The organism is Paenibacillus nanensis, from assembly GCF_003583765.1.
Taxonomy (GTDB): domain Bacteria; phylum Bacillota; class Bacilli; order Paenibacillales; family Paenibacillaceae; genus Pristimantibacillus; species Pristimantibacillus nanensis.
In genome coordinates this window covers 115,343-173,013 of record NZ_QXQA01000010.1, presented here as the reverse complement: position 1 = coordinate 173,013, position 57,671 = coordinate 115,343, and the positions used below count along the sequence as shown (strand labels likewise).

The 57,671-nt window shown below is 54.2% G+C and carries 57 protein-coding genes and 1 riboswitch (1 of these 58 cut by a window edge); of the genes, 14 read left to right on the top strand and 43 right to left on the bottom strand.

Annotated features, from left to right (window positions below; all coding sequences use genetic code 11):
• Positions 1-1,189 carry the 5' portion of a M20 family metallo-hydrolase gene (locus D3P08_RS16590; RefSeq protein ID WP_119600819.1) on the bottom strand. It extends 101 nt beyond the left edge of the window, so 1,189 of the gene's 1,290 nt are visible here — the first part of the coding sequence; its start codon is at positions 1,187-1,189; its stop codon lies beyond the left edge, outside the window.
• A 13-nt stretch (positions 1,190-1,202) separates the two neighbouring features.
• A complete protein-coding gene (gene allB / locus D3P08_RS16585; RefSeq protein WP_119600880.1) occupies positions 1,203-2,564 on the bottom strand; it encodes an allantoinase AllB in 1,362 nt (453 codons plus the stop codon).
• A 320-nt stretch (positions 2,565-2,884) separates the two neighbouring features.
• On the opposite strand from allB, the gene D3P08_RS16580 reads away from it, so the two are divergent.
• Positions 2,885-3,127 (top strand): hypothetical protein, encoded by a 243-nt coding sequence (locus D3P08_RS16580; RefSeq protein WP_119600818.1) that lies wholly within the window; start codon positions 2,885-2,887, stop codon positions 3,125-3,127.
• A gap of 420 nt (positions 3,128-3,547) precedes the next feature.
• A complete protein-coding gene (locus D3P08_RS16575; RefSeq protein ID WP_119600817.1) occupies positions 3,548-4,165 on the top strand; it encodes a stalk domain-containing protein in 618 nt (205 codons plus the stop codon).
• A gap of 69 nt (positions 4,166-4,234) precedes the next feature.
• Here the strand turns inward: D3P08_RS16575 and def are convergent, their stop codons facing one another.
• A complete protein-coding gene (gene def / locus D3P08_RS16570; RefSeq protein WP_119600816.1) occupies positions 4,235-4,753 on the bottom strand; it encodes a peptide deformylase in 519 nt (172 codons plus the stop codon).
• Positions 4,754-4,755: 2 nt separating this feature from the next.
• Complete coding sequence (locus tag D3P08_RS16565) at positions 4,756-4,998, bottom strand: helix-turn-helix domain-containing protein (RefSeq protein WP_119600815.1); 243 nt, start codon at positions 4,996-4,998, stop codon at positions 4,756-4,758.
• Between the two features lie 134 nt (positions 4,999-5,132).
• Between D3P08_RS16565 and D3P08_RS16560 the strand changes: the two genes are divergently transcribed.
• Entirely contained in the window at positions 5,133-5,672 is a 540-nt protein-coding gene (locus D3P08_RS16560) for a DUF3231 family protein (protein WP_119600814.1), read from the top strand.
• A 39-nt stretch (positions 5,673-5,711) separates the two neighbouring features.
• Here D3P08_RS16560 and D3P08_RS16555 read toward each other — a convergent pair whose 3' ends face one another.
• The 3 genes from D3P08_RS16555 to D3P08_RS16545 all read right to left on the bottom strand — a co-directional run bounded on the left by D3P08_RS16555 (position 5,712) and on the right by D3P08_RS16545 (position 7,711).
• Positions 5,712-6,107 carry a VOC family protein gene (locus D3P08_RS16555; protein ID WP_119600813.1) on the bottom strand — a complete coding sequence of 132 codons (396 nt, stop codon included), beginning with the start codon at positions 6,105-6,107 and terminating at the stop codon, positions 5,712-5,714.
• 249 nt (positions 6,108-6,356) lie between these two features.
• On the bottom strand, positions 6,357-6,881 hold the full coding sequence (locus tag D3P08_RS16550) for a GNAT family N-acetyltransferase (RefSeq protein ID WP_119600879.1): 525 nt from the start codon (positions 6,879-6,881) through the stop codon (positions 6,357-6,359).
• 83 nt (positions 6,882-6,964) lie between these two features.
• A complete protein-coding gene (locus tag D3P08_RS16545) occupies positions 6,965-7,711 on the bottom strand; it encodes a metallophosphoesterase family protein (protein ID WP_119600812.1) in 747 nt (248 codons plus the stop codon).
• A 114-nt stretch (positions 7,712-7,825) separates the two neighbouring features.
• Here D3P08_RS16545 and D3P08_RS16540 point away from each other — a divergent pair, with 114 nt between their 5' ends.
• The gene (locus tag D3P08_RS16540) at positions 7,826-8,422 is read left to right on the top strand and encodes a TetR/AcrR family transcriptional regulator (protein WP_119600811.1); all 597 of its coding nucleotides are present in this window, start codon (positions 7,826-7,828) and stop codon (positions 8,420-8,422) included.
• Positions 8,419-8,997, top strand: coding sequence for an HXXEE domain-containing protein (locus D3P08_RS16535; protein WP_240647581.1), 579 nt, complete (start codon positions 8,419-8,421; stop codon positions 8,995-8,997). The genes D3P08_RS16540 and D3P08_RS16535 overlap by 4 nt, the downstream gene beginning before the upstream one ends.
• Here the strand turns inward: D3P08_RS16535 and D3P08_RS16530 are convergent.
• Genes D3P08_RS16530 through D3P08_RS16520 form a run of 3 tightly spaced genes read right to left on the bottom strand, consistent with a single transcriptional unit; the run spans position 8,982 to position 10,656 of the window.
• Positions 8,982-9,533, bottom strand: a complete 552-nt coding sequence (locus D3P08_RS16530; protein ID WP_420819040.1) for a chromate efflux transporter ChrA — start codon at positions 9,531-9,533, stop codon at positions 8,982-8,984. The genes D3P08_RS16535 and D3P08_RS16530 overlap by 16 nt on opposite strands.
• Positions 9,520-10,170: a chromate efflux transporter ChrB gene (locus D3P08_RS16525; RefSeq protein ID WP_119600810.1), complete on the bottom strand. Its 651-nt coding sequence runs from the start codon at positions 10,168-10,170 to the stop codon at positions 9,520-9,522. Before D3P08_RS16525 ends, D3P08_RS16530 begins: the two co-directional genes overlap by 14 nt.
• 3 nt (positions 10,171-10,173) lie before the next feature.
• Positions 10,174-10,656, bottom strand: a complete 483-nt coding sequence (locus tag D3P08_RS16520; protein ID WP_119600876.1) for a chromate efflux transcriptional regulator ChrS — start codon at positions 10,654-10,656, stop codon at positions 10,174-10,176.
• A 225-nt stretch (positions 10,657-10,881) separates the two neighbouring features.
• Between D3P08_RS16520 and ggt the strand changes: the two genes are divergently transcribed.
• The 3 genes from ggt to D3P08_RS16500 all read left to right on the top strand — a co-directional run bounded on the left by ggt (position 10,882) and on the right by D3P08_RS16500 (position 15,423).
• Complete coding sequence (gene ggt / locus D3P08_RS16515) at positions 10,882-12,462, top strand: gamma-glutamyltransferase (RefSeq protein WP_119600809.1); 1,581 nt, start codon at positions 10,882-10,884, stop codon at positions 12,460-12,462.
• A 40-nt stretch (positions 12,463-12,502) separates the two neighbouring features.
• Positions 12,503-13,711: an amidase gene (locus D3P08_RS16510; protein ID WP_119600808.1), complete on the top strand. Its 1,209-nt coding sequence runs from the start codon at positions 12,503-12,505 to the stop codon at positions 13,709-13,711.
• A gap of 728 nt (positions 13,712-14,439) precedes the next feature.
• A complete protein-coding gene (locus D3P08_RS16500) occupies positions 14,440-15,423 on the top strand; it encodes a dimethylarginine dimethylaminohydrolase family protein (protein WP_119600806.1) in 984 nt (327 codons plus the stop codon).
• Between the two features lie 167 nt (positions 15,424-15,590).
• Here the strand turns inward: D3P08_RS16500 and D3P08_RS16495 are convergent, their stop codons facing one another.
• The 6 genes from D3P08_RS16495 to D3P08_RS16470 all read right to left on the bottom strand — a co-directional run bounded on the left by D3P08_RS16495 (position 15,591) and on the right by D3P08_RS16470 (position 19,747).
• Positions 15,591-15,992, bottom strand: a complete 402-nt coding sequence (locus D3P08_RS16495; protein WP_119600805.1) for a VOC family protein — start codon at positions 15,990-15,992, stop codon at positions 15,591-15,593.
• 20 nt (positions 15,993-16,012) lie between these two features.
• On the bottom strand, positions 16,013-16,813 hold the full coding sequence (locus D3P08_RS16490; protein ID WP_119600804.1) for an ABC transporter permease subunit: 801 nt from the start codon (positions 16,811-16,813) through the stop codon (positions 16,013-16,015).
• Positions 16,814-16,825: 12 nt separating this feature from the next.
• Entirely contained in the window at positions 16,826-17,623 is a 798-nt protein-coding gene (locus D3P08_RS16485) for an ABC transporter permease (RefSeq protein ID WP_119600803.1), read from the bottom strand.
• Entirely contained in the window at positions 17,620-18,516 is an 897-nt protein-coding gene (locus D3P08_RS16480; protein WP_119600802.1) for an ABC transporter ATP-binding protein, read from the bottom strand. Before D3P08_RS16480 ends, D3P08_RS16485 begins: the two co-directional genes overlap by 4 nt.
• Before the next feature lie 72 nt (positions 18,517-18,588).
• Positions 18,589-19,209, bottom strand: coding sequence for a TetR/AcrR family transcriptional regulator (locus D3P08_RS16475; RefSeq protein ID WP_162848508.1), 621 nt, complete (start codon positions 19,207-19,209; stop codon positions 18,589-18,591).
• 121 nt (positions 19,210-19,330) lie between these two features.
• Positions 19,331-19,747 (bottom strand): Lrp/AsnC family transcriptional regulator, encoded by a 417-nt coding sequence (locus tag D3P08_RS16470; protein ID WP_119600800.1) that lies wholly within the window; start codon positions 19,745-19,747, stop codon positions 19,331-19,333.
• Between the two features lie 121 nt (positions 19,748-19,868).
• Here D3P08_RS16470 and D3P08_RS16465 point away from each other — a divergent pair, with 121 nt between their 5' ends.
• The 3 genes from D3P08_RS16465 to D3P08_RS16455 all read left to right on the top strand — a co-directional run bounded on the left by D3P08_RS16465 (position 19,869) and on the right by D3P08_RS16455 (position 22,002).
• A complete protein-coding gene (locus D3P08_RS16465) occupies positions 19,869-20,624 on the top strand; it encodes an MBL fold metallo-hydrolase (protein WP_119600799.1) in 756 nt (251 codons plus the stop codon).
• On the top strand, positions 20,609-21,535 hold the full coding sequence (locus tag D3P08_RS16460) for a DMT family transporter (RefSeq protein WP_119600798.1): 927 nt from the start codon (positions 20,609-20,611) through the stop codon (positions 21,533-21,535). Before D3P08_RS16465 ends, D3P08_RS16460 begins: the two co-directional genes overlap by 16 nt.
• 62 nt (positions 21,536-21,597) lie before the next feature.
• A complete protein-coding gene (locus tag D3P08_RS16455) occupies positions 21,598-22,002 on the top strand; it encodes a GNAT family N-acetyltransferase (RefSeq protein WP_240647580.1) in 405 nt (134 codons plus the stop codon).
• Positions 22,003-22,094: 92 nt separating this feature from the next.
• On the opposite strand, the gene D3P08_RS16450 is transcribed toward D3P08_RS16455, so the two are convergent.
• Both D3P08_RS16450 and D3P08_RS16445 read right to left on the bottom strand, forming a co-directional pair.
• Positions 22,095-23,444: an ABC transporter permease gene (locus tag D3P08_RS16450; RefSeq protein ID WP_119600797.1), complete on the bottom strand. Its 1,350-nt coding sequence runs from the start codon at positions 23,442-23,444 to the stop codon at positions 22,095-22,097.
• Positions 23,444-24,127 carry an ABC transporter ATP-binding protein gene (locus D3P08_RS16445; protein WP_119600796.1) on the bottom strand — a complete coding sequence of 228 codons (684 nt, stop codon included), beginning with the start codon at positions 24,125-24,127 and terminating at the stop codon, positions 23,444-23,446. The genes D3P08_RS16450 and D3P08_RS16445 overlap by 1 nt, the downstream gene beginning before the upstream one ends.
• A gap of 289 nt (positions 24,128-24,416) precedes the next feature.
• Between D3P08_RS16445 and D3P08_RS16440 the strand changes: the two genes are divergently transcribed.
• The gene (locus D3P08_RS16440) at positions 24,417-24,938 is read left to right on the top strand and encodes a GNAT family N-acetyltransferase (RefSeq protein WP_119600795.1); all 522 of its coding nucleotides are present in this window, start codon (positions 24,417-24,419) and stop codon (positions 24,936-24,938) included.
• Positions 24,939-25,244: 306 nt separating this feature from the next.
• Here D3P08_RS16440 and rlmN read toward each other — a convergent pair whose 3' ends face one another.
• The 4 genes from rlmN to D3P08_RS16415 all read right to left on the bottom strand — a co-directional run bounded on the left by rlmN (position 25,245) and on the right by D3P08_RS16415 (position 28,808).
• On the bottom strand, positions 25,245-26,309 hold the full coding sequence (gene rlmN, locus D3P08_RS16430) for a dual-specificity RNA methyltransferase RlmN (protein WP_119600793.1): 1,065 nt from the start codon (positions 26,307-26,309) through the stop codon (positions 25,245-25,247).
• A 140-nt stretch (positions 26,310-26,449) separates the two neighbouring features.
• On the bottom strand, positions 26,450-27,796 hold the full coding sequence (locus D3P08_RS16425) for an SH3 domain-containing protein (protein ID WP_119600792.1): 1,347 nt from the start codon (positions 27,794-27,796) through the stop codon (positions 26,450-26,452).
• Entirely contained in the window at positions 27,783-28,328 is a 546-nt protein-coding gene (locus tag D3P08_RS16420; protein ID WP_240647579.1) for an RNA polymerase sigma factor, read from the bottom strand. Before D3P08_RS16420 ends, D3P08_RS16425 begins: the two co-directional genes overlap by 14 nt.
• Before the next feature lie 108 nt (positions 28,329-28,436).
• A complete protein-coding gene (locus tag D3P08_RS16415) occupies positions 28,437-28,808 on the bottom strand; it encodes an MmcQ/YjbR family DNA-binding protein (protein WP_119600791.1) in 372 nt (123 codons plus the stop codon).
• 96 nt (positions 28,809-28,904) lie between these two features.
• Between D3P08_RS16415 and D3P08_RS16410 the strand changes: the two genes are divergently transcribed.
• Positions 28,905-29,426 (top strand): tubby C-terminal domain-like protein, encoded by a 522-nt coding sequence (locus tag D3P08_RS16410; RefSeq protein ID WP_119600790.1) that lies wholly within the window; start codon positions 28,905-28,907, stop codon positions 29,424-29,426.
• Positions 29,427-29,478: 52 nt separating this feature from the next.
• Here the strand turns inward: D3P08_RS16410 and D3P08_RS16405 are convergent, their stop codons facing one another.
• From D3P08_RS16405 to D3P08_RS16330, 16 genes are all read right to left on the bottom strand, one after another.
• Positions 29,479-30,945, bottom strand: a complete 1,467-nt coding sequence (locus D3P08_RS16405) for a methyl-accepting chemotaxis protein (protein WP_119600789.1) — start codon at positions 30,943-30,945, stop codon at positions 29,479-29,481.
• 216 nt (positions 30,946-31,161) lie between these two features.
• Positions 31,162-31,905, bottom strand: coding sequence for a Bax inhibitor-1/YccA family protein (locus D3P08_RS16400; RefSeq protein WP_119600788.1), 744 nt, complete (start codon positions 31,903-31,905; stop codon positions 31,162-31,164).
• Between the two features lie 195 nt (positions 31,906-32,100).
• Entirely contained in the window at positions 32,101-33,372 is a 1,272-nt protein-coding gene (locus tag D3P08_RS16395) for a nucleobase:cation symporter-2 family protein (RefSeq protein ID WP_119600787.1), read from the bottom strand.
• A gap of 4 nt (positions 33,373-33,376) precedes the next feature.
• Positions 33,377-33,988, bottom strand: a complete 612-nt coding sequence (locus tag D3P08_RS16390; RefSeq protein WP_119600786.1) for a xanthine phosphoribosyltransferase — start codon at positions 33,986-33,988, stop codon at positions 33,377-33,379.
• Between the two features lie 126 nt (positions 33,989-34,114).
• A riboswitch (purine riboswitch) is annotated at positions 34,115-34,214 on the bottom strand.
• Between the two features lie 139 nt (positions 34,215-34,353).
• Entirely contained in the window at positions 34,354-34,614 is a 261-nt protein-coding gene (locus D3P08_RS16385) for an HPr family phosphocarrier protein (RefSeq protein WP_119600785.1), read from the bottom strand.
• Positions 34,611-36,353 (bottom strand): phosphoenolpyruvate--protein phosphotransferase, encoded by a 1,743-nt coding sequence (ptsP, locus tag D3P08_RS16380; RefSeq protein ID WP_119600784.1) that lies wholly within the window; start codon positions 36,351-36,353, stop codon positions 34,611-34,613. The genes D3P08_RS16385 and ptsP overlap by 4 nt, the downstream gene beginning before the upstream one ends.
• Complete coding sequence (locus tag D3P08_RS16375; protein ID WP_119600783.1) at positions 36,353-37,513, bottom strand: mannitol-1-phosphate 5-dehydrogenase; 1,161 nt, start codon at positions 37,511-37,513, stop codon at positions 36,353-36,355. The genes ptsP and D3P08_RS16375 overlap by 1 nt, the downstream gene beginning before the upstream one ends.
• Positions 37,510-37,944, bottom strand: a complete 435-nt coding sequence (locus D3P08_RS16370) for a PTS mannitol transporter subunit IIA (RefSeq protein WP_119600782.1) — start codon at positions 37,942-37,944, stop codon at positions 37,510-37,512. Before D3P08_RS16370 ends, D3P08_RS16375 begins: the two co-directional genes overlap by 4 nt.
• An 8-nt stretch (positions 37,945-37,952) precedes the next feature.
• Positions 37,953-40,016, bottom strand: coding sequence for a BglG family transcription antiterminator (locus D3P08_RS16365; RefSeq protein ID WP_119600781.1), 2,064 nt, complete (start codon positions 40,014-40,016; stop codon positions 37,953-37,955).
• An 81-nt stretch (positions 40,017-40,097) separates the two neighbouring features.
• Positions 40,098-41,540 (bottom strand): PTS mannitol transporter subunit IIBC, encoded by a 1,443-nt coding sequence (locus D3P08_RS16360; protein ID WP_119600780.1) that lies wholly within the window; start codon positions 41,538-41,540, stop codon positions 40,098-40,100.
• A gap of 948 nt (positions 41,541-42,488) precedes the next feature.
• Positions 42,489-43,349, bottom strand: a complete 861-nt coding sequence (locus D3P08_RS16355; protein WP_240647587.1) for a carbohydrate ABC transporter permease — start codon at positions 43,347-43,349, stop codon at positions 42,489-42,491.
• 52 nt (positions 43,350-43,401) lie between these two features.
• Positions 43,402-44,274 (bottom strand): carbohydrate ABC transporter permease, encoded by an 873-nt coding sequence (locus D3P08_RS16350; protein ID WP_119600778.1) that lies wholly within the window; start codon positions 44,272-44,274, stop codon positions 43,402-43,404.
• A 75-nt stretch (positions 44,275-44,349) separates the two neighbouring features.
• Positions 44,350-45,669: an extracellular solute-binding protein gene (locus D3P08_RS16345; protein WP_119600777.1), complete on the bottom strand. Its 1,320-nt coding sequence runs from the start codon at positions 45,667-45,669 to the stop codon at positions 44,350-44,352.
• Positions 45,670-45,763: 94 nt separating this feature from the next.
• Positions 45,764-47,317, bottom strand: a complete 1,554-nt coding sequence (locus tag D3P08_RS16340) for a response regulator transcription factor (protein ID WP_119600776.1) — start codon at positions 47,315-47,317, stop codon at positions 45,764-45,766.
• Entirely contained in the window at positions 47,314-49,170 is a 1,857-nt protein-coding gene (locus D3P08_RS16335; RefSeq protein WP_119600775.1) for a sensor histidine kinase, read from the bottom strand. The genes D3P08_RS16340 and D3P08_RS16335 overlap by 4 nt, the downstream gene beginning before the upstream one ends.
• Positions 49,171-49,307: 137 nt before the next feature.
• Entirely contained in the window at positions 49,308-50,111 is an 804-nt protein-coding gene (locus D3P08_RS16330) for an HNH endonuclease (protein ID WP_240647578.1), read from the bottom strand.
• 125 nt (positions 50,112-50,236) lie between these two features.
• Between D3P08_RS16330 and D3P08_RS16325 the strand changes: the two genes are divergently transcribed.
• Positions 50,237-51,916: a sensor domain-containing diguanylate cyclase gene (locus tag D3P08_RS16325; protein ID WP_162848507.1), complete on the top strand. Its 1,680-nt coding sequence runs from the start codon at positions 50,237-50,239 to the stop codon at positions 51,914-51,916.
• A gap of 550 nt (positions 51,917-52,466) precedes the next feature.
• Here the strand turns inward: D3P08_RS16325 and D3P08_RS16320 are convergent.
• The 5 genes from D3P08_RS16320 to D3P08_RS16300 all read right to left on the bottom strand — a co-directional run bounded on the left by D3P08_RS16320 (position 52,467) and on the right by D3P08_RS16300 (position 57,598).
• Positions 52,467-53,621: an ABC transporter permease gene (locus D3P08_RS16320; RefSeq protein ID WP_119600772.1), complete on the bottom strand. Its 1,155-nt coding sequence runs from the start codon at positions 53,619-53,621 to the stop codon at positions 52,467-52,469.
• Positions 53,622-54,734 carry an ABC transporter permease gene (locus tag D3P08_RS16315; protein ID WP_119600771.1) on the bottom strand — a complete coding sequence of 371 codons (1,113 nt, stop codon included), beginning with the start codon at positions 54,732-54,734 and terminating at the stop codon, positions 53,622-53,624.
• Between the two features lie 18 nt (positions 54,735-54,752).
• The gene (locus D3P08_RS16310) at positions 54,753-55,700 is read right to left on the bottom strand and encodes an ABC transporter ATP-binding protein (protein ID WP_119600770.1); all 948 of its coding nucleotides are present in this window, start codon (positions 55,698-55,700) and stop codon (positions 54,753-54,755) included.
• A gap of 117 nt (positions 55,701-55,817) precedes the next feature.
• Positions 55,818-56,924: a sensor histidine kinase gene (locus D3P08_RS16305; protein ID WP_119600873.1), complete on the bottom strand. Its 1,107-nt coding sequence runs from the start codon at positions 56,922-56,924 to the stop codon at positions 55,818-55,820.
• Between the two features lie 14 nt (positions 56,925-56,938).
• The gene (locus tag D3P08_RS16300; protein ID WP_276311162.1) at positions 56,939-57,598 is read right to left on the bottom strand and encodes a response regulator transcription factor; all 660 of its coding nucleotides are present in this window, start codon (positions 57,596-57,598) and stop codon (positions 56,939-56,941) included.
• Positions 57,599-57,671 lie beyond the last annotated feature (73 nt).

Genomic DNA, 57,671 nt, shown 5'->3' with positions numbered 1-57,671 from the left:
AATGCGAGACGCCGCCTCGGCTCGGCACAAATAACATAGCGGCCGGACATATTCGGCTGAGCATCTGCGCGTCATGCCCCGCCCCGCTTACCATGCGCCGGAACGGGATTCCCATTTCCCCGCACGCGGCGGCAATGTCGCCCTTTAGCTTCTCGTCCATCAACGCCGGCTCTTCGCGCAGCCATTCCAAGCATACGATTTCAAGCCCCCTGCTCTCCGCCGCTTGTCGGAACGCTTCCGTGAACCAGCTGCAGAACGCCTCCAGCCGTTCCGGCTCCGAATGCCTGACATCCACGGTAAATTCCGCTTTGCCCGGAACAACGTTCGGCACATTCGGCGACACCTGCAGCCGCCCGACAGTCGCGACGAGCGGAGCGCCGAGGCGTATCGCCTCCTCACGCAGCATCGTGATCATGGCTCCCGCCCCTTCAAGCGCATCCCTTCGCATAGGCATCGGCGTCGTCCCCGCATGATTGGCTTTGCCGTTTACCGTCACGTTGAACCGCCGCTGGCCGACGATGGCGTCTACTACCCCAACAGGCAAGCCTTCGTATTCGAGCACCCCGCCTTGCTCGATATGCAGCTCCACGAACGATCCGATATTTTTCCTCGCCGGCTCCCGGTGCCGCCCCAGGCCAAAGCCGCATTCCCGCATCGCTGCTGCGAATGAGACGCCTTCTCCATCCGTTAACCCCTGAATATCCTCGAAGCTCCGTTCACCGGCTATGCTGCCGGACCCCCAATAGGCGATCGGGAACCGGCTGCCCTCCTCTTCGCACAAGGATACCACTTCCAGACTTCGCTTCGGCCGGCCGTACGTTTCCTTCAAATATTCCAAAGCGGCAAGCCCCGCCGCGATCCCATAAGCTCCGTCATACTTGCCGCCGTCCACTACCGTATCGATATGCGATCCTGTTATAACGGAGGGCTGCTGCGAATGCTCGCCTGGCAGTATTCCGAATAAATTGCCTGTATCGTCATATTCGGCGATGAGCCCGATCTCCGTCATTTTTGCCGCTACCGCGCGTTGGGCTTCCAGCCACTCCTTCGTATACAATAACCGCGTCACGCCGGGGCCTCCCCCTGCCGAGCAGACCGATACCGAATCCAAAAGCGCCGTTACGCTAGACTCCAACCGCTTCAGCAGCTCATCCTTTTCTTGCTCCGTCATCGGCGCGTTCCATCCCATTGCCGTCAACTCCTTATACCCTTGCTTCTTGATGCCGCAGCCAAATCCCGTCCATCTCCTCCGTCAACCCGGATTCTCTGCTATATACGACTCTTCCTCTGGAAATGGTCAATTGAACGGAGCAGTGCATCGTTTCTCCGATATAAGGACTATGTTTATGTCTGTGGTAAAGCGCGCTTTGTTCCAGCACGTAAGAGGCATACAAGTCGATTAAGGCGAAGTCCGCATCTGCTCCGATCCGGATTTCGCCTTTCCGGTCCGATAAACCGAACCGTCTCGCAGGCTCGCTGCTTAACATGCGGGTCAAACGCGTAAGCGGAATGCCTCGCTTCACATGCCCTTCGCCGATCATCAGCTCCATGGAGCTCTGCGCTCCCGCAATGCCGCCCCAAGCTTCGAAAAAATTATCCGTCCGCTTTAACTGCTCCGGGCAAGGCGAATGATCGGACGCGATTATATCTACGCCGCCTTCGGCCACCGCGCTCCACAGTTCTTCCTGCTCCTCCCCGCTTCGCAGCGGCGGCGCGCATTTGGCTGCAGCGCCCTTCTCTTCAAGCGACCGGTCCGTCAGCATCAGATAGTGCGGACAGGTCTCTACTGTTACATTCATGCCTCTGCGCTTCGCGGCCTCAATCGCCTTCACCGCCGCCGCGCTGCTGATATGCACGAAATGCAGGACGCAGCCCGTCTGCTCCGCATAAAACAAAGCGCGGTTCACAGCCTCCAGCTCCGCAATGATCGGCCTCGACGCCGCGTAATCGGCTGCCGTCGTCCTCCCCTCCCGCTTCATTCTCTCCGCCAGCTTTGAGACGATCGGCTCGCTCTCCGCGTGGAGCGCCAGCGCCTTCCCGGTGCAGGCGATTAGCCTCATCCCCTCCAGCAGCGTATAATCGTCAACCTCTCGAAACGCGTCCTCTCCGGGTCCTCCCGCAACGGACATAAACGCTTTATAACCGATAACGCCCGCTTCATGCAGCGGCACGATATGCTCCAGCTTCCCCGGCATCAGACCGCCCCACAAGGCGTAATCCACATAAGAGTTCCCTTTGGCCGCGGCGAGCTTCTGACCCATCGCCATCACCGTTACAGTCGGCGGCAGCCCGTTCAACGGCATATCGATATAGGTTGTGACGCCTCCCGCGGCAAGCGCGGCGGAGCCTGTCCGGAAGCCTTCCCAGCCGCCGAGGCCCGGCTCGTTCAAATGCACATGCGCATCGACCATCCCGGCCATCACGGTTAAACCGGCCGCGTCGATCTCCGTCGCTCCCCGTACGCCGGCTAATTTTCCAAGCGCCGCGATTCGTCCGTCTATGACGCCGATATCCATCACCTGCACGAGATCTCTCAGCACGACCGTACCGCCGCGTATGACCATATCGAATCCTTCCTTCGATTTCAAAGCCGCACCGCCTTCCCCGCATTTCGGGAACGTTGCATCCCGTAACGCCCCACATGGTCTGCCTTCATCATAATGGCTCGCAATCTCCGATGTCATTGTACAGGACGGCCAAAAATGCGGGGTCGCTTTGAGCAGGATGTACAAAGGAGGTGCTGGCTGAGCTGTGGGGAGGAATAGCCGAACCAAAGGCGCGGGAGCGTCCTTGTTAACGGTCAGGGCACTTCAGCTTGCGGTATTTTTGTAGTATCATCACTCTGAATAAACACCAAGAAGAAAGGTTAAGGCGGGGGGCTGCTATGGAGTACGTTGATCGATATGTTGTTGAATTGGAAGACGGGTCATTCGCGTTATGGGGACAATTTGAAAAAGGTGGACAGCATAGCATATTGCCGATGAAGGATTTCTACAACGCGTCATTATTTCAAAAAGAACACGCCGAGCTCAAAGTTGCGCAGATTAATAAAGGGAAGTGGCCTTTTTATGGAGAAAGTCCCAAAAAAGCCGTAGGTATTCGTAAAATTGAAATGAAAATAATATAAACCGGCGCATAATGTTTGTCCTCATTTGATCAATTCGTTACCCTATCCGGAAACGTCAGTTCATAAAACAGCGATAGTCTACAACTTTATTTCGTATGATTAGGTCAGCCAGAGATTTCTGGTTGGCCTTATTTCTAGGCGTCATTTGATGGCGGTATGCGGAATAACGTGTAATTGTTGGGATAACCCCGCAGCGAATCCTGTTCGGCATCATTAGAATTAGGTTTAGAGAGTCTAGTTGGCCCGGGAATTAACCTTATGACGCGCCGTCATTCGACACATTCCTTCACGCTTCGACCTTGTCATTAGCCGGCTTGTATTTTTTTCCTGAAAAATTAGGAAGGAGGGCTCTTCATCCTTCTTTTTCATTTATATGAAAATAGTACGTGATATTCCAAAGCATAAATCAGGAGGAAAAAAATGAACAAACGCTGGATCGCAGGTATTCTGATTACCGTGGGGCTGCTCGCTCCTATGACCGTATGGGCTGCAGGGAATGAAATTAAAGCCAAGCTGGCTCCGCATATTACCATGCTCCTAGAGGGCCGTGATATTGGGACGCCTACGGATTTGCCGATTTCCTATAACGGAAAAACTTACGTGCCGCTCAGACTTGTCAGCGAATCGCTCGGGTATGAAGTGGGATGGGACGGAGAAAATTATAGAATCGACATTAAGGTGCCGGAAGAGGATTACCCGCTAATTAAAAACGATGCGGTCGAAATTATAACGACGGAAGCAACGTACGACTTCATTACTTCATTGGATAGCAAGTCCTTTCTTGGAGGCATCAATCTCGACTTCTCTTATACGCTGACTGAGGATGTTGCGCGTCCGCCCGTTATTGTGATGGAAACGCTCAATAACGACCACACGGTGCTCGCCAGCGAGACAAAGCTGCTCAAGACAAAAGCCGGCACCTATACCGACTATATTATCGGCGACAAAAACCGTCTCCCTTACAGCGTCAAAACGGCGAGAGAGGACGTCGTCAAGCTGATGACCGAGGACTATTATTACCGGATTACCATTAAATAAGCGAACGCTGCCTATACATTTACAGCCGCCCCGGCTGCGGGTTCCTGCCGCAGCCGGGCTTTTCCATGCCTATTGTCCCTGCTTGGTCAACCGAATAACGTCCAGCAGGTCTATTTTTTGTTTGGTATCCTCATGAATCAGCCAGTTCTCCCGAACATGATCCACAAATAATACCCCATTTAAATGGTCAATCTCATGCTGTATACAGCGCGCCAAATAACCTTCCCCGTGAACAATGACCGTTTCTCCGTTGCGGCTTAACGTTTTTACCTTAACGGATTGCGCCCTCTTCACATACCCGTAGTAACCCGGAAAAGACAAACAAGCCTCCGCTCCCGTCTGCTCGCCGTGCATCTCCAGAATCTCGGGATTAATGAGTTCGATAAGCCCGTCTCCGCAGTCCATCACGACGACTCTTCTCAGGACTCCGACTTGCGGAGCAGCCAGCCCGGCCCGCCCTTCACTTGCGTATAAAGTGTCGACCATATCATCAAGGAGCTTTATCGTTCGCTCAGTCATTTCTGTGACAGGCTTAGCCCTTTTCCGTAAAATCGGGTCGCCAAAAGGCAAGATTTGCTTCACTGCCATGCTTATGCCCCTTTCTCTTTGCGCGGCGGCGTGTGCACCCATAGGTCATTCGGCGTGCATTCCAAGGCGGTGCAGAGTGCGTCAAGCGTTTCGGCCTTCATCTGCCGGGGCTGATGATTAAGCAAAGCGCTGACGGAGGCCGCCGACAGCGTGTAATTGGCCTTTTCCTTTAACAGACGCGCCAAATCCGCTCCGCTCCATATCCCTCTCTGAGCCATTACGTTCCTTAATATCCATACAAGCATTCGTATCGCCCCTTTAAAGCATTGCCTAATATTTTTAGGCGTTGCCTTAATAATACCATCTTTTTACTAAAAAGGATAGAATGAATACCCAACCTGCGATAATGGAATATTAGGCTTGGAGGTGAAATACTTACATGGCTAATTTACTGGAAGCAATCCAAGAAATTTTCGGCAAGCTGGTCGACCGAGAGCCCGAGCCGCCAATCAATGTTGGGGAAGTCATGGACCTATGGAAATATTTTATATTTATTCAGGAAGCCATTGTACTCGAGCAAGTCTCAAAAAATACAACGCTTGATGAGGAACTGTCAAAGCTGCTGAAGCAGGCTTTGGATATTTGCCATTCCCATTCCGAACGGATTAAAAAGGTGCTGAAGGAACAGGGCATCCCCATCCCCGCTTCCCCCGGAGATAAGCCTGACTTACGAGCGGAATCCATTCCGCTAGGCGTGAGACTGAATGACGCTGAAATAGCCAAAATACTCGCCGCGAAACTATTACAATCTACAAAAGAATGCAGCCGGAGCATGATGGAGGCAATCCGGTTCGACCTAGGATTGATGTGGGCAAATTTCTTTTACGAGCATGCGAAGCTCGGAGCTGTACTAAAAAGCAAAATGAGGAACAGGGGCTGGATCGAGTACCCGCCTGCGTACCAGGGGCCCCAAAATTAGAAAAGGGACCTCCTATTTACATAGGCTGGTCCCCCTTCATCATGACAGCTGCTGCGCAATCTCCCAGACATGTCCGGCCGGATCGGCGAACGCCGCCGTCCGCACGCCCCACGGCCTGTCCATTGGCCCGTTAAGCAGAACAACGCCGCGTCGAACGAGCTCCTTACATACCGCATCCGCATCATCCACCCGAATGGTGAACTGGAATCGGGAGCCGGATTCCCGGGGCGCTACCTGGCCAGGCTGGATCAAACCATGCGCCTCGGAAATCTGCAGAAGATTGATGCTCATATTGCCAAAATCGTATACCGCGGATACCTCGTCCTCATACACGGCAGTAAGGCCAAACACCTCCTGATAAAATACTCTCGTCTCTTTCAGCTCCTCCACAAACAACGTCACTACATCAACATTCATAGATCCCAATGTCCTCATGCGAGCACCTCATTTATTTTTAGATCAATCATTTATCCCTATAATAAACCAATGAACCCCGCCCTATTTCTTTTCGTTTGCGATCCTTGTATGGACCCAGGCTATGCCAACGGCATCATCATCGCTGCCATATTCGTGACAGACCCTATAACGGTAAATCGGGACTCATGCGCTCAAGCTGAGCAGGCATCGCCCCCCCACCTAAATCAAAAGTTCCGGGAAGGCTTGTCCTTCACGGAACTTTCGCATTCATACGCTCAAATAACCCTCAAGCCGCCGCTTTACATCCGGCCACTCTCTATCCAGAATGCTGTAGTAGACCGAATCGCGGATGTAACCGTCCGGTAGGATCATGTGATTCCTCAGCACCCCTTCCTTGCTGGCGCCAAGCCGTTCAATCGCTCTCTGGGATCTCTCATTGCGCAAATCCGTTTTCAGCTGTACCCGAATCGTTCCGAGCGTCTCGAAGCAATGCTTGAGCAATAAATATTTGCATTCCGTATTCACCTTCGTTCTCCATGCCGACGGAGTAAGCCAGGTCGACCCGATTTCCAAGCTCCTGTTCTGCGCCGAAATATCATAAAATCTCGTGCCCCCAATAATTCGGGATGAGGCTTGGTCGATAATAACAAACGGCAGAGCGCCGGGAATTTCTAACGCCTTTTGTATATAGGCAATCGAATCTTCAAGCGAGGCGATTCGCCCTTGAGTAACGGTCCAAATTTCCGGGAAATTCCCCGCTTCATACAGGCCTTCGCCATGCTCGTGCCGCATAGGAACAAGCTCGACAATGCTGCCTCTTAAACTAACCGGTGACACGTCCAATTTTCATCATCCTTTGCGCTTGATTGTTGCAGCTAAATCCTGGCTCGGCCTGTACGAATAGCGTGACTGTAATCCATTCGGCCGTTGCGCTCGGCTGCTCTAGCCGCCTGCTCATAATCATAGGCTAGCAAAACCGGCTCGACTCGCCAAGACCCCGAACGGCGGCTAACCGTCGCATAACGAGCATGCGGCGACCCCGATTCCATCACATGCGGGTAAGGCGCATCCTCCTCGTAGGCCGGCAGCCCGACGCTTCCCGCGTTCACGATTCGTCTGTCGTCCGGTAACGTTACGAGCTTCTGCAGGTGCGTATGTCCGCAAAAGATGACGGATTGCGGAATGTCCGCCAGCTCCCGCATAAGCGCCTCAACGTCCTTCTCCCGCGCCCCGTCCGGCGTCACTTCCTCCAGCAGATAGGTCTCGTCTGAAAACGGCGTCCCATGGCAAAACAGCAGCTCCTCATAGGCCCAGGTCGTTCGGAACGAGCGCAGCCATCCGTTGATCTCTTGTGTCAGTAAAGGTTTAACGTATTGGAACGTCGGCGACGCCGGTTCCGATTGAAGCAGATACCGGTCGCAATTGCCCCTAATATTCGTTACGTTCGGTTTCCCCATCAGCAGCTCTGCCGTTTCGACTGGGGCAATGGGCCCGAATAACGTATCGCCTAAATTAACAATATGCGGAATACCGCGGGATTCGATGTCCTGCAGCACAGCCTCCAAAGCGTAGACGTTGCTATGAATATCCGAAATGACAGCAAATGAGTCCATTCTGTCCATCACTTTCGCCTCGTTTCTATGGCAGATATTGACACTGCCTTCAGTATACCATAAACTAACTGAAGAGTTATATAACTAACGAGTTATTTTATTCTGAAAGGATGCGGCTTTACAATGAGGAGAGGAACGAAGGGGACCGACAGTGAAAAACGAATACTTGAGGCTGCGATTGCCTTAATTGCCGAGCGGGGGTACCGGGACACGAAGATCAGCGATATCGTGAAGGCGGCGGGACTGACGCAGGCCGCGTTTTATTTGTATTTCCCAAGCAAAGAAGCCGTATATCAAACGATGCTGGAGAAATTCCGCGCGAGGCTGACGGAGCATTTGCAAGCGGCAGTGATGCCGCCGTCGCTCGCGGCGGAGCAGTTCCCGGAACGAGTGAAGCGTAATCTCGAAGGCTTGTTCGAGCTGTTCCAGGAGCAGCCGGCGCTTACGAAAATATTTTTGACGGAAGAAAACGGACTAGCGGAAGCGGAGAATGGGATTCGCGAAGCGATCATCAGCAACTTGATGAACAATCAAGCCGCTGGATATGTCCGCACGGATGTGCAGCCGAGGATGATGGCGAACAGCATGATCGGTCTTTTGGTCCAGGTGACGCTCACGGAGCTGATAGCTCATCGGCGGCCGCCCCGCGATGTGGCCCATGAGCTGACGGATATTTTATTATTCGGTTTGGCTCGGCCAGAGAGGGGGGCGCAAGGTTGATCGAATCGCTCGATTCCAATATAAGTCTTCACTCGCTTATTTGGCTGTTTCTCGCGGCGTTTATGCTGCATGATTTTGAAGAAATTATACGCATCGAGCCTTGGTATCGCAAGCATTACCGAACGATCCTCGGCAGGGTGCCGGAGAAGCTTCGCAAGGACATCTCCTCCTTCGCCCGCATGACCTCCTCCCAGTTCGCCGTTGCGGTATGCCTCGAGTTTATCGTATTTGTGCCATTTACGTTCTTGGCAGCCGAAAGGGAGTCGTATTTGTTCTTTCTGGGCTTTAATGCCGTGCTGCTGATTCATGTGTTCATGCATGTCGGGCAAGCGTTGTATGTGAGAATGCTAGTTCCCGGCGCCGTGACCGCGGTGCTCATAACGCTGCCTTATTCGGTCTATTTGTTCTACCGCTTGCTGCATGATAACGCGGTCGAGCTCTCGGATATTTGGTTCAGCCTGCCGTTCGGACTCCTGTTAGTTCCGGTCATTCTGCTCGGACACAAGGCGGGGGAGAAGCTGGTGCCTGCGCCCGTCCCAGCGAACACGCAGCCTCCGGATCATGCGGGCAAATGAGGAATGACAATACCTCCATATGCAAACGCCCCTACGATCACGATGGCGGGATGCACCTTGCGCATTTGCATCAGCCAGAAGGCGACGGCCGCGATAAGAAGCGACTGCAGCCATCCGATCGATTCGATTGCGCTTTCGCCCATTTGCCAAGTCAGCACGAGCATCATAATGGCAATGACCGGCTGCACAAGCAGCGTCATGCCTTTGACCGAAGGCGATTGCCGGTGTTTGTGCAGAATGTTCAATAAAATAATGAGCGCCGCAGCCGAGGGCACAACGGTTGCCGCAAGAGCGGCAATCGCGCCTGCCCATCCTCCGACATCGTAGCCGACGAACGCCGCGATTTTTGTTGCGATCGGCCCCGGCAGCGCATTGCCTAGCGCCAAAATGTTCGAGAACTCCTCCGGCGTCGACCAGGCATGATTCGTCACGACCTCCCGGTACATCAGCGGAATGGAGGCCGGTCCGCCGCCATACCCCAGCACGTTTGCGATAAAAAAGCCGATGATCAGCTGCAGCCATTCAATCCAATCCACGCGTTACCCCTTCCTTCTGCCCTAGTCTCTCATCCTGCCCGCGTTTTAACAGCCGCTCTTCCCGCCGTTTTTTCCAAGCGTCCTTCATCCGCATATGAAAAGCGCCGTAGGCCAGAAAAAAAATAATGACGATGGCCGGATGCAGCTCCGCGAGCTGAAGCAGCCCAAACGCCAGCGCAAAAGAACCGATGCCGACGTAAAGCCCAAGCCCCTTCACCGCTTTTTCGCCAAATTCATAGGCCATGACCCCCAGCATCACCGCGATAACCGGAATGACCGCCCCAATCATGCCTTGAACAACAGCGGAGCCGCTCAGCCACTGAACGGCGGACAGCAGCGCGACCATCGCGATTCCCGACGGGACGATATGCGCCAGTACGGAAACGACGGCTCCGAGGACGCCTTTTTTGCGGTAGCCGAGGTACGCGGCCATCTTTGTCGCGATCGGTCCGGGAAGCGCGTTCGCGAGAGCCAGTATTTCGCCGAACTCCTCGTCCTCCAGCCACTTGTAGTGCGTAACCGCCTCATAGCGGATGAGCGGAATGACGGAAGGCCCGCCGCCGTAACCGAGAACGCCGGTTTTCATCATCGCCCATGACAGCTGCAGGTACGGATTGCTTATTTTCGCCTCGCTCATCGCTTACAACCTCATTCCCATCCGGCTCTTGTACCGGTTGATCAGCAGCTGGCAGTCGACACCCGTAATACCCGGAAGCACATAAAGCTTCTCCCTCATAAAAGATTCCATCTCCGCATGGTTCCGAAACAATCCGTGCATATGCAGCTTGCTCGGCCCCGTCATATGATACAGACTCGTCACATACGGCTCATCCGCCAGTTGATCCGCTACGGCATGCAGATGCTTCGGCTCGACCTCCACATTGAAAAAGGCCGACACGCTGATCCCGATTTTCTCCGGGTTGATGACCGCCGTGAATCGCTCGATCACTCCTGCCTCCATCAACGCATTTACTCTTGCCTGCACGGCAACGCGCGATAAGCCGATCTCCTTGGCCAGGTCGGTGTAAGAAATTCTCCCGTTTCGATTTAGCTCTTGAATGATTTGACGGTCAATTTCGTCGATATCCACGATTTCCTGTTCTTCGCCTTGATTTTCTCCCATATTCATTTCGCCACCTCTATATATCATCAATCATCATTCCGAAATCAAACCGACACATATAATTACGATATGTATTACTATAAGGTCGATTACAGACGTAATCAACACTTTTCTATCAATCCTCTTACATTTTTTCGTTGCCAAAGCGGCGGGATGGTGGTATTTTTAGATCAAGATTTTATGTCAACTAATCTATCATTCAACAATAAACGGGAGTGGTCTCGCATGAACCGACCGGTAACCGGCAGCGACACGATGGTGGTCAGTCCTCATTATTTAGCATCGGCGGCGGGCGCCCGCATTTTGGAGCAAGGCGGCAACGCTTTCGATGCGGCCGTTGCGGTCAGCGCTTGCCTGGCCGTCGTATATCCGCACATGACGAGCATGGGCGGCGACTCCTTCTGGTTAACCTACCACGAGGGCGAAAAAACCGTGCGGGGCTACAATGCGAGCGGCCGCGCCGGCTACGGGGCTCATTTGAGCGCCTACGGGGGTCTAAGCGAAATTCCGAGACGCGGCATTCGCAGCATTGTGACGGTGCCCGGCATGGTCGACGGCTGGCATGCCGTTCATAGCGAGTACGGCAGGCTAAGCTGGGGCGAGGCGCTTGCGCCCGCCATCCATTACGCCGAACACGGCTTTCCGATGACGCAGGATCAATATGCGAACGCCGCGCAGCATGCCGATGTGCTGGCGGCGACGCCGGAGACGGCGGCCATCTATATGCCGGGCGGCAAGCCGTTCGCCGCCGGAGAACGGTTCAAGCAGCTCGCCATGGCGCGGACGCTGAAGCGGATCGCGGAGCATGGGCGCGATGAGTTCTATAAAGGGGACACGGCGAAGGAAATCGCCTCCTATCTAGCGCGGCATGGCGGTCTGTTAACGCTGGACGATCTGGCGGACCATCACGGGGAGTGGGTGGATCCGATTGCCGGTTCCTACCGCGGGCATACGCTCTATCAAATGCCGCCCAACTCGCAAGGCTTCTCCGGCATTATGGCGCTGCACATTCTTGAAAACTTCGACTTTTCCGCCATCGAGCATGGTTCGTACGACTATTATCAGCTGTGCGTGGAGGCGGTGAAGCTCAGCTTCCGCGACCGCAACGCGTATTTGACCGACCCGAAATTCGCGTCGATCCCTTTGGATTGGCTGCTCAGCAAGGCTTATGCGGCCGAGCTGGCGGGCTCGATCCAGCTGAACCGGGCAAGCGCCGCTTCGGCGGAACCGATAGGCAGCGATACCGCTTATGCGGCTGTGGTGGACCGGGACGGGAATGCGGTATCTTTTATCCAGAGCTTATACTTTGAGTTCGGTTCGGCCGTTGTGGCGGGAGAGACGGGTGTGCTGCTGCAAAACCGCGGCTCGTTCTTCTCGCTCGATCCCGGCCACATCAACCGCCTGCAGCCGGCTAAACGCACCTTCCATACGCTGATGCCGGCCATGGCGTGCGTGAACGGCAAACCGTCGATTTTGTACGGAACGCAAGGCGGAGAGGGCCAGCCTCAGACCCAGACGGCGATTTTTACCCGTATGGTGGACTACGGCATGGACCCCCAGCAGGCGATTCACGAGCCCCGCTGGGTATGGGGACGGACATGGGGCGAACCGACGCAGGAGCTGAAGGTGGAAGGCCGCGTTCCGGAGGATGTGCTTCACAAGCTCGGCGAGGCCGGACATATTGTCCGCAAGGTGAACAGCTTCGACGGCATAATGGGGCATGCCTGCGCCATTCGCCGCGATGAGCACGGCTTCCTGCAAGGCGGTTTCGACCCGCGCAGCGACGGCGGCGCAATCGGCTGGTAATAGTGAAAATGCAGGTATTGGATGAGGAGGCTGAACTCAGGTGACAGAAGAATGGAACGCCTACGCGAATAAAGACGTTCGCCTCGAACCGTTATCGGGAGGCCCGCTCAGCGGTCTTACCTTCGCCATTAAAGATGTGTTCGCGATTGCGGGAGTTACGTCCGGTGCGGGCAACCCGGATTGGCTGCGGGCGCATGAACCGGCGAAGAAGCATGCGGCGGTGATAGAGATGCTGCTCGGCTGCGGCGCGGCTTTAAGAGGAACGACGATAACGGATGAGCTGATGTACAGCATTAACGGGGAGAACGCGCATTATGGCACGCCGCGCAATCCGAACGCGCCGGGCCGCATTCCCGGCGGCTCCTCCAGCGGCTCCGCCGTCGCCGCAGCCGCCGGGCTCGCCGACTTCACCGTCGGCACGGACACCGGGGGCTCCGTTCGCGTGCCCGCCGCTTATTGCGGCGTTTACGGCATTCGGCCTACGCATGGTTCGGTCAGCGCCGACGGGCTTATTCCGCTGGCGCCGGACTTCGACACGGTCGGCTGGATGGCCCGCGACGCGGGGACGCTGCGTCTTGTCGGCAGCGCGCTATTCGGGACTGGCGCAAATGACGGCATCGCCGATCGGGCTGAAGCCTCTTCCCGCCACGGCTTTACCCGCATTCTCGTTGCCCGGGACATGTGGAGCCTGGCCGATGCTGGCACGCAAGCCGCATTGTCCGCATGCCTCCCTCTCTTGCGGCAGGCTGTATCGGCCATGGAAGAAGTCACAGTCGCACCTCAAGGCTTGTCCGCCTGGATGAACGCTTTCCGGATATTGCAAGGCGCGCAAATCTGGATGCAGCACGGCGAGTGGATCGCCGCCGCCAACCCTCGCTTCGGCCCCGGCATCGCCGAACGCTTCCAATGGGCGAGTACGATCAGCGAAGAAGAGCAAGCCGCGGCGGCGGCTATTCGCAAGCATGCGGTTGCGCGAATGACAGAGCTGCTGGATGGCGAAACCATCATCATCGCCCCGACGGTCCCTTCGGTCGCTCCGCCGCTGGGCGGCTCCGGCGAAGAGGTCGAGACGAGGCGCGGCCAGACGCTGCAGCTGTGCTGCGTTGCGGGATTATCCGGGCTGCCTCAAGCGACTTTGCCGTTATCCGGCGAAGGCGGCATGCCGATCGGACTGTCCTTCATCGCAGGACGCGGCCATGACCTTCGCCTGCTGCAGTGGCTGGAATATGCGGCGAAGAAGCTTGCTTGATAAGCTCATATCTCACTCATGGGGGGGAGAAGAATCTCCGCACCGCCTGCAAGATCCGTTCGCACAGTCCGGTTCGCGATGATGCCCCCCGAATTCTCAAAATGCTGCAAATATGCAGGAATTTCAAGCTAGATCGTCCGCAAGTAATGAAATTGATGCAAATGTGCAGCATTTCGTTGCCATAATGCCCCTTCCGTGTCTCAAGTGGGGAAAATGATGTATTTTTGCATCCTTTTTCGAAAGAAGACATCCTAACGATAAAAATTGATGCACATTTGCAACATTTTCTACGAAATCCAAGAGAAGACCAGTCCGCATAGTAACTACACAGACCCCGCCTCTCTACTTTCTACCCTCTCTATGAGCGATTCGATTCACACTCCGTTAACCAGGAAATGCCTGTATATCCCGACACTCATCAACATGACCCCTGCCGGCAACAACGCATACCCGACCATAACAAACGCCTGTATTTCAAGGAACTGGATTAACGATGCAGCCGCAGCCACGCAGCCGATGGAGGTCCTAACCTACGAAAGCAGGGTCCTCTCTACCTCCAATACCGTTCTTTCCTTTGCTGGTCTGTCACTGGCCGTCATCATGCTTTCGCAAGTGACCATTACGCAGACCGAGATACGTTAACCGTTCCCCCGCACACATCAACTAGACGATTGGTGCCCGCATCTTTTGGCAACAATGGGGAGACAACGGAGAGAAAGGATGTTGACATGGATTCTGCAAATCGGTATCTTTCGAGAACACATGTAACGGCGCTATCCAGCGACAAGAGACTGCTGCGCGACATATGGGGGGATGTATGGGGCGTATCGAACGAGTATGGGAAAATTCGAAAAGCTCTGATGCGCCGGCCCGGTCCTGAAACTCTATTGCTGCATAAGGATGGCAAAAACATTCATCCGTCACCGCTAATCTACCAAAAGGTAAAAGGCACGACGCCTCAGGACGGCAGCAACACAACAGAGCCCGACTACCGGCTTATGCAGCAGCAATATGAGGATTTCCGAAACGTCCTCGCGAATGAAGGCATCGAAATCATAGAACTAGAAGGGGAATCCGAGGGCTGGCCGGAGCGCACCTTCACCAGGGACCTTGGACTCGTTATTCCTGGCGGCGTCATATTGACCAGACTGGCATTGGAGCTGAGGTACGGAGAGACCCGCATGGCGCAGCAAACATACGCTTCCCGCGGGATGCCTATCCTCGGAGCGATTCAAGGAAACGGCTTTGCGGAGGGCGGGAGCTTCATGATGCTAGACTCCAAGACAGCCGCAATCGGCCGGACGGAGCGGGTCAATAACGATGGAATCGAGCAGGCGAAGCAGATCTTATCCATTTACGATATCGAGTTGATTACCGTCGATTTGCCGTCTACGATCATCCATCTGGACGAGGCTTTTCTCGTCGTGGACCATAAGAAAGCCCTTGTCAATTGCGAGCTGCTGCCGTACTGGTTTTTGGACCATCTGCTTCAGAAAGGGTATAAGCTCATCCACGTCGATCCGGAGGACCCGCCGCTTACCATTAACGTGCTTCCCGTAGCGCCCGGACGGGTCGTCATCGCCAGCAGCGGCATCCGGACGATCGAGCTGCTTGAGAAGAACGGGGTCACGACCATCCCAGTGGAGGTCGGTGAAATGTACAAGCTGGGCGGCGGCATTCATTGCCTTGTGCTTCCGCTGGTTAGAGATTAAATGATGAAACCGGCGAACCTCTGCCCCGCGATAATGCGGCAAGCGGGGGGACGCCGCGAACTCTCATCCGCAAAAAGTGTACAGCTCGGGCAATCTGAGCCTGAGCCGTTGCAGGCTCATTTACCGAAAAAAAAGCCGAGCTATAAAGCAAGCCCGGCGCACAGCTTCTACGAGTTACATATCCGTCCTAAAATCGTCTTTACTCGCTCCTTCGTATCGGATGGGTCGACGTATTCGAAGAGCCCGATCCGATTTCCCCAAGGGTCGGAAAAGGTCGCCCATTTCACTGGCACTTCCGCCCGGGAGCAGATTTCAAAGTATTCTACTTGCAGTTCCTTTACAAGCCGTTCCCGCTCAGCCTCAAGATTAACAATACCTAGCCGAATGGGCCCGCTGCCTTCTGAAGGAACGCCTTCCGCTACTTGCAGCCAGCATCCGGGGATTAGCTCCCATTCCGCAAAGCCTTCATGCGGTATAAAATCCGGCTTCTTATTCAGCAGCATTTGGTACCACTTCTGCCCTTCCGTCATATCGGATACCCGAACTTGAACGGTCATTTCATAGATCAATCGATGCCCCTCCTCCCCCGTTACACCTGCATATCCCGGCGCCTGTATGCCGCGATTGTAACCGCTATAGCCGCCAGCGTGACGCCGATCGACAAGACGATGAAAGCGGCGCTCAATCCCTCATTCAACACATCGGGAGCGGCAAAATATTGAAATGGCGTCAAAAAGCGCAAGGCCTCGATCCCCTCGCGAATATCGATGGCGATCGAAAGGAAAAACGTCAACAGCATGACGCCTGCCGACCAAGCTCCCGCCCGCTTCGGATTCCGCCCTGCCGCAGCAATGGCCATACCGACGCTGGCGAACAGAAGCTGAATAAGCAGCGTGCCCAGCATCAAGCGCAAAATATCCGAGGTCACGGCGGACGCTCCGCCATCCGCGTACGGGGCAGCAAAAGCGATGGAAGAGACCGTCATTACCGCATTAAAAATAACCATTTGAACGACGACGGACGACAGCTTTGTCAGCAAAATGGTCATTCGAGAGATCGGCTTTGCGAGCAGAAACTCCGCCGTTTTGTCCCGCTCCTCCTTCGCCAACGCATTCGCACCGAGCATGGAGGCATGAACCGCGCCCATAATGACCAAGTACAAATAGAACATGCCGTAATAGCCCATCACCGTGGATATATCCAGCCCGTTCAGCCCCAGCACCGCCTGCAGCGGTTTAGGCAGATCGGCCATCAACTCAACCATCGCCTCGCCCGACCCCGACAGGCTTGCGAACTTGCCCATGCCCGCGCCCACCATCGCCACGATACCGATTATCCAAATGATAAGCGACTTCCTGCTTGCCTTCAGCTCTCTCCAAAACAGGTTCATCCTAAACGCCTCCTAACTCACATGCACGTCTCGCTTCAAATACCGGATCACAGTAATCAACGCGCAGACGGCAATTACGATAACCCCCGTCACGACAAACTCAAGCTCATATTCCTTGTGCTGCACAATATACGCGCGGTCGAAATATTGGAAAGGCGTTAAATAACGAAGCTTGCTGTCCCCTGTTGTTGCGCCGACGGCTGAGAGCATAAAAAACGCAAACACAACGCCAAGCGACATCGGCAGCACGGTTCGCAAACGCGGCAGCAGCATCGCCGCCGCAAAGCCGACGGCCAGGAAGATGAGCTGCGTAAACAGCAGCGAAAGATTGATCAGGACGAACGCGCTATAGCTGAACGATTCTCGCTGAACCGTCTCGGCAATTAGCGCAGCGGCCCCGAAATAAACGACATTCGTAATCAGCAAAATCGTCAAAGCGGCGAGAGCCTTCATCCCGATTATTTTGCTTCTGGTCACCGGCTTGGCAAGCAGAAAATCCGCCGTCTTCTCCCGGGTTTCTTTGGACACGATGGAAGCTCCGAGATGAATCGCTTGAATAGCGCCGCATAACAAAACGTATAGGAATAAATAAGAATAAAACCCCAGCAGCGTAGCCATGCTGTCGATCTGAAGGCCGAGCGCTTGCAGGACTTCCTCCGGCATCGTCCTCAGTACCTCTTTAAACTGTTCGGCGCCCTCCGCAAACGTCGGATACATGGACATAAAGAGACCCGCAATGCCGGCAAGCGCCGCCATCCAAATGAAGGCGGACTTTCGGTTCATTCTCAGCTCATAAAGGTACATGTTCATGCGCCCGCACCTTCCCGCGATTCGTAATAGTGCATGAAAATTTCCTCTAAGTCGGGCTCCTCCACCCACAAATTCTCCAGCTCCAGCCCCGCGATCCGGCGCAAAATTTCGTTGATATCGCCTTTGAACAGGAAGCTGACCTCTCCTCCTTCAGACTTCCACTCCATGACGCCGGGAATGCCGAATGCAGACGCGTCAACGTCAGACTTTGCCGCCAGCTTAAACTTCTTATAGGTGCTGCCCTTCAGCTCGCTCATTTTCTCAAGCGCGATAAGCCGGCCTTCTTTAATAATCGCCACACGACTGCACAGCCTCTGCACCTCGCTCAAAATATGGGAGGAGAACAGAATCGTCGCGCCTTTCCGGTTCTCCTCCTCAAGAAGCTCGAAGAACCGCTGCTGCATGAGCGGATCCAGTCCGCTTGTCGGCTCGTCGAGAATGATCAGCCTCGGCTCATGGAGCAGGCCCTGCACAATGCCGACCTTCTTCTTGTTGCCCAGCGACAGATCGTCGATTCGCTTGTTCAAATCCAGCTCCATCCGCTCCGCCAGCTCCCGCATGCGCTTGCGAGAATCCTTTTTGTAGAAGCTTGCGGAATACTGAAGCAGATCTTTCACCTTCATATTGTCGTAATAGAACACTTCCGAAGGCAAATAACCGATCTCCTTCTTTATCTCCGTGCCGTGCTGCAGACAGTCTTTACCGAATATTTTGGCGCTGCCCCCGGTCGGATAGATCAGCCCGAGCATCGTGCGGATCGTCGTGGACTTGCCCGCCCCGTTCGGACCGATAAATCCGAAGATTTCGCCCTCCTCCACCGTAAAGCTCAAATCCGTAATGCCGCGCGCTCCGCCGTACGTTTTGGTTAAGCCGTTCAATTCAATGACTGGCATGATGAACCCTCCCCCATGTTTTGCGAAGAAAAACCTATTTCGTAAGCATGTGCTTGTTGTGCATGGACCCTTTTACTTGTAAAAACTACGTTCGAACAGTTCCATATAGGCATCAAATTCCGACATAAGCTCTTCGATTTGGAGCTCTCCTCCTACACGCCTATGCTGCTCACGCATCTTTTCTCCGAGCCCCTCCATAGACCATAGGACGACCTGCAAAGCTCTGCCCGGATCGACTCCGTCTTTAAATTTGGAGGTGTCGATGTCTGCGAACATATGGCTATACTCGCTAGCCGCAATCCGTTTATACCGTTCCAGCAGCTCCGGCTTCACTTCGGGCGACTCCTCGAAAAACGCCTTTTCCATAAACTGAAACAAGTCCGGATGCACATTATAGATCCCCAGCTTCACAACTGCCGTCTGCCGTATCTTTTTGAAGAAATCTCTTTCCTCCCGGTCCACCTTTGCTTCGACTTCGTTGACCAGCATCTCTATCGAGTGATCATACAAGTACAGGTACATATCCTTCTTGCTCGTAAAATAATGAAACAGCAAGCCCTTCGAAATACCCGCTTCCTTCGCGATTTCATTCGTTGACGCAGCGGAATAGCCTTTCTGCGCAAACTCCTTCATGGCGGCGTTGATCACGCGCTCTCTTTTCTCTTCCTCTATGCTTAGAAACTTGGCAAACAATCGATCTGTCCTCCTGACAACCAGCTTATTGACCAGAGTGGTCAATTTCATTGTAAACCTGTTGACCAGAGTGGTCAATAGGCAAATTGACGAGCCTGTCCTTATTGGATGAACCTGGAGTCTAGCCTTTCAACCGGCCAATTGAAGTGCTCACCTTATAGTTCCCGAAACGTACTAGCTCCTCCAGAAAATCGGACAGTCCGGCCGGATCGCGGTAACGCGCCTTCAGCCAATAGCAGCCTTCTCCTGTTACGCGGTGAAGCTCCGTTACCGCCGGCTCTGCTGCGGCCCATGCCCGAAACGCCGCATGGTCGCCCGACTTCAGAAAAACCGTAATAAGGGCCTCATACGGTTTCTCCAGCTTCGTCTCATCTATACGGACCGTGTAGCCGAGCAATACGCCGGTCTCTTCAAGCCGCGCGATCCGGTTCGCCACAGCCTGCCCTGTCATATGCACGCGCTCCCCGATCTCCTTCAGCTGCATTCTTGCATTCTCCTGCAAACATGCCAAGATGGCGTAATCCGTCTGATCCAACATCTCCAGCGCGACTCCTTTCACGAATCAAGTTGCTGCGCACATTCTCTTGATTCAAGCTATGTGCGGTTTCCGTTCTTCGCATTATAATCGGATTACATTCTAATTGAGAAGAGGTTAACCGATGAAAATCCAATTGATTCGCCATGCGACCCTGCTTATTGAAATCGGAGGCCGCAGGCTGCTGATCGATCCGATGTTTAGCCCGAAAGGCAGCTTCGACCCGACGCCGAGCATGCTCCCGCAGCTTCGCAACCCTACAGTAGATCTGCCAATGACGCTGGAGCAGCTTCCGCCGATCGACGCCGTCATCGTGACGCACCGGCATCCCGACCACTTTGATCAGGCGGCGGCTGAATGGCTTCCGAAGGATATTACGCTGCTGTGCCAGTCCGAGGATGCGGACGCATTCCGCAAGGAGGGCTTCGCCGCCGTTATGCCGCTTGAACTCCAATCCGCCGCAGCGCTATTGGACCTGCGTATCACTCGAACAGGGGGCCGCCATGGCCGGGGAGCAATCGGGCAAAAAATGGGGACCGTGTCCGGATTCGTGCTGGAATCTCAGCAAGAAACGCTGTATATCGCAGGCGACACCGTGTGGTGCGAGGAGGTCGGAGCCGCGCTTGACGCATTCCGCCCTAATGCGGCTGTACTGTTCGCAGGTGAGGCAAGGTTCCCAGCCGGCGGTCCAATAACGATGGGGATCAATGATATGATGGCCGTGCTGGAGCGCGCGCCGGAGACGAAAGTCGTCGTCGCACATTTGGAAGCGTGGAATCATTGCGGACTGACTCGAGCAGCGCTAAGAGAAGACATGCGGATAGAAGGCATGGCGGATCGCGTCGCCGTTCCGGAGGACGGGGAATGGGTCGCTCTATAAAGCTGTCTTCAAAAGGCTATGCCGCGGCTGCCCTGTCCGCCGCCGGCTTCGGCGCCATGGGCCTATTCGCGCAATCCGCCTATGCCGCAGGCTGGCCGCCCGAGCTGCTGCTTGCCGCCAGATTTTCGATAGCGGCCATCCTATTTTGGGCATTCATGCCGCTCTCGGGCGGCGGCTGGCGCGTCAGCCGGAAGACTCTTTTTCAATTGGCGGGAATGGGAATCGCCGGATACGCTCTGATGGCGCTCCTCCTGTTCTTCGCCTATCGTTTTATTCCGGTCGGCGCGGCAGTCACTGTCTTTTACACGTATCCGATATGGGTCAGCCTCTTGCACGCGCGCAAATCCCGCGCGAAGACGGGCGTTCTTCAGTACGCCCCGCCCGCCGTCTCCTTCATCGGGCTCGTTGTCATGTTCATGAGCAACTGGGAAAAAGCCGCTTCGGACCAAGCGCTGGGCTACTTCCTCGCTTTGTTCTGCTCGGTCGTTTACGCCCTCTACATTCTGGTCAGCGAACACGTTCTGAAGCAGTCGAGCGCTTACGTCAGTTCCGCCTACATTGCCGGCTTTGCCGCTATCCCGTTAATAGCGGTTGCTTGGATGACCGGAAGCCTGGACGGTCTAGCGGGCCCCGGCTCTTTACAGGCATGGGGAGCGGCCGGAGGTCTTGCCCTCTTCTCAACCTTCGGCGCCATCACCTTATTCGCTTACGGCGTCCGGCTGCTCGGACCGAACCGCGCATCTGTCATCAGCTACCTGGAGCCGATATTGGCAGCGGCGCTTAGCGCGGCGTTTCTGCAGCAATACTTAACTCCACAGCAGATTACCGGCGGCGTGATCGTCCTTGTCGGCGTCCTATTTATGCAACGGAAGGATGCTCGGACGCATGGTCTCAGGCCCGATATGGTATAATGAGCTTTATGAAAATAACGACAAACCGCTTACTGCTCGAGCCTTGCACACAAGAGAGTTTCATGAGGCACAAAGATCATTACAAGATGGGCCCGCACATCGCGGGTTATTTAGAGCAGCTAGCGTCAGACCCTGCCTTGCTCGGATGGGGAGTATGGCTCGTCATGAATCAAGTAGACGGTCAAGTCGTCGGAGACATCGGCTTCAAAGGCAAGCCGGTCGACCGGACGGTTGAAGTCGGCTACGGCATCTTGCCGTCGGCGCAAGGGAAAGGCGTCGCGACAGAAGCCGTGCGCGCGCTGCTGGATTGGGCTTTCGCCACCGGGCAGGTCGACGTCGTCAAAGCCGATTGCACGGACACGAACGGCGCTTCCATTCGGGTTCTGGAGAAGCTTGGCATGACGAGAACGGCCGCCAAGGATGGCATGCTTTATTGGGAGGTTAGTCGGCATATTAGCACACAATAAAGAAGATGACTTCGATTGTTCAAATCGCAAGTCATCTTCTTTACATTGTTATCGATAGACCGCTACCCTAATTTGACAGCGCCTCTCACCCTCTACACATCTCTGCGCAGCGCGCTGAGCACGTCAATGCGCGTGGCGCGGAGCGCCGGACGGTAGCCCGACAAGACTGCAACGCCGAGCGCGATCGCGCAGGAGAGCGCGGCCAGGTAAGGCGGAATGACGGAGAACAGGAAGCCTGACGGAACCTCCTCCTCCATGAATTGCTTAATGATGACCGGCAAGCCGGCATTCACCGCAACGGAGATCAGATAGGCGACAATCGTGCCGAGGATGGCGCCCATACATCCAATCATCGCGCTTTCGAGCAGGAAGAGCCTGCGGATGACCGAAGGATGCGCGCCGATCGCTTTCATGATGCCGATGTCCTGCGCCCTCTCCGTTACGGCCATCGTCATCGTATTGAAAATGCCGATGGAGGCGATCAATACGGCAATGGTGCCGACAAAAATCAGACCGATCTTCATAATTGCAAACATGAGATTGACCTGCTTCAGCTCATCCGCAATGGAGTGATTATAGAACCCTTTGTCCCGCAATGTCTCGACAATCCCCTTAACATTGGCGGCATGATCCGCAATAACCTGCACGTCGGAATAGCTCCGGCTCTCGGTCGGCTTCGGCATATTCGCAAGCGCCGCCTCGATTTGCTCCGCCGTCGGGTTCTCCACCTCGAAATAAGGCAGCTCGCCGTTCTGGGTGCCAGTCAAAGCTTCAAGCTGCTCGAGCATACTGACGCCGACATAAACGGTCTTATCCCGGTTCCATTCCTTTGTCGGTTTCTCCGTCACGCCGACGATGACAACCTCTATCGGCTGCGTTTTTTTCTCGCCGTCTTTATAATATCCCGCCTCAAGGGTCATCGTCTTATTCAGCCACTCCGAAGCGTCCTTGTATCCGCTAGGCGCTCCCTGTTCGTCCAGCTGCTCACGGATATGATAGCCGATAACCGCTTCATTGTCCTGCTGCGGCAAGCGGCCCGCGCTTAATGCGAAGCCCGCCTCCGCCTCCGCCTCGAAATCCACTTGAATCGTCCGGTCGCTGCCCACCTCTTCCCCATCCACCTTGGGGTTAAGCCATTGCCCGATATAATTGCGGTACGTAACGGCCTTAACGTTCGGGAGCTCGCGGAACATCGCAATATCTTCGGCATAGACGTTCGTATCTTTATGCATATCGGGATTTTTGCCGTAAATATCGACCGCCGTTACGAGACGGTCGCCGACAATGTTGTCCACCATGCTTTGCTGCAAGCCGAAGCCGACGGACGCCAGCACGATCAGAAACGTACAGCCCATTGCGGTAGCTAGTACGGTCATGAACAGTCTCGTTTTATTCTTCTTCATATTTTGCCGGACGAACCGGAGTTGATCGGAAAATTTCATTACACCAGCCCTCCTATTCTGCCGTCCTGCAATCGGATTGCCCGATGCGCGATCGACGCGACCTGTTCGTCATGCGTAATGATGACGAAGGTGATGCCGAGCTCATGATTGAGCTGCCGAATCATCGTCAGCAATATCTTTTCGTTCTCGCTGTCGAGGCTGCCTGACGGCTCGTCCGCAAGCACGATCGGCGGCTCGAGAATAAGCGAGCGGGCGACCGATACGCGCTGCTGCTGCCCCCCGGACAGCTCGCTTGGATAATGGCCCGCAAACTCGGCGATCCCGACCTGCTCCATCAATTGCATGACCTTTTTGCGGCGTTCGCCGCTTGCGACTCCCTTGAGCACAAGAGGGAGCTCCACGTTCTCATACGCCGTCATGCTTCCGATCAATTGAAAGCTCTGAAAAATGAAGCCGTAATTCGCAAGCCGGAAATTCGCCCATTCTCCCTCGTCCAGCTTCGTCACTGTCTTCCCGGCCACCTTGATCTCCCCGGAGGAAGGCCGGATATAGCCGGACATAAGATTCAGCAGCGTCGACTTGCCGGAGCCGGACCGGCCCACGATTGCGACAATCTCCCCTTTTTCTACGCGCAGATGAATATCATGAAGGACGGGAACCACGCGCTCTTTTCCGCGTTTCCCGATTTTAAACTGATGATTGACTCCAGCCAGCTCAATCATGCGTCTCCCACCTCTCTTTTTTTCGCTTCGCTTTCTTTCTCGATACCCACTATAACAAGCAAACCATAAGCGACTTTAAAGAAAATCTTAAGTTTAGCTGTAGAAAGTCCTAGGTTTGCATAGAAAGAAGAAAGATGGGAGCCTATCGATCTTTTTCCGGGGAAAGCGCTTGTCCTTGCGGGGTTGACTATATGGTTTACGAGGCCTTTGAAACGATTCCAATCTGGCGTAAAATGGAATAACTAGCGTAATCGTCATCTGCTGTCAGTAAGAGGAGAGGGAATTTGTTATGATCGTTCAACTGAATCATTCGAATAAGAAGGATTACAACAAGTCAAACGACGGCTTTATGGTAACGGGAAGGCTGCTGCCGCGCTACGAAAACGGCAACTGGACGTATAGGGAGGAGACCTATTCCGAGCCGTACTTCAAAGAGTATGAGTTGGAAGAGGTCGATACCAGCTACATTGGGGGAACAGACAAGGCCGTTTATTTGTATTACGTCGGCGGCTGCTGCGTGGGACAGATTCGGCTTCGCGGGAATTGGAACGGCTTTGCGATGATTGAAGACATTTGCGTAGCCCGGGACTGGAGACAAAAGGGCGTCGGGTCGGCGTTGCTGGATAAAGCCGAGGAGTGGGCCAGGCAAAAAGGCTATCTCGGACTCATGCTGGAGACGCAGGACGTGAATGTTTCCGCCTGCCGTTTCTATGCGAAAAACGGTTTTGTTATCGGAGCGGTCGATACGATGCTCTATTCGAATTTTTCGACGGCCGATGAGATCGCGATCTATTGGTATCGCAGATTTTAGCTTTGCAGCTTGCATAGGGTGGTGGTCCTTATTCAAAATCTAGCGAATAAACTCGTGCATGTGCTCGTCTTTTCAGCCATCTATTCTATTTTGCTTCTCCTATTCAAACTGCTGGCTGGGAACTGGCGGCTCCCCAATTTTGCGATGACCAATGTGCTTCATATGGCGGTTATCGTAATTCTAGGCATAATTTCTTTTATTCTTACCGTTACGTTAATCAAGAAGAGCAGGGGCCGGGACCAATAAAACAAAAAACCTAAGGTTAGGATTGACTCCTAACCAAAGGCTTTTTCGTACGCTCCGCTTTTATTCATTCGCCGCCCGCATTTGTTTGCTGCGCAATTGTCCGCATGCGGCGTCGATATCCGTGCCGTGCTCCAGACGGACGCTGACGCTGATGCCTTGCTTCTTAAGCGCGTCATAGAACGCCCGGATTGACTCTTGCTCGCTGCGCTGGTACTGGCTGTGCTCATCCACCGGATTGTACGGAATCAGATTGACGTTAACCAGCTTGCTGCGGCTCCTCATCAGCTCCGCCAGCTCAAGCGCGTGCTCGACGCCGTCGTTAACGCCTTTGAGCAAAATATATTCGATCGTCATCCGCCGATTCGTCGTTTCGAGGTAATAATCAATGGCTTCCATCAGCTTCTCGATCGGAATCGCCTTGTTAATCTTCATGATGCGGGTACGGAGCTCATTGTTCGGCGCATGAAGCGATACGGCCAGATTCACGTTCAGATCGCTGTCCGCGAATTCCTTGATCTTGCCCGCCAGGCCGCTCGTCGACACGGTAATGTGGCGCGCGCCGATAGCGAGTCCCTTGTGATCCTTCACCACCCGGATGAAATCGCTCATGTTCTGGAAGTTATCGAACGGCTCGCCGATGCCCATCACTACGATATGGCTGACACGTTCCCCAGCGCCCAACGCATCCAAGTGCAGCTGAACCCGCATTAGCTGCTCCACGATTTCGCCGCCGGACAAGTCGCGGCTCTTCGCGATCAGACCGCTTGCGCAGAAGCTGCAGCCGATATTGCAGCCGACTTGTGTCGTGACGCAGACCGATAGGCCAAATTTATGCCGCATCAGCACCGTTTCAATCAGATTGCCGTCGTACAGCTTGAACAGGAACTTGATCGTGCCGTCCTTCGATTCCTGCTTCACATGCTCCGACATCGTGCTGATCGTAAAATGCTCCTTCAACAAAGCTGTGCAAGTCTCGTTGACTTCGCTCATGTCCTCGAAGGAGGCGACGCGCTTCCGGTACAAGTACTCCCATACCTGCTGCGCCCGGCCCTTCCGGTGCCCGCGCTCCGCCAGCCACGCCGTTAATTGATCTAAAGTGAATCCATAGATGGATGGTTTGTTCATGCTTGTTCCTCTTTCCACAGTCGCCGTATTCCCCCGCAGCCCCATGAAGGAGCCGCATAATCTGACTTCTATTGTCCCAAAAACGCCAAGGGAATACAAGGGGCGCGCGGATTACGAATACGTGCGCGCGCCTCTGCAATCTATTGCATCGGCATCCAAGCGACTTTCCAAATGCCGTCTGCGTTTCTGACGAGGCGAAATCCTTTCGTATCTTCGGGCGATCCTCCATTTACAGGCGTTATGCGAATGAGCGCCTCATCTCCGTCGATTTCCTCCTTCACGCTATAGCCCATCTTCAGCTTCTCCCACAGCTGTAAGGTCCGTTCTCTTTCGGCCGGGTCGCGCGAGAGATCGTTCGTATAGGTTTCATAGTCAGGCAGCTCGTATCCGTCATCCTTCATGTACAGCGCATAGACCGTCTCAGCATCATTCAATTCCTGCGCATAAACATAATATTGAAACACATCCAGCGGCTTCAGGAGACGAAGCTGCTCGTCGTCCTTGATCTGCGAATAGGCCTCGAACTCTCTAACTTCCGATGGAGTCAGCAGCCAATTTGATGCAGTAGCAGGTAAGAATGGATTAGGGACAAAATCTTGGTACAGAATGAATCCTGTAAACCCTCCGGCCGATTGGATCTGATACGTCTGACCCTCCAGCTTCTCCTTCAGATAAATGACATCGTCGGCCGGCAGCTCCGCAGGGATCATTTTCCCTTCATAAACATCAGCCCCCGGCCGAAGCTTGCCCTCCGTCGCCTTCGCGGGGTCCCAAGCGGCCAGCTCCGATCTTTTCACCCACTTCTCGCCCTCGTACGGCTGGTCGTAGGTTATCATATCAAAGCACACCCAGTCCTCGTATTCCTTTGTCACCTTTACGACTTTGCCGGCATGCAGCGTAAAGCCCGAAGGCTCCGCCTCCTCCGGATGCATGCGGAACTTCAAGGGCTCGCCCACGAGCAGCACGTAAGGCTCGACCGTTTGGACGGTACGTTCCCCGGCGTCCTTCGTCAAATACCATTCATACACGTAACCTTCGCGGCCGTCCGCTTCGATCAGAACGAAGCCGCTTTCTGCCGCTCCCTTTTTCTTGACAGCCATGCCGGGCATGACCGTGAATGCGGGCGGCTCCATCGTATGGTACTCCGGTGCGGGATAAGCCCCCGTCTCTCCTTTGACGTAATACACCTGCGATTCCGGCTCCTCTGTCGGAGGAGGTTCAGACACTGGCGGGAGCGTAACATCCGGACTTGCCGCCGGCGCGTTCGTCTGGCTTCCGAACCATGCGGGCTGCTGCGTATAGATAACGAAGAACAGAATCAAAACGGCCGCGAAGCCCGCCGCGTAATGCCAGCCCTTGACGAGCCGGCCCGCTGTCCCGCTGCGCGCCTGCCGCAAAATATCGTCCATCCTCTCATCCGTGAACGTGCGCTCTCGAAACGGCCCCTGCTTCATGCGATCATACCAATCCGGCTTATGCTCGTTCATAGACGGATCCTCCCTTCCAGGCCTCTGCCGCTTTTCGCCTTGCTCGTGACAGCCGCGACTTTACCGTTCCTATCGCAAGCCCGGTCAGCTCCGCCATTTCCTGAAGCGTCATCTCGTATTTGGCGTCAAGCACAAGCAGCTCGCGGTATTTGGCCGGCAGCTCCATAACCACTTCCCATATTTCGTCCACGAACCGGTTGCTCAGCGCCTCCGCCTCCGCCGAAGGCGACAGTCCCTGACGTTCAACGCGCCCGACAGGAATCACTTTGCGAATAAAAGCCGTTCTTCGGTAATTGAATGCGCAGTTTCGCGTTATGGCGAACAGCCAAGTCTGAATAGACGACTCGCCCCGGAAGCCGTTCGGACTTCGGAAAACTTTGAGAAACGCCTCTTGGGAAATATCGTCCGCCCAGTCCGCCCGCTTCGTAAGAAAATACGCGTAATTCCATACGTCCTGGCCGTATCCCTTCATCAGCTCGCTTAACTGCTCCGGGGTGAACCGCTCGACATATTTCCAGTATCCCTGCTCCACTTGATCACCTCTACCGATTAGACACAAGACGCGGCGGTTAAGTTCCCCTTTTGCCAAAAAAAATCTTTGTACAGCTTCCGCCCCCGCTCCGGTCTCCCCATCCTGCGGTTACGCCCACATATCGCCATTTGCGAGCTTCGCCCGCTGGGCTTTGGTCAAGCTTTTGGCGACTAGATCATAGGACTGATCGATCATCGCCTCAAGCTCTGCGGTCGGAACCGTTCCGTCAATCGTTACCGTATTCCAATGTTTTTTGTTCAGGTGGTAGCCAGGCTTCACGGCTTCATACTGCATGCGCAGCAGCTCCGCCATATGCGGCTCGCACTTCAGCGAAATGTTCGCAATGCCGTCGTTTACTCCGATTAAAGCGAACATTTTACCCTCTACCTTCATAACGAGCGGTTCAGGACCGAACGGGTAATCCTCTACCGCCCCTCTATGCTTCAAGCAGTATTGCGCCAGCTGTTCTTTTGATTTCATTACACACAAGCCTCCAATTCCTTATTACTGGATTATAAATACAAGCCTTCTATAATAAAGATGATACCTAAAAAACTTCCTGAAAGGAGCATCGTTGTGCAAAAATATACTTACTCTCCTCCTAAAGTGAAAGCCTCGACTAAACTCGTTCCTGTCATAGATGGTCAGAATCGTGCAGTCTGCTCGTTTAAAAGAGTATACAACCATTTTTTTGAGAGACTTGCGGACTCGTTGTTAGGCTTTGATTATGTTGTGCAATTGGATGTCTTGTCCAGCGACGGAAGGCTGCGGTTTCGAGGCAAAAAGCTGCCGAGGTGGGGGAGGACACAATATGAAATCACCGATTGCAGCAGCAATGAGACGTATCGCATCACCTACAAATCTTGGCAGGCTGTGGCTCCCGAGTTTCGCATCACATCGAATTCCGGAGAATATAGCGTAAAGAAAGAGCCTATGGGTTGGGCAGCATTTTACGACCAGGGCGTAGAAGCGGCAAGATGGAAGATGAAAACAACGGAGATGTTTAAAACCTATCTGGAAATCGACGACCATTGCCCGATTCAAGAGCCGGCCTTTTTTGTTTGTCTGTTTCAATGTCTTTTTTATATCGGCAAGTAAAAAGAAGAGCAGGCAGCCCGGGCTTTCGAGCTTCTACTCTTCTTTTTTGCGTCTATTCGAGCAGACGTTTGACGGCTTGATCCGTCTCTTTGATCCGGTCGATAATTTCGCCGTTCTTTACAAGCAGCGTCTCCACCGTTGCGGACAACTCCTGCAGCGTAGCCATAGACTGCTCGCTGACCGACGCAAAGCTTTGCGTCTCTTTCTCGATTTCGTTCGAGGAGCTGCGGATCGTTCGCATCATCTCGTCGATATTGGAAACGGTGCCCGTCAGCTGCTCGACGGAAGCGTTAATGCCGGAGAAGGCGTCGCGCGTTTCTTTGGTCAGCTCGGTGCCTTCCTGCATCTTGGACGCAATATCGACCATTAAGCTGGAAGTAGCGCCCGCCTGCTTCTCCATGGAGGCGAGGTTCCCGGAAATACGCTCAGCCGCATTGCCCGACAGCTCGGCCAGCTTGCGAATCTCCCCGGCTACAACCGCAAAACCTCTGCCGCTCTCGCCGGCCCGCGCCGCTTCGATGCTTGCGTTAAGCGACAGAAGGTTCGTCTGCGTCGCGATCTCTTGGATCGAGATGCTGAATCCGGAAGCCTCTTGAATCGTCGCATTCAGCTTGCGGATATCATCGGCCATCGTCTCGATATTGGACTGGAACATCGTAATCGCCTCATAAAGACGGCTCACCTTGTCGCTGCCGGCCGTGGAGTTCTCATTCGCGTTGTCGGACTCCTGCTTCAACAGCTCAAGCGATTCCATCAGCCGACTAATCATCCTGTTGGTTTCTTGGACCGCTTCTGTAATTTGGGTTGTGGAATCGACCTGTTCGCCGGCGCCGATCGCAATTTCCCGGAACGCGATGTTCATCTGATCGAAGGATTGGCCATTCTCGTCGCCGGCTTTGCTTAGCAAGCTCATATTGCTTGAGATGACTTCAACCTCTTGAATCAGCTTCTCCTGCTGCTCTGTGACCTGATTGCTAATATAAGCGATATCATTCGTGCTATCCTCCATATCACGGAACAGATACCGGGAGCTCCGAATCATCGAGAAGAGCACAATAACGATAATACCGAAGTAGATAAAGACGGTTTCAATCGAACCCGGGACAGCCACTTTAAGAGCTGTAAACAATAAAGTCATTTCAGTGGCGGCAAGAACTACACCAAATATAAAGGGCTGCATCCGCATATATACGACGGAGATGGCAAGCAAGTAATATATGCCAAAGATCGCATCGAACGTTGGCGTTTGAATCGTGGTCACCAACGTTGCAGCAAACGATAGACCGATCGCTAGATAAGGAAAAAAGCCCGTTAACTTGCGAGCGTAATGAAGATAACCGAGTATCCCCACAGTTGCTACTTCCGTAATAATCATAACGATGTTAGCGCTTGTCATATTGCTCGCGCTAAAGGCGAGTACCGTAATAACGGCCAATAGATTAACGGCGGTAATGGCCTTAAAAACAAGTCCATTTTTGCGATGCAGGTCTTTCAGCATAAACTCACTAAATGTGCTCATGAAATGGCCTCCTCGTATTCATTCCTTTATTCATTCGACAGCATTCAGCAAATACCTACATTCCTCGCGGTCACTTCCGTATTTTTAAAATGATTTTGTCGAATTCCCTTAATTCTCCAAAAAGCCGATTTATCCATAAAAAAAGAGCACGGGATTGCTCCCATGCTCTCGTTCTGCACATTGTATTTTGCGGTCGATTCACTCGGTTTGACGCGATTAATCGCGGCTAGCCAGCTTGGATAGAAGGCGAAGCATCTCGATGTACAGCCATACCAGGGTAACCATCAGGCCGAATGCGCCGTACCATTCCATATACTTCGGAGCGCCTTGCTCAGCGCCGGATTCGATAAAGTCGAAGTCAAGCACCAGATTAAGCGCCGCAATAATAACGATCACGAGCGAGATGCCGATGCCGATCCAGTTGCTCTCATGCAGATAAGGGATCTCCATGCCGAAAAACCCAAGGATCATGCTCACTAGATACATGAGCGCGATGCCGGCGGTAGCCGCGAACACGCCAAGTCTGAAGTTTTTCGTCGCTTGAATCAGCCTGAACTTGTAAGCGACGAGCAGCGCTACGAACACACACATCGTCAGCAGGGCCGCTTGCATCGTGATGCCGTTAAACCGCGCTTCGTAATTAGCCGATAACGCGCCTAAGAACAACCCTTCGCAAGCTGCGTAGATGGGAACAAGGAAAGGCGCAGCCGTAGGCTTAAAGCTGATAATAAGCGCCAATACGAAACCCGCGATTGCGCCGCCGATCATAAATCCGAACACATTGGCTTCCTGGTTCATATACATCGACCACGTAACGAATGCCGCGCCCAGCAAAATGGCGAGCATAATGAACGATTTGTTCACCGTTCCTTCAATCGTCATGCGCTCTCCGGAGGAGATGTGGCCTGTCCTCTGGAACGTGTTTTCTTTTAAGGTAGGATTACCGCTGCGTCCTAGCACGCAAAAATCACCTCTTCTATAAGATTGACATTATCGTACCATATTCTCCGAGCTTATACATCATTATAATGCAAACCATGGGAATTTTATGAAGCTTGTTCCCTGTTTTTTCACGTCATTATTACGCTGAACCCTATAAAGCTATTTCTAGCTAAAAAAAAAAAGAGATGGGCGGCCATCTCCTCTTTCCTCGTTCTAGTTCTCTTCCGTTTTTTTCTCAGGCAAGATCAAGTTAAGCACAATCGCCGTCAGCGATCCTGTCACGATGCCGCTTTGCAGAAGCATTTTCGCGAAATCCGGAAGCTGGTCGAAGATTTGCGGCACGGTAGCCGAGCCGACGCCGATCGCAATACTGCACGCGACGATCAGCAGGTTCCGTTCCTTGCGCAAGTCGACTCCCGAGAGGATGTTAAAGCCGGACACCGCCACGGAGCCGAACATCACAATCATCGCGCCGCCAAGCACCGCGCTTGGAATCACGGTCGTAACCGCCGCAAGCTTCGGCAGCAAGCCTAGGATGACCATAATGCCGCCAGCCGCAAAGATGACGTCGCGCGATTTCACTTTCGTCAGCGTGATGAGGCCGACATTTTGCGAGAAAGCCGTGTAAGGGAAGGCGTTAAAAATACCGCCAAGCGTAATGGCAACGCCTTCGGAGCGCAGGCCGTTTACAATCTGCCGCTGCTCGACCTTCTGGTCCGTCGCTTTGCCTACCGCGAAATAAACGCCTGTCGACTCTACCATGCTGACGATGTTAACCAAAATCATCGTCACGATGGCCGTGATGCTAATCTGCGGCGTTCCGAAATAGAACGGCTCCGCGATGCTGAAAATAGACGCTTTAGCAACGCCAGAGAAATCGACAATCCCCATGAAATAGCCGGCTGCCGTACCGACGGCCAAGCCGATCAATACGGAGATTGCGCGCAGGAAACCTTTTGCCAGACGATTCACGACCAAAATAACGATAAGCGTAATAAGAGCCAGAAGCAGATTGCGAGGCTGTCCGAAATCCGGCGCGCCTTGGCCTCCTGCAACATTGTTCATCGCAACGGGAATAAGGGATAACCCGATAATGGTAACGACGGTGCCGGTAACGATCGTCGGGAAGAAGCGCAAAATCTTGCCATACAACGGAGCGGCTAAAATAACGAATATACCTGAAATAATGATCGCTCCGTAGACGGTAGCCAAATTAGAGGCTAACCCTATGGCAATAATCGGCCCGACAGCCGTAAACGTACAGCCTAGAACAACCGGAAGCTTGCTGCCGAAATATTTGCCGCCCCACACCTGAAGAATCGTGGCGATACCGCAGGTGAACAGGTCGGCTGCGATCAAATACGCCATCTGCGTCTCGTTCAAATGCAAGGCCGCGCCGACGATCAACGGCACGACAACCGCGCCGGCGTACATCGCGAGCACATGCTGGAAGCCTAAGGCGACAACTTTTTGTTTGCTTAACATGCTGCTACACTCTCTCCTTCACAAGTTGTTTAATCTGGCTGTCTTCTTCGGCGAATTGCACCTCGCCCGGCTTCATCGATACGATGCGGGCCAGCGAGTGAATGCGAACCCCTTTCGCTTCCAATAGGCCGCGGCCTTCCTGGAAGCTCTTCTCGATGACCGCGCCGACGCCGACAAGCTCAGCGCCGGATTCCCGGACGATGTCGACAAGGCCGACCAAAGCGGCTCCCGTCGCGAGGAAATCGTCTACGATCAAGACGCGTTCCCCCGGACCAAGATAACGCTGGTCTACGGTCACTTGATACGTCTCCCCGCGGGTGAAGGAATGAACCTGCGCGGTATACACCTTGTCCGATTGCGTCACCGCTTTTTTCTTCTTCGCGTATACGAAAGGAACGCCAAGCGCAATACCTGCGGCCATCGCGAATTGAATGCCGCTCGCTTCGATCGTGAGCACCTTCGTGATCCGTTCCCCGGCGAAGACGCGAGCGAACTCCCTTCCCGTCGCAAGCGCCAGCTCCGTATCCACCTGATGGTTCAGGAACGAGTCCACCTTCAGCACCTTGTCCGACAGGATTGCCCCTTCTTGCCTAATGCGATCCTCTAATTGCTTCATTTTGCTGTCTGCCTCCTCTGAAAATAAAAAGGACAGGCCTCCTTGAGCTCATTTCTCTCAAGTGAGGCCTGTCCGTTAAGGAATATATTCCCTTTCGCACAACGCGCGGCGAATACGTGGTTCTCTGTCGCATCCGCACTCACTCATAGTCGGATGAATAGGTCATCCGGTAGAAACTTATGGGCCATCTCCCCAAAATTATATGAGTTTATTCGATTATATTTATGTATTGTTACACAGCTTCACGCTTTGTTTCAAGACCTTTTCTATGCCAATTTTTCAAAATTCGACAAAAAAAGACTCGCATCCACCGCTTACGGAGCAGGATGCGAGTCTATTTATTCATTAGCTCTTATAATCGCGGCTTATTCGTGAATCTGCACCAGCAGCGCGCCAAGCGTCTGCATCGCTTCTTCCTCGTTCTCTCCGTCAATCTCCAGCGTAACCTCGTCATTCATCTTGACGCCGAGCGTCAGCATGCTGAGCGAGCTTTTGCCGTTCGCTTTTTTGCCGTTGCACATCACCGTGATTTTGCATGGAAATTTGCTTGCGGCTTCAACGAACGTTTTAATCGGGCGCACATGCAGTCCCGTTGGATTCAGTACCGTATACGTATTGGATATCATGATTGCTTTCCCCCTTGTAGTTGCTCTTGCGCGTAAGATTGCACCTCGCGCTGTCCGCCTAACGTCAACGCGTGCTTGGCATGGCTTTGCCATTTGGCATAGCTCAGATTGCCGATCATTTCACGTGTTTGCAGAATCGTGCCCGCGCTCATGCTGAATTCATGGAGCCCGAGACCGAGCAGCAGCGGAACCGCATTCGGATCCCCCGCCATTTCGCCGCACATGCCGACCCACTTGCCCTCCTGCCGAGCCGCCTCGATGACCATACGGATCAGGCGAAGGATCGACGGATGGGAAGGCTGGTACAAATACGATACGGTTTCGTTCATCCGGTCCGCCGCCATCGTATATTGAATCAAATCGTTGGTGCCGATGCTGAAGAAATCGACATGCGGCGCGAACAGATCGGCGGAAATCGCCGCTGATGGGATTTCGATCATCATGCCGATCTCGATCGAGTCGCTAACCTCCGCGCCCGCTTGAATCAGGCTTTGCTTCTCCTCCTCGAGGATGCGCTTCGCCTCCAGCAGCTCCTCGCGAACGGCGATCATCGGGAACATGATTTTCAAATTGCCGAAGCGGCTTGCCCGCAGCAAGGCCCGCAGCTGCGTGCGGAACAATTCTTCGTTCGCCAGGCAGAGGCGCAGGGCCCGCTGACCAAGAAACGGATTGCTTTCCTTCGGCAAATCCATGTACGGCAATTCCTTGTCGCCGCCGATGTCCAGCGTCCGGATTACCACCGGCTTGCCTTCCATCTTCTCCAGCACGTATTTATAGCTTTGGAACTGCTCCTCCTCGGTCGGAAGGGTCGCGCGGCCCATATACAGAAACTCTGTACGGAACAGGCCGATGCCCTCCGCTCCGTTGTCGAGCGCCTTCTGCACATCCTCCAGATTGCCGATATTGGCCGCCAGCTCCACGCGATGACCGTCCTCCGAGACGGACGGTTTGTTCACCCATGCCGCAAGTTCAGCTTTGCGCTTGTCGTAAACGGCTTTCTTCGTCTGGAATGCCGCGAGCGCGTCGGCGTCCGGGCTTATCCATACCTTGCCTTCCGTCGCGTCCATTACGATCAAATCGCCGGATTGGATCGCGGAGATGCCTTCTCCAACGCCTACAATAGCCGGAACGTCCAGCGAACGCGCCATAATCGCGGAATGCGATGTCCGGCTTCCGATCTCCGTAATGAAGCCGCGGACGGCATCCAGATTAAGCTGCGCCGTATCGGAAGGCGTTAAATCGCGGGCGATAATGACACACTCTTCCTGAAGCTGTCCCAGATCGCCGCCCTTCACGCCTCTTAAGCTGTTCATGATACGGCCTCGAATGTCGCGTATATCCGTTGCGCGAGCGCGCAACGTCTCGTCTTCCAGCTCGCTGAGCATCACGATGAACGATTGCGACACTTCGTACAACGCGTATTCCGCGTTCACGGAATCCCCTTCGATCAAGTCGATCACGGCGTCAATGAGCTCGGGATCTTCGAGCAGCATCAGATGCCCCTCGAATATTTCGGCCTTCTCCTTCCCGAGCTTCTGCTCCGTAGACTCTCGAATACTCTCGATCTGAGCCTTCGCGTCTTCAACAGCGGCACGGAATCGCGCCGTCTCCTGCTCGGCTGAAGCGACTTGCGCCTTCTCCGGTATATATTCTTCCGATTCGAGCAGGACGGCGCGCGCGATCGCAATGCCGGGCGATGCCGCAATGCCCTTCAAGTTATGCTCTGTTATGCGGTTCATCACTTACCCTCCTGTTCCTGCCGAATGCGGTCGTATTCCTTCACGATGGCTGCATGCAGCGGATGATCCGTCTGCAGGCCGGTATATTTCGCTATTGTCGCGGACACGCCTTGCTCGCGAATGGCTTGCTGCAGCTCTGCGGCTTCCGGATCATCCTTACTGTCGAAGAACAACGCCGCCGCAACGGCCATTGTCAAAGCCGGCGTCTCAATATCCAGCTCGTATGCAAGCGTCATAGGACGGACCAGTCTGTCGCTTGGCGATATTTTGCGGATGGGAGAACGACCGACCCGGGAGACCTCATCAATCAGATAAGGATTGCGGAAACGCTCCAATATTTTTTCGATATACCGTTTGTGCTCTTCCGGATCGAACCCGTGCACGCGGACAATCGTCTTTCCCGTCTCCTCGAGCGCTTTCCGCACGATGGCGACAACGGCCTCATCCTGCATCGCAAGCTGAATCGTGTCATGGCCCTTCAAATATCCGAAATAAGCGGCGCAGCAATGGCCGGTATTTACGGTGAACAGCTTCCGTTCAATATAAGGCTCCAAGCGGTCGACGAAATGCACGCCTTGCAAGTGCGGGAAATCCGCCGGCAGCGCGCTGCGGTCGACAACCCATTCGTAGAACGGCTCCACTGTAACCTGAAGCGGATCTTCATTCTGCTGAAGCGGCACGATTCGGTCTACGGCCGCATCCGGAAATGCTGCCGCTCTCTCCGCTTGTTCCCGGAGCCCGGGATCCAGCTTCTCGAGCACATGCCCCTTCAGAATGGTGCTGCCTCCGATGGCGTTTTCGCATGCGATGACGACAAGAGGCTTTTGGCCGGCAGCTAATCTGCGTTTGATGCCTTCGGCAATATTGCCCGCCAAATAAGGCAGCGCGCCGACGCCAACCGCCGTCGTCACAATATCCGCTTCGGCGATCGCGTCAATTACCTTATCCGCATCGCGGCCATTAATGGCGGACACGCCTTGCACTTCTGTCGTTTCGCCGGCTTCGCTTGCGAGCGCCACCTTGAACGATTTGCGTTCGTTGATGAGATTGACGCGCTCCTCATTGACGTCGACAAACTTCACTTCATATCCCGATTGCGAGAGCAGCAGGCCGATAAACCCTAGCCCAATATTGCCCGCTCCGAAATGAACGGCGATCATAGGTCCATCCCCTCTTCGAAGATGGCGATCAGCTCCTCTTCCGATTTCGAAGCGAGAATCCGCTGCATGTCTTCATCCTCCGACACAAGCACAGCCACGCTCGACAGCACCTCCATGTGCTCGTCGCCTACGGCCGCAAGTCCGATGACGAGATAAGCCGTCTCTCCGCCGAAGTCCACGCCGTCCGGCACGACTAGCACCGACATGCCAGTCGATTGAATAAGCGGCTTCGAGTCATTCGTGCCGTGCGGCATCGCAAGCCCCGCCCCCAGGTATGTCGAGGAGACCTGCTCCCGCTCCACCATTTTGTCCACATACGCCTGCGGCACGTGGCCTGCCTGAACGAGCAGATCGCCGGCCATCCGGATCGCCTCGAATTTATCATTCACCTTTACGTTCAATTTCACTTTATCTTTTGTCAAAATGCTCATGGTTGCGCTCATCCTCTCCATTTATTATGCAGTAAAGCATCCAATTCCTGTGATATATACGGCTTAATCTCTTCGATGTCCGCATGCTCCAGCAGCTCGATAAAATCTTCCTGAAGAAGCATGGCGCTAATATCGCTCAGCACCTCAAGCATCACGCGGCTGACTTGCATGGGGGCAAGCATCAGCAAAATTTGCCGAACCTCGGCCTCCCCGTCAGCGCCAAGCCATAACGGCCCCTCTAATCGAAACAGCTTAAGCTCCGGTCTCTCTATATGTTCGCTTCTCGTATGGAATAAAGCCAGCTTCGTCCCTCCGATCGCTTGGCTGCCGTGCTTCTCCCGTTCAAGCAATTGATGCCGGATCACCGCCGACTGCTGCTCCGAGAAAGGGAGCGTCTCCAGCATCGCGGCAACAATGTTCTCCAGCTTTGCATGTGCGGGCCCATTCTCTTGTTTAACCGGCAGATTCTGAATGGAAAAGGGCTCCAGCACGCTTACAACCGCTGACGTATAAGCGCTGACCAGCTTCATCCGCTCCCAGCTGCCCGAAGTGCTCGGCTTCTCGGATTCGGACAGCTCCTCCTTCTCGACCGGCATTTGTCCCAGGTAGCTGCGCAGCTTCTCCGTCTCCTCCGCCGTCAGCAGCGGGCTGATCTTAATATAGCGTCCCCCGTCGATCGGCAAATCCACCGTCGAAATAATGAGGTCGTAACGCTCCTCCGGCACCCGCGACGCTTCGTACCAAGAATAATGGCCGATAAACTCGATTTGCGGGAACCGCTTCGCGATCCGTACGGACAGCAGCTTGGAGGAGCCTATGCCGCTTGTGCACACCATCATCGCTTTCACGCGTCTCGACAGGTTTAACCGTTCGATTGACGCGCCGAAATGCATAGCCAAGTAGCCAATCTCTTCATCCGGCACTTCCATTCCTTCCATCGTCTCATCCACGGCGCACCGAATGACCTCGTACAGCTTGGCGAAATCCTTCTTAATCTGCGGCAGCAGCGGATTGCGTATCGTCTCCGAATTACGAATACGCTCCAGAGACGGCGCCATATGGCGGATCAATCCCTCAAGCAGCGACCGATCCTCGTGGAACGGCATATGCATAAGCTTGCCGACGGATTGAATAAGACGTCGAGCCGTATCCGACGCCGCGGCGCCATTCTGATGAAGCAGAAGGTCCTGATTCATCCTCGCTTCCTTATTCGCGCCGGTCAGCAATGCCCCAGCCGACGCCCGTTCCGCCTCCGGCCATTCCAAAGGGAATGCCTTCAGAAACGGCTCCAGGAACGGCTGGCGTGACGGCTGTTGCTCCCTCTCCGGTCTATTCTTGGAATCGAGCGTATGTCCGCTCTGCATTCGCGCTATGGCGATGGACAGCTTAAGCAGCAGCCGCGTATACGCGTTTTCGGATAACCGGCTGGGCGCCTTCTCCTCCAGCCCCCACACGATCCTCTCGACCTCCAAAAAATGCTCCTTGCCCGCCAGCTGCAGCAGCTTCCGCGTAACGGGCCAGGCATGCTCCGCTTCCGGGTCCGGTCCGAACAGGTCCGATTCGTCGAGGTATTGCTGCGCCAGCCACTCTATCAACGAGCGTTTATCGCTCTCGCGGCCTGCTATCTCCACCCCGTATCCTCTTCGGCGTATCAGCTCCAGCCCGAACTTTTCAATCGTCGGGGCCAGCTCGTCGAGGTCGCGGCTTATCGTTGGAACGGCGGCATGCACCTCATAGGCGAGCGCAAAAAGCTTTATCGGTTCATGCGCTTCCAGCAGCATGCACTGAATTAACGTTTTGCGTTCCATGGAGGAATAGGCGGCCGTCTCGAAGGAAGAAAGCAGCCTCTGGAAATGCCGGATGGATGGCTCGGCGCCTTCAATGGCGATGCCTTTGCCCGATTTCGCCGCCAGAGACAGACCATAATCCGACAGCAGCGTTTTTATTTCCTGCAAATCCCGATGCACTGTTCTTGCGCTGATCTGAACCTCTTCGGCAATTTCCGCGGCCGTCGCTTCTCTTCGCTGCAGGAGCACTTCCAAAATGTGCCGCTGCCGGTTCGAGACAATCATGCCATTCCTCCTTCTCTGAAAATGGCGGAAACGCCGACGGAAATACACGTCAGCGTCTCACTTGCCTCTCGCTTCTGCCGATTAAGATTTGCTCAGACGCTGCGCCAGCTGGTCATACTCGGCCGCTTTGAGGAAATCGTCAATGGAGATGTGTTCGGCATCAGGTGCTTTTATTTTTGCCCGATCTGTTAAGGTTTTATGGGTAATGACAATATCGGCATCGCCTGGAATATCGCTGATTGCCGTATTCGTCACGCTCACATCAACTCCTGCATTCTTCAGCTTCTTCCGAAGAATCGATGCGCCCATCGCGCTCGAGCCCATACCCGCGTCGCAGGAGAAGACAATTTTTCTCACATCTTCATTGGATTTGGTCACGCCATCGGCAGCTGGTGCAGGAGCCGCCGCCGCGCCTTTGGACTCTGCTTTCATCTGCTTCATCTTCGACGTTGCCGCCTCCAGATCGTCTTCAGCCGTTTGCTTGCCGCTCTTCAGGAAGATGGAAGCGACGACGAACGAAGCGATCGTTGCTACGAGAACACCCGCAATCATAGGCAAGTAATTGCCTTTAGGCGAGAAGGCGAAGTATGCGATGATACTGCCCGGCGATGGGGTCGATACAAGTCCAGCATCGAGCAGCGAGAACGTAAACGTACCTGCGACGCCGCCTGCGATAGCTGCTACTATCAGAATCGGCCTCATCAAAATGTACGGGAAGTAGATTTCGTGAATACCGCCAAAAAAGTGAATGACCGCTGCGCCCGGCGCAGATTGCTTCACCGTTCCGCGTCCGAACAGCCAGTAGGCCAGCAAGATACCAAGCCCTGGTCCTGGGTTCGATTCAAGCATAAAGATAATCGATTTGCCTAGCTTATCCGCCTGCTCCAATGCGATTGGTCCAAGTACGCCATGGTTAATCGCGTTGTTGAGGAACAAAACTTTAGCAGGCTCAATCAAGATGTTGGCCAGCGGAAGCAAGTTATGGTTGATCATGAAGTCAACCCCGCGAGCTAGAGCAGAGCTGAACACCTCGATTATCGGCCCAATGCCCTTGAAAGCAAGCAGCGCGAGAGCGCCGCCGATAATACCCGAGGAGAAGTTGTTAACCAGCATCTCAAAGCCGGACTTAATTTTGCCCTCGATCGATTTATCGAATTGCTTCAGGATCCAGGCAGAAAGTGGACCCATGACCATCGCGCCCAGGAACATCGGAATATCCGCTCCGACGATAACGCCGGCCGTCGCAATCGCGCCGATGACGCCGCCGCGCGTGCCATGAATCATGCTGCCGCCGGTATAACCGATCAGCAGCGGAAGAAGATACTTGATCATCGGGTCGACCAAGGTCGCGAAGCTTTCGTTCGGCAGCCAGCCGGTCGGGATGAAAAGCGCCGTAATTAATCCCCATGCGATAAAGGCGCCGATATTCGGCATGACCATGCCGCTAAGGAATCGTCCGAATTTCTGGACAGCAACCCTAGCCCCGCCTTGGGACTCGTTATTCTGATGATTCACTTGACTCATCCTGTGAACCTCCTTTTGTACTATGCCGACCCTTCAAGGGGTCGTCTTGCTTAATCTTAATTCGGAAGCGCTTACAGTTCAATTGAAGGATAACCAGGTTTCGTCATCAGCGCTGATGACAAAATGTTCATTATTAGACAAGCCTTAAGGCGTGTAGTGGAATTCCTCCATTTGTCCCCAAGCCCGATAACCAATAATTACATACGATCGCTCAAGCTTGCTCCACACCTATAGTGCGCAAATGGATGTTTTTTTAGTCAATTTCTCATATGTAGACATGAAATGGAGTTGGGCCGATCTGACCTCCGACCGCCGCTTTTCCGCCTCTTTAACCTCAAGCTACGATCTCTTGACAGGACGAGCTACATCGCATCCCCCCCGCGCTCGCTGCACTAACAACTCCACCATCCGTCGCACTCTCACTATACGAGCAACATCGCATTCCGCCGAACTCTCGCTTCACTAATTACTCCACCCTCCGCCGTACTCACGCTACACGAACTACTCTGCCATCCTTCGCACTCTCACCGCCCTTTTCTACACGCCGCTCGCCCATACTCTTAAACAGCTAAACTGCACATCCACATCTCTTGCCGCCTCATCATGTCACCCTCATTTACACCAATCTATGCCGCTGTGCAAAATAAGGACAAACGTGCACCTAATCACGTATCTTTCTCCAGGTATAACGAAATAGAGACAAAAGTGCACTTATTCAATGTGGCCTACCCCGTTTTGTGAGTTACAGCGACGGAATAAGTGTACAAATGGCGCTATTTTCAGCAAATTGTCCATTTGGGCAAAAAATAATTGCACTTTTGTCCTTATTTCAGTCTGGAGCAGCTACAGCAGCAGCAATCATAGCCAAAGCGTGCCCGCAGCGCGAAGCCCAACCAGGATATCCGTGCGATGCGTGCTGCAGCAAATAAAAAAAGCCCAGCCAAGGCGTTAGCCTTTGACCGAGCCTGCTACCATGCCTTTCATGATCTGCTCTTGGAAGATCAAGTAGATGACGATCGTCGGAATTACCGCGATCAGCATCGCGCCCATCGTCAGCGCATAGTCCGTGCCGTAGCCGTCGGAGAACAGCGAGAGACTGAGCGGAAGCGTCTTCAGCGCCTGCGAATTGATAAAGACGAGCGCGAACGAGAAGTCGTTCCAAAACCGCAGAAACGCGATAATCGTCACGGTCGCGATCACCGGCAGACAGAGCGGAAGAATGATTCGTCCAAAAACGCCCCACCAGCCGTTGCCGTCAATTAGAGCCGCTTCCTCTACCTCCTTCGGAATGGAGGCCATATAGGCGATGCAGAGGAAGATCGCGATCGACAGCTCAAACGCCGTATAAGGCAAAATGAGCGACCAGTAGGTATCCAGCATGTTGATCTTATTCATGAAAATAAAAAGCGGGACAAGCGTGCTATGAATCGGGATAAGCATGCCGAGCAGAAAGAGTCCCTTCACCGCGCCGCTAAGCTTAAATTGGAACCGGGAAATCGCATAGGCGGCAAGCGTCCCCAGCACGATAGTCAGGACGACCGACGAAATGGTTACCAGCGTCGAGTTGAACATCGCCCTGCCCATGTCGCCGAGCTCCCAAGCCCGCGTTACATTCTCGATCTGCCACTCCAGCGGCAGACCGAACGGATGGTTGAAGAAGTCCTGATTGGACTTAAACGCGCTGATCACAAGCCAAAAAAGCGGGTACAGCGTCACGATCGCATATAAGAACAAGGCCAGCTTCAGGAGAAGCCGAAACGGCTTTCTCCAAGTCGCGGACCTTGAACCGGCCGCGCTGGCGTTAGTCATTGGCAACATAAGATTCACTCCTTCATCGTCCTTGCTGATACGGCATCTACTCTCAGCTGCGTCTCTTCGTTATGAAATAATTCAGACCGATAAGCAAGGCGCTGATCAGGATGATCATCGTGGATACGGCGGAGCCGTAGCCGTAACGGTATACGGTAAAGCTGTTATTGTACATGTACGTCGCAAGAAGCTCCGTCGATTGCGCGGGGCCGCCGCCGGTCATGACAATGACATGGTCGAACGCTTTTAAGCTGCCCGAGATACATAAAATAATCGTAACGATAATCGTGTCCCAAATAATCGGGAGCGTCACGTAGAAGAGCTTACGGAAGCCTACGGCTCCGTCGATCTTCGCCGCATCGTTCACCTCGGAAGAGATATTTTGCAGCGCTGCGATAAAAATGACGAGATACGGCCCGATATTGGCCCAGTTGATCGGAATAGAAACGGCGTACATATTCACTTTCGGATCGGACAGCCAGGCGCGAACCCAGGAATCCAGTCCAAGCATGTCGAGCATCGTATTCAGCAAGCCGAATTGCGGCTGGTAAATGTAACCCCAGATAAGGCCGACGACGACGGTGGACAGCACCATCGGCATAAATACGGCCGACCGGATGATCCGGTTGAACATCGAGTTTTTGAGCAAAAGCAAAGCCAGCAGCAGCGCGATCGGCACCTGTCCGATAATCGCCGAAGCTACGAGGATAAGGTTGTTTTTAAGCGCTCTCCAAAAGATCGGATCCTGGAGCATCATCTCGTAATTGTCGAGCCCGACAAATTTGAGCGCCCCGAGCCCGCTCCAATCGAAGAATCCGTAGTAAGCCGACCAAATGATCGGAACGATACCAAATGTCAGAAAAATGAGCAGTGCCGGAAGCAGCGCCAGAGTGACGAAGCTTCGAGCGCGCAATGATGACGGCATGGCGGCGGCCTCCTTATTTATTCTAGTTGTTGGACGCGCCGGTGAAGGCGCGTCCTTTGAGACCAGGATTAAAGGTTATTGCTGCGTCGACCTGGCTTGCGCGTCCTGCAGCTTCTTCGCCACGTCCTCCAGCTTGCCGCCCATCATAATTTCCTGCAGGCCGTTGTTGATCGCTTCACCCGCTTCTGCCGACAGATAAGCGTCATACACCGGCGTGATGCCTGCTTCTTTGGCCACGTTGAAGGCTTTCAGGTACAGCGGGCTTACATTCGCGTTTTCAAGATCCATTTTGTACATAACCATCGAGTTGCTTTCGGCAATCGCCTTCTGGCCGTCCGGACCGCTGATCGCGTAAATCAGGTCAAGGGCCGCTTCTTTGACTGCGCCTTCCGTGTTTTTGCTGAGCGCGAATCCGCCGCCCGCTCCTCCGGAGATCGTGCCCGGCGCGCCTGCGCCGCCTTCGATGGCCGGCATCGTCGTCACTTCGATCGGCGCCATTTGCTCATCCGTGGCGGAAGCCGCCAGGTTCGTCAGCGTCCATGCGCCGCTGATCATCATCGCCGCGTTGCCTTGAATGAAATATTGCTCAGCCTGCGTATTGTCGATGCTGTTCGCGCCCTCTTGGAACGCCTTGTTGTCCACCAGCTCCTTGAACTTGGCAAGCGCATCGATGAACACCTGATCGGTGAAGGAGGCTTCGCCTTTCACTGCCTTCAGGAACCACTCCGTGCCCGTCACGCGGTCGGCCAGGGAGCCCAGAATCGTGGATTGCGCAACCCAAGGCGCCTTGTTGCCAAGCGCGATCGGCGTAATGCCGTTGTCGTTGAAGGTTTTGACCGCCGTCATCAGCTCCGTCCATGTTGTCGGAACCGTTACGTTATACCTCTCGAACAAGTCTTTATTGTAATAGAGGAAGGATGTCGCGGATAAACCGACCGGAGCGGAATAGATTTGGCCTTCCTCGAACTCGAAGCGGTCAAACGCGCCGTCCATGAAGTTCGCTTTCCAATCCGGATACTCTTCCGCAAGCGGCGTGATCGGCTGAAGCAGCCCCGCATCGTAGAACTCTTGCGATTGACTGCCGGCGTAAACGAAGAACACATCCGGCATTTCGTTGCCCGCGGCTACCGTGCTCAGACGCTGACGGTATCCGTCGACCGGAATCGCTTGCGCGTCGAGCTCGACGTTAGGGTTGTTTTTCTTATACTCATCAATTAGTCCTCTGACCGCTTTCGCGCGCAAATCGTCGCCCGCGAAGTTATGCCAGATCGTCAGTTTAACTTTTTCTGTGGAACCGCCTTCATTTGAGCCGGTGTCCGAGCCGCTGGAACAAGCGGCAGCAAGCAGGGAAATCAGTGCGATTAACGTTACTACCCATGTGAATCTTTTCTTCATCTAGTAAGCCCCCCCTTGATAAGATAGTTTAAGTATAGGCGTTCCCCACGCGGCCGGCGTAGGGGTGAGAATTCAGGTAATAGGGGGTGTAATTTCACCTGAACCTCTGCTCCCGATAGCTTGACGGCGTCTCGCCGGTGTACCGTTTGAACAGCTTGTTGAAATGTTTTAAATCCTCATACCCCACGCGTCTCGCCACTTCGCTTATTTTCGCGGGCGTCTCTCTCAGCAATCTTGTGGCCCATTCAATGCGCGCTTCGGTCACAAAGTCGATATAGTTTTTCCCGGTTTCCCTTTTGAACAGCTCGCTGAAATAATTCGGATTCATATGGGCCGCCGCCGCAAGCTGTGACAGGGTCAAGCTCTGATCCAGATGGTCCCTGATATAAGCGATGGCGGTCTCAATCGCAGCGTTCCGCCCGCCGGAAAGCCGGCCATAATGGCTCATTGCGGCGGACAAAATCTTTTTCAACACTTCATCCGGCTGAACGTCGAGCCGGTTCAAATCAAGGCTCTCGAGCTGCGGAAAGTCTGCGGCCGATTGGCCTACCGACGCCGCTGCCCGCTCCAGCCAGCGGAAAGCGGCTACCAGATAAGAGTGAAGATACGCTTTCATCGAACCGGGTGTCGCCATCGGATCGCGCTTTATTCCTTCAAGCGCGGCCGAGATCCAGCGATCCAGCTGATCCAAGTCACGGGAACGGAGCACGGCGGTCAGCTCTTCTTCTTCCTTCTGCGAGCAGACGGTACGCATGCCTGTGCGCGTTCGGATGTCCTCGTATTTCACGACACCGCTTTCGCTTAATAAAAATCGGTATGCGGAGGCCTGCTCCGCCGTACGCACCGACTCCCTAAGCTCGGAGGCATGAGCGGCGGGAAGTCCCGAAGCCGCAAATAGACGCATGCCGAGCGCCAGCTCCGCCCGCTCCATCGCCATGCGGATCACGCGCGCCGCTCCGGCCTGGCCGGACCGGAATATACACAGCCAGCCGCCCTTCCAGTCCAGCAGGACGCAGCTAAGCGCTTCGCGAAGCATGCTGTCGGTCTCGGCAATGCCGTGATCCGCTTCCGATAGCGCGGGCAGCGCTTCTGCGGCGGTAACGAACCACAGCTCCAGCGACTCCCATTCCGACGCGACGCGCAGCTCCGGATAATGATGCAAAATTTCTTGCAGCTCCCGCTCCGTTACCGGCTGATCGCCGCTAAGCATCCGCTCCAGCAGCTTGAACCGGAATGCGCTCTGGTGCTCTTCGCCTTCCCGCAATGCCGTCCGTTTCTTTTCGATCCGCTGCCGCGCCCGCACAGCAGCCGCCATAATCTCGCCGGGCCGGCTTGTCTTCAGCAGATAGTCGCTGATGCCCTCCCGAATCGCTTGCTGCGCATAGGTAAATTCCTCATAACCGGATAAAATGACAATCTCCGTATCGGGATAGCTTTTCTTCACTTCATGCGCCAGCTCAAGCCCCGATTTGCCAGTCATCCGAATATCGGTCAGAATCACATCCGGCCTTTCTAGCGGCATGCGCATCAGCACTTCCTCCGCAGAAGCAGCCGGCGGAAGAAGAGTGAAGCCGTTCTCCTCCCACTTGATGACCGTGCTGAGCCCTTCCCGAATAATCACTTCATCGTCGACTATAAGCAGCTTCATTCGCGATTACCCTCTCCTTGGTTTGGTATATCCAGCTGTAAGGCAACGCGTTCTCTCGATTGCTCCTGCTCGCGCTCCTGCTCCCTCAGCGCAAAAGACGGCACAATCGTAAACCTGACGCGCGTCCCCTCGCCTTCCTTGCTCTCGATATGAAGACCCGCTTCGGGACCGTAATGCAGCAGAAGACGGTTATGCACATTTCGCAGGCCGTAGCTGCCTCCCGAATAATCGGACACTCCATCCGGATCAAGCTTGCTCGCGATCCGCTTTCTCAGCTCCTCCAGCCGTTGGCTCGGCATGCCTATGCCGTCGTCCTCCACAATAAAGGTTATCGTCTCGTCCCCGGCCTCCGCGCGAACCGAGATGCGCCCTACCCCTTCCCGCTTCAGAATGCCGTGGATCATCGCGTTTTCAATTAGCGGCTGCAGGAGCAGCTTCAGCATCTTCCGCTCCAACAGTTCGGATGGAATATCTTCGACATATTGGAACTTGTCCGGATAACGAATCGATTGGATATTTACGTAATTGTCGATATGAGAAATTTCCTGGTGAACCGTACAGTACTCCTGGCCGTTGTTCAGGCTGAACCGCAAAAAGTCGCTCAACGATCCGACCATTTCGGCGATCCGTTCTTCGCCTTTCATCAGCGCCATCCAGTGTACGGACGATAAGGTGTTATAAAGAAAATGCGGGTTAATCTGCGCCTGCAGCGCCATCATATCCGCTTCCTTCTTGAGCGACTCGTTCTTCTTCACTTCATCCGTCAGCTTCTCGATGCGGGAGCTCATCCGGTTGTAGCTGATGATCAGCTGGCCTACTTCATCGATCGTTGTCACCGGCAGCGTCGGAAGCGGCTCGTCCGGGCTCGAATTTTTCAAAAACTTCGTCAGCTTGGACAACGGGTTGGTAACCTTCTGAATGAGGAACAGGACAAATGCGATAACAAAAATCATGGCGAGACTGACTGCAACCGCTGTTAAAGTAAGGAAATATTGGTTCTGCGACTTATAGGCCTGCACGGGGATGATGCCGACGAGCTTCCATTCCACGTTCGGCATATCGTAATACAAGACCGTTTTTTTATCGGCGTTTATGCCGTACTCGAACCAGCCCGAGGCTCCGCTGAAGCTTTTGATTCCAGGATAATAGGTTTCGAGACTTCCGTTCTTCAAGTAGTCATTCGGCCCGGCCAAAATGCGGTTCTGTCCGTCCAATAATAGGACGACGCCTCCTCCTTCAAGCCCCCCTTGCTTCAGATGCTCCGCAATTTCGCTTTGCAGCAGACTTATCTTCAGCATGCCGATATCGTAATATTTTTTGGTGCTCCGTATCGGCCTCGACATGGTAATGACATCCCTTGCGCCCTCCGATGACGTTACTTGCCTGTGCACCGAGGACCACCATTTCGGAAATTCCGTGTAGTAGCTCGGATACTGCTCCGCAATGTCGGTCCAGGTTGACGCCGTAACCGACTTGTAGGCGATTGCCGGCTTGCCGGAATTGGACTCTACGATAACGTTCGCAATATACGGCTTCGAGATTGACATCGTCATCAGCAAATTGGCGATTCTCGTCTGCTTCAACACGTCCTTCTCCGGCGTTCGAAGATAGTCCTGCACCTCCTCATGCCCGATCAGATAGAGTGACAGCGACTCGACGTCGCTTACCATATTCTCGAGATAGGAGCCCAGAAGCCTAAGCGTGTTCAGTCCGGAGCTTTTGGCCTTCTCCTCGGTCAGCCTCTCCGCAATGGTATAGGAGAACAGACCAAGCGACAGGACAGGAACGAGAACGGAAATGATGATCAGCAACGAGAGCTTATGCTTGAGCGATCTGCCCAGCCAGTTTTCCATCGGCATCCCCCTATTTAAATCGTATTCTTTTTACAATAGGATAACATACCGTGAAGCTTAGCAGATTCTGTCGAAAAAAATAAACAACGGCAGCCTCAAACGTCTCGATCACGTTCGAAGCTGCCGCATAGGCTTGGTTATTCCAGCGATTCCTCTTGGATCGCGCTTATAAACTCATCGACATCGCGGCTCGCCTTCCGCTGATTGCACGCGTAGCAGGCGCATACGCAGTTCGCCGGCGTCGTATGGCCGCCCTTCGAGCGGGGGAGCTCATGATCGATGGTGTCTCCGTATTGCCCGCAGAACCGGCATGTATATTGATCGCGCGTGAGGATGAACTGCCGAAACTCTTTGTTGCTGTACAGCCTCCGAATGGTGTGCCGGTTCACGACGACCGCCGCGCCTTCCTTCACCAATATATACGCAAGCTCCGGTTCGATCTCTTGGTACCAGCGCCGACCGTTATCCGTCTTGCCGCGCATGCGAATGAAACCGAGCTTGGTCGGCTTCAAAAACGATACGTCGGGAGGCTGCTCCTTCTCCCGCTTCGGCTGCGGAGCATGCTGCTCGGCAGCTCCGTCTTGGCGCTTATGGGCGCCGCCGCTCCGTCTGCGTTTGCGCGGGCGTTTCTTCAAGACAGAAGCCGCGGTTGCGTCTTCTTTGGGAGACGCTTTGGCCGGGGACGTAACGCTTAATGAGACAGCGCCCGCCGCAGTTGATGCCGTCTCCTCCGCAGATACGGTTAAGGGACGGTCGCTTGTACTATAGGACGGCGCGTTCATGGCAGTCTTTCTGCAGGCGCGGCAGGTTCCTCTTCGTCCGTGCTTGCCAGACCGCCGCCCTGTCCGGCGCAGGAACTCGCCAAGCGGCTTCATCGCTCCGCAGACGCTGCACCTCTTCTCATTCGGTTGAATGGGGTCATCCGTATGTGATGTCTTCATGACCTCAGTATAGCACGCCGCGCGCCCTATCTGTTAAAATAGAAATTTCCCCGGGGTATTGTCTTCCCATTCCCGCAAGGGATAAAATGAAACATACGATTCCGTTAGAGCAAAGAGGGTTTTCGATGCAGCTATTGATGAATCGCTGCCCCCATTGTCAGATTACCGTCGCATGGTCGTATGACCAAGCCGAAGAAGATAGATGCCCTTATTGCTTCTCCAAACTCGAGCCAAGCTGGAAGGAAGAGATGCGCTCCATCCCGGCCGAGCGTCACACTTCGGCATCGCTCGCCAAGTGGCTGGATGACGCGGAGATCGTTCAATACGAGAACATAAAGGTGTCCGTGGCCGTAGGACAAGCCGGTATTGCATTAATGGCGCAGCAAGAAAACGAAGAATACCAAATGAGAGCGCGGCTGATCATAATCGGCGCGCTGATGAGACAAGGGCAGCTGGCCGAATCCGGCATTACCATCCGCAAAATTAATAAATGGGCGGTCGAGCATTCGAATAACATCGTGCTGGCACGCAGCTTCCGCCATTTGGCTACCTTTTTCTTAAGGTTACGCGACGGCACCAGCGCGCTCGAATACGCGCTTAATTCCATCGCCTACTTGCCTGAGAATACGCCCCCTCAAATACGAGGGAATCATCTGATGACGCTTGCCGTAGCACTCAGCCATTCCGGAGACCTCGAGGAAGCTCACCGCAGATATGAAGAGATTTTGGACATTTGCGAAGCGACCGGCAATGTGCGGACGTCACTATACGCCTTGAATAATTTAGCGTATTCCATGTCCGAATTGGGCCGATTGCATCAGGCGGAGCAATTAGCCGCGCGTATGATGGACCTTTTGAGGAAGCATGATCTGCCGCCGGTGCCGTTCCAGCTCGATACGGTCTCGCAAATCGACCTTAGAATCGGCAAACCGGAGACGGCCGTTCGATTGCTTATGCCGCTGCCCGATATGTACCGCGAGGGCCAACTGCTTGGCGACGTCTTTTCATTTTTTGAAGGCCAGATCACCTTATCTCAAGCGCTTAGGCAGCTTGGCGAATACGATCAGGCGCAAGCGACGCTGACGCGGCTGAAAGGCTTTTGCGAAGAGAAGGAGGCCGGCGGCTTCCTGGTAAGAATCAAGCTGGAGCAGGCGCAGCTATATGCCGCTACGGACAGATATAAGGAAGCTTACGAAACGTTCCGGGATTACCATGAGGAACTGGAGAAGCAGCGCTCGGACGAACGCGAGGCGCGCTCGCAAATTCTCCATACGGTATTCGAGACGAATGAAGCAAGGCGCAGCAGCGAGCATTACCGCGAGCTTTCGCTCCGGGATCCGCTCACCGGGCTGTACAACCGACGCTTTATCGACGCCCATATGGAGGACTTGCTGAGTCATCTCGGGTCCGAGCAGCCGATCACTGCGGTTCTTATTGATTTGGATCATTTCAAACAAATTAATGACACGATGTCCCATGAGGCGGGTGACGCGGTGCTCGTCCAGTTCGCGAAGATTCTCGACGCGGCGGCGATCGAGCCTGCTAAGGCGGCCCGCTTGGGCGGCGAGGAATTCCTCATTATTTGCCCAGGCTATGACGCGGCCAAAGGGATTGAGTTCGCCGAGCGGGTATGCGAGCTTGTCCGATCCTCGGATTGGAGCTCCATCATCGGCGAGATGAACGTGACGGCCAGCATCGGCGTCAGCACGTCGAATGCAGGCCGGACGACAAGCGCCGCCCTATTCGCCGAAGCGGACCTCGCCAAAAGAAGCGGACGCAACCGCGTCGTCGCGTCCGCCGATTAGGGCGACGGGGCGCGGCGAGCCGAGCGGCATGCGCCCGGACGCGCTGGCCCGCTGCTTGCGGCGGCCCGCGGCGAGCCGAGTCATTACCAAATTAACCGACAGTCACAGCCGAACCGACTGCTGCTGCCGAATTACCTACTCGATAGACAATTAGCGTCAAAAGTGCACTTATTTTCTGCACAATCCACTGAGCGAACAAATAGCGCCAAAACTGCACTTATTTTCTCCGCTGCAGGCACTTCAGTGCTACTTTGGATGAAATAGGTGCATTTTTGACGCTATTTTTCTAATTTTGCCCTTTTCTTCGAGGAATAGGTGTACTTTTGGCGCTATTTGCTATTCCTGCCCCGTCCCCAAAAGGACAAGCGGGCTCTCGGCGGGCGATATTGAGTTAGTCGCTCCCTGCCCCAACGGATTGGCGCGCAGCTTGCCCCTATCCGCCCCCCCCTCAAGGAACGGAAAGACGCTTGTCACCGCCTCGCCGCTGTCCGACTAAGCGTTGCCCCCGTTGCCGCCCGATTGCTCCCCATACAGGGAGCAGGCCCGGCTCCTAGATAAACGTCCTTGTGTCCTTGTTGTGCCCGAACTTGTAGGCCGCAATGAGCGTGAAGGCTAACGCGAAGGCCGCGAGCGTGAGCAAGTGCATGCCAAGCTCCGTTAGGGCTGTGCCCTGCTGCAGCCGGTCGATGGCGTCGAGCAGCCAGCGCTGAGGCAGGAATTTGGCGATTCCTTGCATCGATTCCGGCATCGCATCGATCGGGAACATGCAGCCCGCCAGCAAACAAGTCGGAATGATGACCAGGTTCTGGAGCGCCAATGTCGTCATCGAATGGCGGGAGAAGGCCACGATCACCAGCGATAGGGCGACGGCCACCCAAGCGAAGAGGAACAATACGATCGCCAGCGGCCACATCGGAACGCCCGGATCGATGTGGAACAAACCTTTCATCACAACCAGCATCGCGACGATCTGCGCCAGCAGCAGCACCAGATTAGCCGCTACGTTGGATAGGGTATATGTTCTGCCCGATATCGGAGTCGTGAGCAGCCGGAAATAGGTGCGATTCTCCTTCTCCTTTATCATGAAGGCCGACAGGTTCACCGCGGAGAACATCATAAACAAAACCAGATAGCCGATGGAGCGGTTCGTCATGTCGCGCTGCACCGAGCGGTCTTCCACTACTTCCGCGGACACAGGAGATGCCGCCGAACTATACTTGGCCAAGGCCTCCTCAAATTCCGTTCCTGTCTCAAGAGCAGTCCTCCCAAGCGCCGTTAAGCTCTCCAAATGCGGGTCCAAATACGTCCGGATATACGAGGCGGCCATCGACGAGTCAATCGACACGAGCTCGAGCGCCGCGCTTCCTTCACCCGAAATCATTCCTTGCGAGAAGCCGCTCGGCAGAACGAGCGCAGCATCCAGCTTGCCGGTCTGCACCTGCTCCCGCGCCTCCTCCGCATTCTGAAGCTCGCTGAGCTTCACCCGCTCGACGCCGCTTAGAAATGACGCGACATCTTGTGCTACAGCCTGCTCGCCGTCCAAATTAACGACAGCGACGCGAAAGGCGACTTGTTGCTCATTGCCGTAAATAAGGAACGATAGCCCAATGCCGACAATGGGGCCGATCAAGTATAATAAAAGGCTCTTGTAGCTTCTAAGCATCGTTGTCATCGTTCTGCGGAATACCCATAACGTATCCTTCACTTAGAGCCCCTCCCTTCTGCGCATGATGAATATCGACGCTGCAAGCAGCGCGGCGGAAATACCGATATTGAGCAGGATCGCTTCGGAAGCCGCGAACAGTTCGCCGCTATCATTGCCGTAAATGATGCCGACCAATGCTTCGTTCGACCATGTGAGCGGCGAATACCGAGACATCACGCTGATGAAATCGCCGTTATCGACAACTTGAAAATACGATCCTCCGAAAAGACAGGCCAATTGAATAATGATCATAATGACCGCGCCGGCCGCCTTCCCTTTAATCAAATAGCTGATGGCCAGCCCCATGCTGATGGTGAACACGATAAGCGAGATAAGCACTAGGAATACCAGCCCCATGTTGCTGCCCCAATTCGCGTCATACATATATTTGCTGATAAACACCACTACCGCGACAAAAAGCGTATTCAGCACGACATTGCCAATCACTTTCCCCGTAAAAATTTCATATTTCGAGACGGGCGCGGCGAGCAGCCTTGCTGCGGTATTGCGGACCCTCTCGTTATCGATAAGCTGTCCGGCGGTTGCCGCATAATAGAAAATGCTCATCGTTGTCACCGCAATCGCGAAGTAGTCCATCGCGCCCGGACGCGGCGATCCCTCCAGCAGCGTCTCCTTCACCAATCCAGCATTCCCGCCGGCGGCAGCGGCAGCGCCCCCCTCATTCGGCAGCTCGGTCAGCGTCGCCTCCAGCTTGGAGCGTTCCGCGATTCCCGTCAGCAGCCCGTTCACGATACCGTTCTCCAGCTTACTGCGGCTGTTGCCGTAATAATGAATGCCCGCTTCCTTTATCATCATGAAGCCCGTATAGCTCCCATCCTGAACCTCGCGAAGCGACTCCTCCATGCCGGAGGATGCCTGTTCGAGGATAACCCCTTTCGCTTCCGCTTGAGCGGCCAGTTCATCAGCCGTCACGCCCGACTCGCTTATATACAGGACCCGAATGTCGCCCGCCGCCTGGCTTCCGCTAAATGCATTCGATAGGACGGTGCCGAGAATCAGCATCAGGAGGACGGGTGTCGCCAGCATAAAAAGCAGCATCTTCACATCCCGGCTTACGAGCATTTCCTTAACCGCAATTCGCCATATATTCAATTCGCTCTCCTCCTCTCGTTAGTTATCCCGAAGGCTCCGGCCCGTAAGCGTAAGGAATACCGTCTCCAGGCTGGGCTGCCTCTCTTCGACTGCGCGAATTTCCATCCCGTCCGCGAGCAGCTCCTTCAAAATGCGGTTCAAATTATTCACTTCAGCGTCGGAGCTGACCCTTATCTCGCGGCGCTCCTCATTCGCCTCCACCGATCTTACGCCCGCGATGCCGCTTAGCTTCTCCAGGTTCAGCCCTTCCATCGTCCGGACTTCAATCCCGATTGTTTTCTGGTCGGTAATAATCGATTTCAGCTGCGCCTGCGTTCCTTCCGCGATAATTTTGCCATGGTCGATAATCGCGATCCGCGTGCAGATCTCCTCGACCTCCTCCATGTAATGGCTCGTATAGATGACGGTGCTGCCCATCGCATTCAGCTTCTTCACCGATTCCAAAATATAATTGCGCGACTGCGGGTCGATGCCGACGGTCGGTTCATCCATAATAATCAGCTTCGGCCGGTGAGCGATCGCGCAGGCGATGTTGAGGCGCCGCTTCATGCCGCCGGAGAAATCTCTCGGGAAGCTGCGGTGCTTGTCGTCGAGTCCCACGAACGCGAGCGCCTCCTCCGTTCTGCTTTTCAGCAGCGCCCCTCTTAACCCGTACAGCCCGGCAAAAAATCGCACATTCTCATAAGCGGTCATATCTTCATAAATGGCAATCTCTTGAGGAACGATGCCGATATTCGATTTGGCAAATCTTCTGTTCTTCACAATGTTCTTCCCGAGCACCTCGATTTCGCCTTTCGTGATCGGAATCAACGAAGCGATCATATGAATCGTCGTGCTTTTTCCCGCCCCGTTCGCCCCGAGAAAGCCGAAAATTTCTCCTTCTTTAATGCTTAGCGACAATTGGTCGACCGCCGCGAAGTCTCCATAGGTTTTGGTCAGCTGTTTTAATTGAAGCACGTTGTTCATTCTATTCCCTCCCGCGTTTCTCTTCTGAACTCATCGTACAAAAAAAGATGAACCCTGCGATAGTGCACAAGTTCATCCTTCGGCATGAGAATTCTCATGTTTTGCTAGCTTATTCTTTCATGTCTTGACATAGGGAAGAAGGGTCGTAACGGAAAAGCCCGCCGAGCCGTCGACAATGACCTTCCCGCCTAACGCCGCCGCCCTCTCCTCCATCCCGGCGATGCCGAGGCCCTTTACAACTTTAGCCGCTCCCGCCCCGTTATCCGACACGTTCACTTTAATTAACGTATTAAGCACCTCAATATGGACGGAAGCGGCGGTCGCCCGCGCGTATTTCACCGTGTTCGTTAACGCCTCCGTCACGTTCTGCTGAATGACCCTCCAATGGAGCGCTTCGATCCGGTCCATGTCCCCTTCAAAGGAAAGCGTCGTCGGCAGATTATGCGTAGCCGAGAATTCGTCTACAAACAGCTTCATGCGATTTAATCCCAGCTGCTCGATGAGCGGCTTCATATTTTTCAACACAAGCCGGATGCTCTCGATGCCGTCTTTGGAGATCTGAATGGCGTTCTGCAGCAGCTCGGCCGACTTCTCCGCATCCGTCGCCTGCAGCCGTTTGGCCGCCTCCATCTGGATTAACGCGCCCGTCATGGAGTGGCCGATTTTATCGTGAATTTCTTGCGACAAGCGGTTCCGTTCCTCGAGCTTGAATGTATATTCCGACTGGCGGATGTACTCGCCGTGTTCGCTGACGCTTTTTCGGAGCCGCTGATTGTCCGCGCGCAGCTCTTCCACTGTTTTTTTCAGAAAATCCGTTCTTCGCATATGGGCGCTTGCCATCTCGTTGTATAGAAAGGCTATGCAGGCCAGCAAACCGTATAGAAATACGATACTGTCCGGAACAATAAAAATCGGGAGCAGCATCAGCACAAAAATAAAAACGCGCTGCCGAACGATGGAATCGGCGAGACTATGAACCGCCATCGGGGCCAACAAAATAAGAGCAGGATGCATCCAATAGGCAGCCGCGCATACGAACGCGACCGTGAGGACCGCCGCCAGTCTTTTGTAATGGCTTCCCTTCACGAGATAACCTAAAAGCTCGAGGCTTATATAGAGCAAAAGCATGACGATATACCAGCCGCCGCGGTCCGTCTCGTAGGTGGACAGGATAACGTACAGCAGAACCGCCGACTTGAACCCGATCATCCAGCCTTCCGGCATACGGTTGCGTTCGATCACTTCTGAACCTCTCCCGTCAAGTAATAGATCGCAATTTGAGTCCGATGCTCTAGGCCGGTCTTGCTTAAAATGGACGTAATATGGTTCGCGACCGTGCCTTCGGAAAGAAAGGCCTGCTTCGAAATTTCTTTGTTGGACAGGCCCTTTGCGATCAGCGACATAATCTCGAGCTCCCTCGCCGTGAACAGGCTTCTATCGATTTTGTCCCCACCCGCGGCCTTCTTCTCCGACTCCTTGTCCGCAAGCAAGCCCGCGGCGAGCTTATCAAGCACGACATCCTGCAGAACATGATGCCCGTGATAGACCGTACGAATCGCGTCGCGAATGCGTTCAGGCTCGTTGTTTTTCAACAAATAGCCTTTCGCCCCGTTCCGGATCGCCGCCTGGATAAACGCGTCATCGTCAAAGGTCGTCAGGATAAGCACCTTGGTTTTTGTCCGCTCCGAGATCAGCTTTGTCGCCTCCACACCGTCCATCACCGGCATTTGCACGTCGAGCAGCGCCACGTCAACCTCATGCCGCTCGCAGTAAGCCGCAGCTTCCTTCCCGTTCTCTACCGCCGCCTCAACCTCGCAATCCTCAAAAGTTGCAAGTATAATCCGCATCCCTTCGCGCACGAAGGAGTTGTCATCGGCGATTAACACCTTTATTTTCAACCTGTCCACGCTCCCGTCCGTCTCTACTCTCTGCTTAGATGTTACCGCACCCCCGCCAGGTTGTAAATTAATG

Coding starts and splice junctions, on each gene's coding strand:
- allB (WP_119600880.1), bottom strand. CDS start 2,564: ATGGTCATACGCGGCGGTACGGTCGTGCTGAGAGATCTCGTGCAGGTG.
- D3P08_RS16480 (WP_119600802.1), bottom strand. CDS start 18,516: ATGCCAGTCATTGAATTGAACGGCTTAACCAAAACGTACGGCGGAGCG.
- D3P08_RS16325 (WP_162848507.1), top strand. CDS start 50,237: ATGCAGCTATTGATGAATCGCTGCCCCCATTGTCAGATTACCGTCGCA.
- D3P08_RS16550 (WP_119600879.1), bottom strand. CDS start 6,881: ATGCGGCACGAGCATGGCGAAGGCCTGTATGAAGCGGGGAATTTCCCG.
- D3P08_RS16370 (WP_119600782.1), bottom strand. CDS start 37,944: ATGAGCATTTTGACAAAAGATAAAGTGAAATTGAACGTAAAGGTGAAT.
- rlmN (WP_119600793.1), bottom strand. CDS start 26,309: ATGAACAAACCATCCATCTATGGATTCACTTTAGATCAATTAACGGCG.
- D3P08_RS16360 (WP_119600780.1), bottom strand. CDS start 41,540: ATGAGTCAAGTGAATCATCAGAATAACGAGTCCCAAGGCGGGGCTAGG.
- D3P08_RS16540 (WP_119600811.1), top strand. CDS start 7,826: ATGAGGAGAGGAACGAAGGGGACCGACAGTGAAAAACGAATACTTGAG.
- D3P08_RS16440 (WP_119600795.1), top strand. CDS start 24,417: ATGATCGTTCAACTGAATCATTCGAATAAGAAGGATTACAACAAGTCA.
- D3P08_RS16385 (WP_119600785.1), bottom strand. CDS start 34,614: ATGATATCCAATACGTATACGGTACTGAATCCAACGGGACTGCATGTG.
- ptsP (WP_119600784.1), bottom strand. CDS start 36,353: ATGAACCGCATAACAGAGCATAACTTGAAGGGCATTGCGGCATCGCCC.
- D3P08_RS16445 (WP_119600796.1), bottom strand. CDS start 24,127: ATGATTGAGCTGGCTGGAGTCAATCATCAGTTTAAAATCGGGAAACGC.
- D3P08_RS16485 (WP_119600803.1), bottom strand. CDS start 17,623: ATGAACATGTACCTTTATGAGCTGAGAATGAACCGAAAGTCCGCCTTC.
- D3P08_RS16355 (WP_240647587.1), bottom strand. CDS start 43,349: ATGACTAACGCCAGCGCGGCCGGTTCAAGGTCCGCGACTTGGAGAAAG.
- D3P08_RS16460 (WP_119600798.1), top strand. CDS start 20,609: ATGGGTCGCTCTATAAAGCTGTCTTCAAAAGGCTATGCCGCGGCTGCC.
- D3P08_RS16390 (WP_119600786.1), bottom strand. CDS start 33,988: ATGAAGCAATTAGAGGATCGCATTAGGCAAGAAGGGGCAATCCTGTCG.
- D3P08_RS16450 (WP_119600797.1), bottom strand. CDS start 23,444: ATGAAATTTTCCGATCAACTCCGGTTCGTCCGGCAAAATATGAAGAAG.
- D3P08_RS16575 (WP_119600817.1), top strand. CDS start 3,548: ATGAACAAACGCTGGATCGCAGGTATTCTGATTACCGTGGGGCTGCTC.
- D3P08_RS16310 (WP_119600770.1), bottom strand. CDS start 55,700: ATGAACAACGTGCTTCAATTAAAACAGCTGACCAAAACCTATGGAGAC.
- D3P08_RS16565 (WP_119600815.1), bottom strand. CDS start 4,998: ATGCTTGTATGGATATTAAGGAACGTAATGGCTCAGAGAGGGATATGG.
- D3P08_RS16455 (WP_240647580.1), top strand. CDS start 21,598: ATGAGGCACAAAGATCATTACAAGATGGGCCCGCACATCGCGGGTTAT.
- D3P08_RS16415 (WP_119600791.1), bottom strand. CDS start 28,808: ATGAAATCAAAAGAACAGCTGGCGCAATACTGCTTGAAGCATAGAGGG.
- D3P08_RS16470 (WP_119600800.1), bottom strand. CDS start 19,747: ATGTTGGATCAGACGGATTACGCCATCTTGGCATGTTTGCAGGAGAAT.
- D3P08_RS16350 (WP_119600778.1), bottom strand. CDS start 44,274: ATGCCGTCATCATTGCGCGCTCGAAGCTTCGTCACTCTGGCGCTGCTT.
- D3P08_RS16365 (WP_119600781.1), bottom strand. CDS start 40,016: ATGATTGTCTCGAACCGGCAGCGGCACATTTTGGAAGTGCTCCTGCAG.
- ggt (WP_119600809.1), top strand. CDS start 10,882: ATGAACCGACCGGTAACCGGCAGCGACACGATGGTGGTCAGTCCTCAT.
- D3P08_RS16395 (WP_119600787.1), bottom strand. CDS start 33,372: ATGTTAAGCAAACAAAAAGTTGTCGCCTTAGGCTTCCAGCATGTGCTC.
- D3P08_RS16345 (WP_119600777.1), bottom strand. CDS start 45,669: ATGAAGAAAAGATTCACATGGGTAGTAACGTTAATCGCACTGATTTCC.
- D3P08_RS16555 (WP_119600813.1), bottom strand. CDS start 6,107: ATGAGGACATTGGGATCTATGAATGTTGATGTAGTGACGTTGTTTGTG.
- D3P08_RS16405 (WP_119600789.1), bottom strand. CDS start 30,945: ATGAGCACATTTAGTGAGTTTATGCTGAAAGACCTGCATCGCAAAAAT.
- D3P08_RS16305 (WP_119600873.1), bottom strand. CDS start 56,924: ATGCCGGAAGGCTGGATGATCGGGTTCAAGTCGGCGGTTCTGCTGTAC.
- D3P08_RS16490 (WP_119600804.1), bottom strand. CDS start 16,813: ATGAACCTGTTTTGGAGAGAGCTGAAGGCAAGCAGGAAGTCGCTTATC.
- D3P08_RS16520 (WP_119600876.1), bottom strand. CDS start 10,656: ATGGGAGAAAATCAAGGCGAAGAACAGGAAATCGTGGATATCGACGAA.
- D3P08_RS16500 (WP_119600806.1), top strand. CDS start 14,440: ATGGATTCTGCAAATCGGTATCTTTCGAGAACACATGTAACGGCGCTA.
- D3P08_RS16375 (WP_119600783.1), bottom strand. CDS start 37,513: ATGATCGCCGTTCATTTCGGAGCGGGCAATATTGGGCTAGGGTTTATC.
- D3P08_RS16545 (WP_119600812.1), bottom strand. CDS start 7,711: ATGGACAGAATGGACTCATTTGCTGTCATTTCGGATATTCATAGCAAC.
- D3P08_RS16425 (WP_119600792.1), bottom strand. CDS start 27,796: ATGAACGAGCATAAGCCGGATTGGTATGATCGCATGAAGCAGGGGCCG.
- D3P08_RS16525 (WP_119600810.1), bottom strand. CDS start 10,170: ATGAGCGAGGCGAAAATAAGCAATCCGTACCTGCAGCTGTCATGGGCG.
- D3P08_RS16335 (WP_119600775.1), bottom strand. CDS start 49,170: ATGGAAAACTGGCTGGGCAGATCGCTCAAGCATAAGCTCTCGTTGCTG.
- D3P08_RS16580 (WP_119600818.1), top strand. CDS start 2,885: ATGGAGTACGTTGATCGATATGTTGTTGAATTGGAAGACGGGTCATTC.
- def (WP_119600816.1), bottom strand. CDS start 4,753: ATGGCAGTGAAGCAAATCTTGCCTTTTGGCGACCCGATTTTACGGAAA.
- D3P08_RS16340 (WP_119600776.1), bottom strand. CDS start 47,317: ATGAAGCTGCTTATAGTCGACGATGAAGTGATTATTCGGGAAGGGCTC.
- D3P08_RS16330 (WP_240647578.1), bottom strand. CDS start 50,111: ATGAAGACATCACATACGGATGACCCCATTCAACCGAATGAGAAGAGG.
- D3P08_RS16560 (WP_119600814.1), top strand. CDS start 5,133: ATGGCTAATTTACTGGAAGCAATCCAAGAAATTTTCGGCAAGCTGGTC.
- D3P08_RS16465 (WP_119600799.1), top strand. CDS start 19,869: ATGAAAATCCAATTGATTCGCCATGCGACCCTGCTTATTGAAATCGGA.